General features: G+C 71.5%; 50 protein-coding genes and 3 pseudogenes (1 of these 53 running past the window's edge). 23 read left to right on the top strand and 30 right to left on the bottom strand.

The annotated features are described in order from the left end of the window. From ACFZBU_RS35255 to ACFZBU_RS35270, 4 genes are all read right to left on the bottom strand, one after another. Positions 1–582, bottom strand: the 5' portion of a protein-coding gene (locus ACFZBU_RS35255; protein ID WP_391587802.1) for an APC family permease. The gene continues 1,059 nt to the left of window position 1, outside the view; only the first 582 of its 1,641 coding nucleotides appear in the window; its start codon is at positions 580–582; its stop codon lies off the left edge, out of view. A 317-nt stretch (positions 583–899) separates the two neighbouring features. Then, positions 900–2,123 carry a Cmx/CmrA family chloramphenicol efflux MFS transporter gene (locus ACFZBU_RS35260; protein ID WP_391587803.1) on the bottom strand — a complete coding sequence of 408 codons (1,224 nt, stop codon included), beginning with the start codon at positions 2,121–2,123 and terminating at the stop codon, positions 900–902. 140 nt (positions 2,124–2,263) lie between these two features. Beyond that, complete coding sequence (locus ACFZBU_RS35265; RefSeq protein ID WP_391587804.1) at positions 2,264–2,845, bottom strand: TetR/AcrR family transcriptional regulator; 582 nt, start codon at positions 2,843–2,845, stop codon at positions 2,264–2,266. 71 nt (positions 2,846–2,916) lie between these two features. Further along, positions 2,917–3,570: a TetR/AcrR family transcriptional regulator gene (locus ACFZBU_RS35270; RefSeq protein WP_391587805.1), complete on the bottom strand. Its 654-nt coding sequence runs from the start codon at positions 3,568–3,570 to the stop codon at positions 2,917–2,919. Between the two features lie 330 nt (positions 3,571–3,900). Between ACFZBU_RS35270 and ACFZBU_RS35275 the strand changes: the two genes are divergently transcribed. Then, positions 3,901–4,524, top strand: a complete 624-nt coding sequence (locus ACFZBU_RS35275; protein ID WP_391587806.1) for a TIGR03086 family metal-binding protein — start codon at positions 3,901–3,903, stop codon at positions 4,522–4,524. Then, entirely contained in the window at positions 4,521–5,396 is an 876-nt protein-coding gene (locus ACFZBU_RS35280) for an alpha/beta hydrolase (RefSeq protein ID WP_391587807.1), read from the top strand. Before ACFZBU_RS35275 ends, ACFZBU_RS35280 begins: the two co-directional genes overlap by 4 nt. Positions 5,397–5,460: 64 nt before the next feature. On the opposite strand, the gene ACFZBU_RS35285 is transcribed toward ACFZBU_RS35280, so the two are convergent. From ACFZBU_RS35285 to ACFZBU_RS35305, 5 genes are all read right to left on the bottom strand, one after another. Beyond that, positions 5,461–6,165: a hypothetical protein gene (locus ACFZBU_RS35285; RefSeq protein WP_391587808.1), complete on the bottom strand. Its 705-nt coding sequence runs from the start codon at positions 6,163–6,165 to the stop codon at positions 5,461–5,463. Positions 6,166–6,450: 285 nt separating this feature from the next. Beyond that, a complete protein-coding gene (locus ACFZBU_RS35290; RefSeq protein WP_391587809.1) occupies positions 6,451–7,257 on the bottom strand; it encodes a hypothetical protein in 807 nt (268 codons plus the stop codon). Further along, positions 7,244–7,774, bottom strand: a complete 531-nt coding sequence (locus ACFZBU_RS35295; protein ID WP_391587810.1) for a SigE family RNA polymerase sigma factor — start codon at positions 7,772–7,774, stop codon at positions 7,244–7,246. The genes ACFZBU_RS35290 and ACFZBU_RS35295 overlap by 14 nt, the downstream gene beginning before the upstream one ends. 229 nt (positions 7,775–8,003) lie before the next feature. Continuing rightward, positions 8,004–8,588: a TetR/AcrR family transcriptional regulator gene (locus ACFZBU_RS35300; protein WP_391587811.1), complete on the bottom strand. Its 585-nt coding sequence runs from the start codon at positions 8,586–8,588 to the stop codon at positions 8,004–8,006. Between the two features lie 53 nt (positions 8,589–8,641). After that, positions 8,642–8,872, bottom strand: coding sequence for a hypothetical protein (locus tag ACFZBU_RS35305; protein WP_391587867.1), 231 nt, complete (start codon positions 8,870–8,872; stop codon positions 8,642–8,644). On the opposite strand from ACFZBU_RS35305, the gene ACFZBU_RS35310 reads away from it, so the two are divergent. Then, positions 8,871–9,251: a pyridoxamine 5'-phosphate oxidase family protein gene (locus ACFZBU_RS35310; protein WP_391587864.1), complete on the top strand. Its 381-nt coding sequence runs from the start codon at positions 8,871–8,873 to the stop codon at positions 9,249–9,251. The genes ACFZBU_RS35305 and ACFZBU_RS35310 overlap by 2 nt on opposite strands. Positions 9,252–9,269: 18 nt before the next feature. Here ACFZBU_RS35310 and ACFZBU_RS35315 read toward each other — a convergent pair whose 3' ends face one another. The 5 genes and pseudogenes from ACFZBU_RS35315 to ACFZBU_RS35335 form a co-directional block, all read right to left on the bottom strand. After that, positions 9,270–10,082, bottom strand: a complete 813-nt coding sequence (locus tag ACFZBU_RS35315; protein WP_391587812.1) for a polysaccharide deacetylase family protein — start codon at positions 10,080–10,082, stop codon at positions 9,270–9,272. A 289-nt stretch (positions 10,083–10,371) separates the two neighbouring features. Continuing rightward, positions 10,372–10,935: a rhodanese-like domain-containing protein gene (locus tag ACFZBU_RS35320; RefSeq protein ID WP_391587813.1), complete on the bottom strand. Its 564-nt coding sequence runs from the start codon at positions 10,933–10,935 to the stop codon at positions 10,372–10,374. 410 nt (positions 10,936–11,345) lie between these two features. Continuing rightward, positions 11,346–12,449: pseudogene (locus tag ACFZBU_RS35325) on the bottom strand (homoserine O-acetyltransferase); the annotation flags it as partial. A gap of 27 nt (positions 12,450–12,476) precedes the next feature. Beyond that, positions 12,477–13,826, bottom strand: a complete 1,350-nt coding sequence (locus ACFZBU_RS35330; RefSeq protein WP_391587814.1) for a bifunctional o-acetylhomoserine/o-acetylserine sulfhydrylase — start codon at positions 13,824–13,826, stop codon at positions 12,477–12,479. A gap of 384 nt (positions 13,827–14,210) precedes the next feature. Then, entirely contained in the window at positions 14,211–14,321 is a 111-nt protein-coding gene (locus ACFZBU_RS35335; protein WP_391587815.1) for a putative leader peptide, read from the bottom strand. A 457-nt stretch (positions 14,322–14,778) separates the two neighbouring features. Here ACFZBU_RS35335 and ACFZBU_RS35340 point away from each other — a divergent pair. The 10 genes and pseudogenes from ACFZBU_RS35340 to ACFZBU_RS35385 all read left to right on the top strand — a co-directional run. Beyond that, positions 14,779–15,603, top strand: a pseudogene (locus tag ACFZBU_RS35340) (isopenicillin N synthase family dioxygenase); the annotation flags it as partial. A 336-nt stretch (positions 15,604–15,939) separates the two neighbouring features. Continuing rightward, a pseudogene (locus tag ACFZBU_RS35345) lies at positions 15,940–17,265 on the top strand (O-acetylhomoserine aminocarboxypropyltransferase/cysteine synthase family protein); the annotation flags it as partial. 194 nt (positions 17,266–17,459) lie between these two features. Next, positions 17,460–18,302, top strand: coding sequence for an alpha/beta fold hydrolase (locus ACFZBU_RS35350; RefSeq protein ID WP_391587816.1), 843 nt, complete (start codon positions 17,460–17,462; stop codon positions 18,300–18,302). A gap of 133 nt (positions 18,303–18,435) precedes the next feature. After that, positions 18,436–19,989 carry an ABC transporter substrate-binding protein gene (locus ACFZBU_RS35355; RefSeq protein ID WP_391587817.1) on the top strand — a complete coding sequence of 518 codons (1,554 nt, stop codon included), beginning with the start codon at positions 18,436–18,438 and terminating at the stop codon, positions 19,987–19,989. Positions 19,990–20,065: 76 nt separating this feature from the next. Further along, entirely contained in the window at positions 20,066–21,034 is a 969-nt protein-coding gene (locus ACFZBU_RS35360) for an ABC transporter permease (RefSeq protein ID WP_391587818.1), read from the top strand. Continuing rightward, a complete protein-coding gene (locus ACFZBU_RS35365; RefSeq protein WP_391587819.1) occupies positions 21,031–22,869 on the top strand; it encodes an ATP-binding cassette domain-containing protein in 1,839 nt (612 codons plus the stop codon). The genes ACFZBU_RS35360 and ACFZBU_RS35365 overlap by 4 nt, the downstream gene beginning before the upstream one ends. Continuing rightward, on the top strand, positions 22,866–23,750 hold the full coding sequence (locus ACFZBU_RS35370) for an ABC transporter ATP-binding protein (protein WP_391587820.1): 885 nt from the start codon (positions 22,866–22,868) through the stop codon (positions 23,748–23,750). Before ACFZBU_RS35365 ends, ACFZBU_RS35370 begins: the two co-directional genes overlap by 4 nt. A gap of 151 nt (positions 23,751–23,901) precedes the next feature. Then, complete coding sequence (locus ACFZBU_RS35375) at positions 23,902–24,405, top strand: (2Fe-2S)-binding protein (protein ID WP_391587821.1); 504 nt, start codon at positions 23,902–23,904, stop codon at positions 24,403–24,405. Between the two features lie 6 nt (positions 24,406–24,411). Further along, positions 24,412–25,443: an FAD binding domain-containing protein gene (locus ACFZBU_RS35380; protein ID WP_391587822.1), complete on the top strand. Its 1,032-nt coding sequence runs from the start codon at positions 24,412–24,414 to the stop codon at positions 25,441–25,443. Continuing rightward, complete coding sequence (locus ACFZBU_RS35385; protein ID WP_391587823.1) at positions 25,440–27,632, top strand: xanthine dehydrogenase family protein molybdopterin-binding subunit; 2,193 nt, start codon at positions 25,440–25,442, stop codon at positions 27,630–27,632. Before ACFZBU_RS35380 ends, ACFZBU_RS35385 begins: the two co-directional genes overlap by 4 nt. A gap of 72 nt (positions 27,633–27,704) precedes the next feature. Here ACFZBU_RS35385 and ACFZBU_RS35390 read toward each other — a convergent pair whose 3' ends face one another. Both ACFZBU_RS35390 and ACFZBU_RS35395 read right to left on the bottom strand, forming a co-directional pair. Beyond that, positions 27,705–29,507, bottom strand: coding sequence for an ATP-binding protein (locus ACFZBU_RS35390; protein WP_391587824.1), 1,803 nt, complete (start codon positions 29,505–29,507; stop codon positions 27,705–27,707). Between the two features lie 169 nt (positions 29,508–29,676). Then, positions 29,677–30,222 carry a protease gene (locus ACFZBU_RS35395; protein ID WP_391587825.1) on the bottom strand — a complete coding sequence of 182 codons (546 nt, stop codon included), beginning with the start codon at positions 30,220–30,222 and terminating at the stop codon, positions 29,677–29,679. A 150-nt stretch (positions 30,223–30,372) separates the two neighbouring features. On the opposite strand from ACFZBU_RS35395, the gene ACFZBU_RS35400 reads away from it, so the two are divergent. The 3 genes from ACFZBU_RS35400 to ACFZBU_RS35410 all read left to right on the top strand — a co-directional run bounded on the left by ACFZBU_RS35400 (position 30,373) and on the right by ACFZBU_RS35410 (position 34,772). Beyond that, a complete protein-coding gene (locus ACFZBU_RS35400; protein ID WP_391587826.1) occupies positions 30,373–31,326 on the top strand; it encodes a GlxA family transcriptional regulator in 954 nt (317 codons plus the stop codon). A gap of 275 nt (positions 31,327–31,601) precedes the next feature. Further along, positions 31,602–33,368 (top strand): alpha-glucosidase, encoded by a 1,767-nt coding sequence (locus ACFZBU_RS35405; RefSeq protein WP_391587827.1) that lies wholly within the window; start codon positions 31,602–31,604, stop codon positions 33,366–33,368. A 231-nt stretch (positions 33,369–33,599) separates the two neighbouring features. Further along, the gene (locus ACFZBU_RS35410; RefSeq protein WP_391587828.1) at positions 33,600–34,772 is read left to right on the top strand and encodes a N(5)-(carboxyethyl)ornithine synthase; all 1,173 of its coding nucleotides are present in this window, start codon (positions 33,600–33,602) and stop codon (positions 34,770–34,772) included. 181 nt (positions 34,773–34,953) lie between these two features. On the opposite strand, the gene ACFZBU_RS35415 is transcribed toward ACFZBU_RS35410, so the two are convergent. Further along, positions 34,954–35,421 (bottom strand): hypothetical protein, encoded by a 468-nt coding sequence (locus ACFZBU_RS35415; protein WP_391587829.1) that lies wholly within the window; start codon positions 35,419–35,421, stop codon positions 34,954–34,956. Between the two features lie 328 nt (positions 35,422–35,749). Between ACFZBU_RS35415 and ACFZBU_RS35420 the strand changes: the two genes are divergently transcribed. Beyond that, complete coding sequence (locus tag ACFZBU_RS35420) at positions 35,750–36,601, top strand: Gfo/Idh/MocA family protein (protein WP_391587830.1); 852 nt, start codon at positions 35,750–35,752, stop codon at positions 36,599–36,601. Between the two features lie 62 nt (positions 36,602–36,663). Here ACFZBU_RS35420 and ACFZBU_RS35425 read toward each other — a convergent pair whose 3' ends face one another. The 8 genes from ACFZBU_RS35425 to ACFZBU_RS35460 all read right to left on the bottom strand — a co-directional run bounded on the left by ACFZBU_RS35425 (position 36,664) and on the right by ACFZBU_RS35460 (position 46,259). Further along, positions 36,664–38,109: an MFS transporter gene (locus tag ACFZBU_RS35425; protein WP_391587831.1), complete on the bottom strand. Its 1,446-nt coding sequence runs from the start codon at positions 38,107–38,109 to the stop codon at positions 36,664–36,666. A 485-nt stretch (positions 38,110–38,594) separates the two neighbouring features. Then, positions 38,595–39,632 carry an N-acetylglucosamine kinase gene (locus ACFZBU_RS35430; RefSeq protein WP_391587832.1) on the bottom strand — a complete coding sequence of 346 codons (1,038 nt, stop codon included), beginning with the start codon at positions 39,630–39,632 and terminating at the stop codon, positions 38,595–38,597. Continuing rightward, on the bottom strand, positions 39,620–40,918 hold the full coding sequence (locus ACFZBU_RS35435) for a 6-phospho-beta-glucosidase (RefSeq protein ID WP_391587833.1): 1,299 nt from the start codon (positions 40,916–40,918) through the stop codon (positions 39,620–39,622). The genes ACFZBU_RS35430 and ACFZBU_RS35435 overlap by 13 nt, the downstream gene beginning before the upstream one ends. Continuing rightward, positions 40,915–41,820 carry a carbohydrate ABC transporter permease gene (locus tag ACFZBU_RS35440; protein WP_391587834.1) on the bottom strand — a complete coding sequence of 302 codons (906 nt, stop codon included), beginning with the start codon at positions 41,818–41,820 and terminating at the stop codon, positions 40,915–40,917. Before ACFZBU_RS35440 ends, ACFZBU_RS35435 begins: the two co-directional genes overlap by 4 nt. Before the next feature lie 88 nt (positions 41,821–41,908). Next, positions 41,909–42,874, bottom strand: coding sequence for a carbohydrate ABC transporter permease (locus ACFZBU_RS35445; protein ID WP_391587835.1), 966 nt, complete (start codon positions 42,872–42,874; stop codon positions 41,909–41,911). Positions 42,875–42,878: 4 nt separating this feature from the next. Then, complete coding sequence (locus ACFZBU_RS35450; protein WP_391587865.1) at positions 42,879–44,165, bottom strand: ABC transporter substrate-binding protein; 1,287 nt, start codon at positions 44,163–44,165, stop codon at positions 42,879–42,881. Between the two features lie 235 nt (positions 44,166–44,400). Further along, positions 44,401–45,612: an ROK family protein gene (locus ACFZBU_RS35455; protein WP_391587836.1), complete on the bottom strand. Its 1,212-nt coding sequence runs from the start codon at positions 45,610–45,612 to the stop codon at positions 44,401–44,403. Positions 45,613–45,746: 134 nt separating this feature from the next. Next, entirely contained in the window at positions 45,747–46,259 is a 513-nt protein-coding gene (locus tag ACFZBU_RS35460; RefSeq protein ID WP_391587837.1) for a VanZ family protein, read from the bottom strand. Between the two features lie 191 nt (positions 46,260–46,450). Here ACFZBU_RS35460 and ACFZBU_RS35465 point away from each other — a divergent pair, with 191 nt between their 5' ends. Beyond that, positions 46,451–47,884: a sugar porter family MFS transporter gene (locus ACFZBU_RS35465; RefSeq protein ID WP_391587838.1), complete on the top strand. Its 1,434-nt coding sequence runs from the start codon at positions 46,451–46,453 to the stop codon at positions 47,882–47,884. Positions 47,885–48,097: 213 nt separating this feature from the next. Here the strand turns inward: ACFZBU_RS35465 and ACFZBU_RS35470 are convergent, their stop codons facing one another. Next, positions 48,098–49,744 carry an ABC transporter permease gene (locus ACFZBU_RS35470; protein WP_391587839.1) on the bottom strand — a complete coding sequence of 549 codons (1,647 nt, stop codon included), beginning with the start codon at positions 49,742–49,744 and terminating at the stop codon, positions 48,098–48,100. Beyond that, complete coding sequence (locus ACFZBU_RS35475) at positions 49,741–50,655, bottom strand: ATP-binding cassette domain-containing protein (RefSeq protein WP_391587840.1); 915 nt, start codon at positions 50,653–50,655, stop codon at positions 49,741–49,743. The genes ACFZBU_RS35470 and ACFZBU_RS35475 overlap by 4 nt, the downstream gene beginning before the upstream one ends. A gap of 197 nt (positions 50,656–50,852) precedes the next feature. Between ACFZBU_RS35475 and ACFZBU_RS35480 the strand changes: the two genes are divergently transcribed. Beyond that, positions 50,853–51,311 carry a GbsR/MarR family transcriptional regulator gene (locus tag ACFZBU_RS35480; RefSeq protein WP_391587841.1) on the top strand — a complete coding sequence of 153 codons (459 nt, stop codon included), beginning with the start codon at positions 50,853–50,855 and terminating at the stop codon, positions 51,309–51,311. A gap of 97 nt (positions 51,312–51,408) precedes the next feature. Here the strand turns inward: ACFZBU_RS35480 and ACFZBU_RS35485 are convergent, their stop codons facing one another. After that, positions 51,409–52,062: an HNH endonuclease family protein gene (locus ACFZBU_RS35485; RefSeq protein ID WP_391587866.1), complete on the bottom strand. Its 654-nt coding sequence runs from the start codon at positions 52,060–52,062 to the stop codon at positions 51,409–51,411. A gap of 470 nt (positions 52,063–52,532) precedes the next feature. On the opposite strand from ACFZBU_RS35485, the gene ACFZBU_RS35490 reads away from it, so the two are divergent. Continuing rightward, on the top strand, positions 52,533–52,730 hold the full coding sequence (locus ACFZBU_RS35490) for a DUF397 domain-containing protein (protein ID WP_391587842.1): 198 nt from the start codon (positions 52,533–52,535) through the stop codon (positions 52,728–52,730). Positions 52,731–52,794: 64 nt separating this feature from the next. On the opposite strand, the gene ACFZBU_RS35495 is transcribed toward ACFZBU_RS35490, so the two are convergent. After that, positions 52,795–53,481, bottom strand: coding sequence for an SDR family NAD(P)-dependent oxidoreductase (locus ACFZBU_RS35495; RefSeq protein ID WP_391587843.1), 687 nt, complete (start codon positions 53,479–53,481; stop codon positions 52,795–52,797). Between the two features lie 252 nt (positions 53,482–53,733). Between ACFZBU_RS35495 and ACFZBU_RS35500 the strand changes: the two genes are divergently transcribed. Next, complete coding sequence (locus ACFZBU_RS35500) at positions 53,734–54,342, top strand: TetR/AcrR family transcriptional regulator (protein ID WP_391587844.1); 609 nt, start codon at positions 53,734–53,736, stop codon at positions 54,340–54,342. A 46-nt stretch (positions 54,343–54,388) separates the two neighbouring features. On the opposite strand, the gene ACFZBU_RS35505 is transcribed toward ACFZBU_RS35500, so the two are convergent. After that, positions 54,389–54,592, bottom strand: a complete 204-nt coding sequence (locus ACFZBU_RS35505) for a hypothetical protein (protein ID WP_391587845.1) — start codon at positions 54,590–54,592, stop codon at positions 54,389–54,391. 155 nt (positions 54,593–54,747) lie between these two features. On the opposite strand from ACFZBU_RS35505, the gene ACFZBU_RS35510 reads away from it, so the two are divergent. Next, the gene (locus ACFZBU_RS35510) at positions 54,748–55,365 is read left to right on the top strand and encodes a dihydrofolate reductase family protein (RefSeq protein WP_391587846.1); all 618 of its coding nucleotides are present in this window, start codon (positions 54,748–54,750) and stop codon (positions 55,363–55,365) included. A gap of 4 nt (positions 55,366–55,369) precedes the next feature. Then, positions 55,370–56,212, top strand: coding sequence for an alpha/beta fold hydrolase (locus ACFZBU_RS35515; RefSeq protein WP_391587847.1), 843 nt, complete (start codon positions 55,370–55,372; stop codon positions 56,210–56,212). Positions 56,213–56,295: the final 83 nt, after the last annotated feature.

The following is a 56,295-nucleotide window of genomic DNA, read 5'->3' on the forward strand; positions in this document are numbered from 1 at the left end:
CGCGGTCAGGCCGAGGGCGATCAGCACCACGACCTCGATGGTCAGCAGTACCTTCTGGAGATTGGCCGACAGTTCGATGCCGACGTAGCAGATCCAGGTCATCAGGACGATCCACACGACGCCGGCGAACGTCGTCCAGAACGTGTCCTCGGCGAGGCCGTGGGCGCCGATCAGCTGGAAGCCGTACTGCCCGGCGATCTGCGCGAGGTTGGCCATCACGATGACGTCCGCGACGATGATGGCCCAGCCGCCCATCCAGCCGGTCATCGGGCCGAAGGTGCGCGATCCCCAGGTGAAGGTGGTGCCGCAGTCCGGGGTGTCCTCGTTGAGTTCCTTGTAGCCGTAGGCGATCAGGAACATCGGGATGAAGGCCAGGACCATCACGATCGGCGATTGCAGGCCGACGCCCGCGACGATGATGCCGAGCGTCGCGGCGATGCTGTAGGCCGGTGCGGTGGAGGCGAGTCCGATCACGACGCTGGAGGCGAGACCCAGCGCGCCGGTCTTGAGGCCCTTCTCGCCGGCCGCGCGACGCAGCGGCGGTTCGGACGCGGGCGGTCTCGAGGGGTCGATGGTGGCCATGGCGAACCGTCCTGTCCTAGACGGGCACTTTGTACCCGTTCGACCGAAAACGGACCATCGGAAGCAGGCCATCAGATTAGACCCGCCGGTAACCCGACCGGCAGCCCCGGAGCCCGGGAAAATCAACGGAACTGATGCCACGTCAGACGCTCCGGTCGGTGCGTCGACCGTCCCGTCGCAGGATGCGACGGGACGGTCACGTCGTGGCGCGACGGTGACTCGGCGGACTCCTCTCACCGCGCCCGGTCGCCGGTGCGGTGCGGCGAGGGCGCGGGTGCGGTGCGGCCCGGACGAACAGGACGGCTATCGGATACGGCCTAGCGGGAGAGCCCGGCCGCTTCCCGAACCGGGACGGTCGGCGACGCGGTCTCGCCGCCGTGGTCATGGGCGTGGGCGCGGGTACGCAGGCGCGAGTCGAGTCGGGCGGCGGCCAGCGCGGCCAGGCCCAGGCCCGCGCCGACCCAGGCGACGGCCGCGTAGTCGAAGCCGGCCGCGATCACCCGGCCGCCGAGGAGCGGGCCGATGGTGATGCCGACGTTGAACGCCGCGGTGTTGGTTGCCCCGGCCAGGGTGGGTGCGTCGGCCGCGATGGCGAACACCCGGGCGTTCACGGCCGGGTTGGCCGCGAATCCGGCCAGTCCGAGCAGGAACACCAGGACGAGTGTGGCCGGAACGTTCCGGGCGGTGAGGGCGAGCAGGACGCACACGGCCACGATGGCGCCGATGCTCGCGTACAGGGTGCCGAACGGGTGTTCGTCGGCCAGTCGTCCGCCCACGGTGATCCCGACCACCGCGCCCACGCCGTACCAGGACAACACGAGGGGCACCCATGCCTCGCCGATGCCCGTGGTGTTGGTCAACATCGTGCCCAGGTAGCTGAAGACGGCGACCACGGCACCGAAGCCGGCCGCGGTGGTCGTGTAGGCCACCCACAGTTGTGGCCGCCGCATCGCGCGCAGTTCGCCGCGCACCGAGCGCGGCGCCTCGTGGGCGGGACGCCCCGCCGGCAGGACCACGTACACGGCCACGGTGCTGAGTGCGGTGAGCACCACGACGGCCCAGAAGGCCGCACGCCAGCCCGCCCAGTTGCCGATCATCGTGCCGAGCGGAAGGCCGACGACGGTGGCCAACGACAGACCGCCCGCCACCACGGCCATCGCCTTGGCCTTCGCGTTCGCGGCGACCAGGCCGAGCGCGGTGACGGCGGCGACCGCCCAGAACCCGGCATACGCGACGGCGCTCACGAAGCGGGTGGCCAGCACGAGCCAATAGCCGGGCGCGAGCGCGCCGACCACGTGGCCGAGGATGAAGATGACCTGGAACGCGACCAGTGCGGTACGGCGCGGCCATTGCAACGTGGCGACCGCCAGCAGCGGCGCGCCGACGACCATGCCGACGGCGAAGGCCGAGATCAGCAGTCCGGCGTCGGGGATGGACACGCCGAGGTCGGCGGCCATCGTCTCCAGCAGCCCGGAGAGCATGAACTCCGAGGTGCCTTGGGCGAATATGCCCAGCCCGAGGATGTAGACGGCAAGGGGCATGGGGGACTCCCGGGTGGTTCGTGTTTTGTAATGAGCAGTTCAAAACGAAGGCGTGCGTGATGTGTGATCGCCGGGATGACGGCCGGTGTCGCCGCCGCCCGCTGTCGCCGCCGGTGGGCGGGGTGGATTCTCCGGTCGCCCTACAGGGCGCCCAGGGTCGTGTTCACGATCGCTTCCAGGCCGGCGCGGTCCACGCCACTGCGCGCGGCCAGGCGGAGGGCCGACACCGTGCCGATGACGGCGTGTGCGAGCGCGCCGGCGTCCTTGTCCCGGTCCACGTCGCCGTCGAGTCGGCCGGTGTCGATGGCGGCCTTGATCGCGGCGTGGCGGCGTTCGTAGTCGCGCTTGAGCACCTGTGCCACCTCGGGGTCGCGCCCGGCCAACTCGATCGCGGTGTTCACGACCAGGCACCCGCGCCGGTCGCCGCTCGCATCGGTTTCCTCGGCCACCACCACGGCCAACAGGTCGCGGATCTTGTCGTGCACGGGCCGATCGCTCTCCAGGTTCGCCACCTGGAGGGATGTCATGTGCTCGATGTAGCGACGCAGCGCCCGCAGGAACAGGTCGCGCTTGCTGGTGAACGTGTTGTAGATGCTGCTGCGGCCGAGCCCGGTCGCGTCGCACAGGTCCTGTGTCGAGGTGGCTTCGTAGCCGGCGACCCAGAAGGCTTCGAGCGCCGCCTGGACCGCTTCCTCTTCGTCGAACTTCCGAGGTCGGGCCATGCGGGAAACGCTAGCAGGTTTTGTAATGAGCAGTCCAATATGGTCGGGCGATTTCCCGGGGGGCAGGCGCCCTATGCGCCCGTGAGGCTCGGTGCCAGGGTGGTCGGATCGGTGGCCGCGCCGAGGAGGCGGGTGCGGATCGCGGTGCCGGCTCGGGAGTAGGCGCTCTCGTCGTCGTGCAGCATGCTGATGCCGTTGGCGGTCTCCAGGAACGCGATCAGCTCGAAGACGAGTTGGGCCGTGTCGAGGTCGGCCGGCGCGTCGCCGATCGTCTTCGCGGTCTCGACCTCGGCGAGCAACATTTCGCGCCAACCCCGCCAGGCGCCCGCGAGGGTGTCCCGGACTCGACCCGGCCGTGCGTCGAACTCGGCCGAGGCGTTGAAGAAGAAGCAACCACCGGGGAACACCCGATCGCGGGAGTAGGCGATCCAGCGCTCGGTCAGGCGCCAGAGCCGGATCAGACCGGCGGGCTCGGCGAGTGCGGGCGTGACCACGTGCTCGACGTAGACGTCGACGGCCGCGCCGATCGCGGCGAGTTGCAGCTCCTCCTTCGACCCGAAGTGCGCGAACACCCCGCTCTTGCTGATGTCCAGGTCGCCCGCGAGGCGACCGATGGAGAGCCCTTCGAGGCCCTCGACGGACGCGATGTCCGCTGCGCGGCGGACGATCGCCTGTCGGGTGCGATCGCCCTTGCGGACCCGCCCGTCCGTCGGGGACGCACTCACGGCCACTCCTACCCTCGGCGGTTCGACTGATCGGCTGATCGGCCGGACGGTCGTTCGACCGATCGCCGTCGATTATCTCCCGGCGCTACCCGTCTGCCCCATCTCCGGGCATCTCCCGGCTCCACCTCTCGATTCCCGCCTCCCGACTCCATTGCCCGGTCTGCCTTGACAGGATCTCCATGCCCAGTAAATAGTACGACCGGTCGTGCAGTTTTCAAAAGGCACGCTTCCCGTGGCCGGCCGCCCGCTCGCCTGCCTGCCCGCTCGTTCGCCCGGCTCCGGCGCTCACCGGCCACGCGTCCACCCGCCCTCGTCCATGGAGGTCGCCTCATGACCGACACCGAAGCACCCGCCACCACCGGCCCTGCCGCCGATATAGCCGACCTCGACGTGCAGGCGTCGGACCGCCGGGCGACCGTGATCGCGCTGGATACCCTGCGGCTCGCCCGGCGTGATCAGTGGGACCTGCCCACCCCGTGCACCGGGTGGAACCTGCGTGATCTGCTCGGCCACATGGTCGCGGAGAACCGAGGCTTCATCGCCGCGGCCGCCGGCGCCACGGACCCGGACGTCTGGCGGGACGACGCGCTCGGCGAGGATCCGTGGGTCGACTTCGCCGGCTCGGCGGTGGGCGTCACGGCGGCGCTGTCCGGCCCCGACGTATGCGAACGGCAACTTCTCATCCGCGAGTTCGGTACGTTCCCCGGATCGGTCGCGATCGCGATGCACTTCGTGGACAACCTCGTGCACGCCTGGGACGTCGCCCGCACGATCGGCCTTCCCGGCCACATCGAACCCGAACTCGCGCTGACCGCATTGGCGTTCGCCGAGCGTTGGGAACTGGGCAGGCCCGGAATCGCATTCGGCGGCGCGGTCGAGCCGCCCGTGGACGCGACACCGGGGGAGCGTCTCGTCGCGCTGCTCGGCCGCACGCCGCACCGGCGGTCGGCATGAGTGCCGTCGAGGCGTCCGCGCGGATCACCCTGCGTGCCACCGGCACGTTGTCCCCGCGGGCGGCCGGCGCGCTGGCGTACCTGCTGTTCCGGCGTCCGTTCGTGCGAGGTCGGGTGCGGCCCGCCGAGCGTTCGGCACACATGTTCGCCACCACCGACACGATGTACGTCGGCGGCAAGCGGGTGGTCACCTATCGGTGGGGCAACGGCGCGGAGCCGGTGCTCCTCCTGCACGGCTGGCAGTCGCGCGCCTCGCGATTCGCGCCGTTCGTCGAGGAGTTGCGGGCTCGCGGGCTGACCCCGATCGGGTTCGACGCGCCGGGACACGGGGATTCCGGCGGGACGAGCACGACCGTCCTCGAATATGCCGAGATCGCTCGCCGACTCCAGGACGAATACGGCGCCTTCCGGGCCGTGCTCGCGCATTCCTTCGGCGTGCTCGGCGCGTTCCAGGCGCTGCGCTCGGGTGTACGGGCCGATCGGGTCGTGGCGGTGGCCGGGGTCTGCGACATGGAGTACCTGTTGGACCGGTTCAGCGTCGAACTCGACCTCGACCCGAGGGTCAAGGCCATGGTGCGGGAGCGGGCGGACGCTCGCCTCCTGGCGCCGGAGTCGGCCATCTGGCAGCGGTTCTCCGCTTCCTCCGGAGCCGGTCCGGAGCGGGTGCCGATCCTGGTCGTGCACGACGAGGACGACGCGATGGCGGTGGCCGACCAGGGATATCGACTGGCGGCGGCCTACCCCGACCAGGCCCGACTGTTCGTGACCCGAGGACTGGGCCACAGCCGGGTACTGGGCGACGCCGCGGTACTCGCCGAGGTGCTCCGCTTCCTCGACGCACCTCGACGGGAGCCCATGATGGAGTGCGTCTAGTGCCGCACCCGGCACTAGGCCGTGTCCGGTGCGGCGAGGCATGGTGGCAGGCTTCGTCAAGTGTTCACCGAGGCCATTCGCCGACCCGCCGGTTCGTGGGCCAGGGCACCGGCCACGGGTAACGATCCAGGTTTCGCGCGGGCGGCACCACGGCGGATGTCCCGTCGTCGAGGATCCGGTTGTACCGCAGCGCGAAGTAGTTCGCGGTCGGGTGGCCCGCGAGCAGTGGATCGGCGAAGCTGCCGGTGTCCTTGGCCATGTCGGAGTGCGAGTTGGCCATTTGGATGTAGGTGAACGTGCCCGCGCCGCGGCTCACCCAGCCGGTGAAGAGCACCACGTGGCCGTCGTCGGTGTCGTCGAGCGCGTCGCCCGGGAGCAGGTCGTCCCGCTCGATCCGGCCGGTGACCGAACGCCGATCGAGAGTGTCGGTGTCGAAGTCCGTGTTCGGGAGATGCCAGGCCATGGCGACCATGCCCGAACAGTCCGTGCGGTAGTCGTGCGTACCTTCCCGGTCCGGGGCTTCGGCCCCCTGGTCGTAGGGGACGCCGCGGTCGTACCAGTCCTCGGCGCGCTCCAGGACCTCGGAACGGGTGATGTTCCCGCCTGCTTCGGAGACGGGCGGTGCGACGGCTCCGGAAGGGGCGGCGGCGGGAACCGCGGCTTCCGCCGGCGGTGCGGCGGGCCCGCCGAGCACGGCGGCGACGAGGAGCGGGAGAGCGACCAGGGCACGCGTGCGGCAAGGTGCGCCGAACATGATGATGTGGTGCATTCGTCCAGAGTTGGACATATCGGCGCGCTCGTGGTGTACCGCAACGCGGGTCCGCCCGGGAAATCACGACGCGGGCGGCCCGAACCGGGACCGGCCGCATCGTGATCGCGATCGCTGCGCCCGGGCCCGGGCCCTCGGCCGGGGGCGGACGATGCCCGGCGGGACGGACGGTGGCGCGCGTCGGGGCGTCGGCAGGCGGTCGTTGCCGGATCGGCGGGTGGGGGTGCCGGGGACGCAGGGCGCGAGCGGGGAGCGGGCGCGATCGGGGTGAACCGACGGGAGAGGCTACTTGGCGGCACTGAGGGCGATGTCCGTGACGGCCTCGACCTCGCGGCCCCGTGCGTCGAGAAAGTGCAGCGAGCCGCCCCTGCTGTAACCGGCACCACTGGGGACCTGGATCGTGAAGACCCTCGTCCCGTCCGCCGCGCCGCCGTAGGCGACCGTTTGCACGGTGATCGCAGGTTTGTCGTCCTCGAACCTCGCGGTCACCGCGGCGACGTCGCGGGACACGCGGCCGACGGTGATCGTCCCCAGTGGACCGACGCCCGGCCGGTACAGCGAGGTGTCGCCGACGGCGATCGAGGCGACGCTCAGGAGGTGATGATCCGACTCCGCGGAACCTCCCCGACTCGGCTCGCACCACTCGCCACCCCGGTTGTCGAGGTGCCCGTCGAGGAACAACTCGCCCACGTCGCACCGCGGCCCGGCGCTCCACGCTCGCGGCTCGGCCTCCGGCGAATGCACCAGTTCCCAGCGGTGTCCGGCGAACTCGCCCGAGGCGATCAGGTTCCGCCGGGGCACCTCGGCCACGGTCGCGGGCCGTTCGGGCTGCGCGGGAACGGTGGCCGACGCCGGCGGAGCGTCGCGCGCCGGCCCCCTCGCCCGGGTGCTCGATCCGGACAGGGACGCGACGGTCATCGCCGAGACCGCGACCACCGCGGCGACCGAGGCACCGATCAGCGCGGTACGCCGGTGCCGGGCACGTCGGCCGCCCTGCTCGATCCGGTCGATCGGTGCGACGCTCGGTGGCAGGTCCGCGACCCCGGCAGCCAGTTCGGCCCGTAGCCATCGTGCCTGGTCAGGCCCGGTCATCTGCGTACTCCTCGTCTCGCATGCGGATCCCGGCAAGCCCCGGGTGGGCGCGCAGCCTGGCCAGTCCCTTGGCGGCCTGACTCTTGACGGTGCCGAGTGAACAGCCGAGGATCCGGGACACCTCCGCCTCGGGCAGATCGTCCCAGTAGCGCAGGACGACGACGGCGCGCTGACGGCCCGGCAGATCGGCGAGCGCGGTGCGCAACATCTGCCGTTGATCGGCCCGAACGTACGGGTCTTCACCGACTCGCTGCGGCAATTCGGCCCGCAACTGCTCGGCCACCCGCCGTTTGCGAAAGCGGCGGATGTTGGCGTTCACCAGGATGCGCCGCACATAGGCGTCCGGATTGTCCGCCCCTCGGACTCGACGCCAATTCACATATGTCTTGGTCAAGGCGCTTTGAGCGACATCCTCCGCGATGGCGTGATCGCCGGTCAGCAGGTAGGCGGTTCGCACCAGTCCGCTCCAGCGGGACTCGACGAACGCCCGGAATTCCGCGACTTCTTCGGCTTTCACTCGGCCACCTCCGAACGCACAGAGCACCGAGTGGTCGCGGAAGGTTGCCTGCTTCCCGGGTGTTTCTGCTGCGGATTCCCGGGCGGGTCCCGCGCGGCAGGCGGACGGGGGCACGGCAGGACGACGGCCCGTAGGCGTCGTTTCGGCCGGTTTCGACGGCGATCGGGGCACCGGACGCGGCGTGGTGCGGGCGACGCTGCCGGCAGGTGCCGGTTCTCCCGCCCGGGGATCAAGTGTCGAGCGCCGCTCGGGAAGCGGCCAGGGCGGTGCCTTCGATCGACGCGGGCGGCGTGCGGCCGGCCGCCAGGTGACGACGGACCGCCGCGTACGGGATGTCCACCAGCGCGAAGGTGACCCGCTCCAGCGCGACCGAGGTGACCCGGCCGAAGCGCGCGCGCGTGTGCGTCCGCAGCGCGTCGGCCAAGGCATCGTTGAGCGTGGTCGACTCCGAGCCCGGTTCGTCGGGCCAACGCGCGATCAGGTCCTCGCGTCGGTGCAGGAGCAACACGGCTGCCTCGTCCGGGTGTTCGCGCACCCAGGCGAACACGGCCCGGACCGCGCGGGTGGCCCCCCGGTCCGGGTCGGGGTCGGCGAGTGCGGTCAGGAACGGCTGTTGGAAGCGCCGTACCGTGCGCACCCACAGGCGGGCCAGCAGCAGGTCACGCGACGCGAAGCGGTGATACACCGACCCGACCGGGGCACCCGCCTCGGCGGCCACCGCCGCGACGGTCACTGCGCCGGCGCCGGTGCGGGCGATGACCCGGAGCGCGGCGTCGAGGAAGTCGTCATCGGTGAATCTCGGTTTGCGGCCCATGCGCATCCGTCCTTGACACTGTCCGCCGCTTGGCGTTTTCTGGAATCACGATTCTAGTATGGATCGACCAATACGGCGAATGATTGATGGTGCAGCATGCCGACTTCACCGACTTCACCGACTTCACCGACTTCACGGGCCGCACGGGCTTCGTCGACCGCAGCAACGGCGTCGACACCCTCGGGGCACCCGATATCCCCCACCTCACCGCCCGGCGTCCCGAACCCGGTCGATGCGGCGCTGCGCATCCTGCGCTCGTATTCGCTCGGCTTTCTGGCCACCATCGGCGCAGCCGGCGCGCCGAACGTGCGCCTGGTGCAACATCTCGCGGTCGACGACGACGCGACGATCCGGATCGGCACGAGTCCGCGTTCACGCAAGGCAATCGACCTGGTCGCCCGGCCGGAGGTGTCCTACTCGGTCGAGGATCGCGCGGCGGTGGCCTACGCGACGTTCTACGGGCGTGCCGAACTCATCTGTACAGGACCGGAGTTGATGGACCACTGGGACGAGACGCTGCGGCCGTTCTTCCCGGCCGGGCCCACCGGCGGCGACTTCGCGCTCATACGCCTGGTGCCGCACCGAGTGGAACTGATCGACTTCACCGCCGGAATCCACCCGGACCCGTATGGGCTGGTCTCGGCGGTGTCGCAGCTGCCGTAGCGATGTGCACGACCGCGGTCAGGCCGGGAAGTCGAAGGTGTACCCCTGCTGAACCAGCCAGGGCAACAGCTGCTTGAGCGCCGCCAGGGTCTGCGCGCGGTCGCCGCCCGCGTCGTGCATCAGGATTATCCCGCCGGGCTTGAGCTCCTTTTCGGCCGTGGCCAGGATCTTGTCCGCGCCGGGACGCTGCCAGTCGCGCGTGTCGTCGGACCAGTCCAGCGAGCGCATGCCGTATCCGGCCGCCATCGCACGCACCTGCGGGGACCAGTCGCCGCCGGGTGCGCGGAACCAGTCCACCCTGGCCCCGGGACCGGCCGCCGCGACGATCTGGTCGTGCGCGGTGGTGATCTCGTACTTGATCCGGGACAGCGGGCGCTTGGCGATGCCCTCGTCGTGGGTGACCGAGTGGTCGCACAGCCGGTTGCCGTTCGCGACGACCTCCTCGACCAGCTTCGGATTGGCCTTCGCGTTCGGGCCCAACATGCAGAAGGTGGCCTTGGCCCGGTACTCCTTCAGTAGCGCGAGCACCTGCGGCGTCCACTGTGGACTCGGCCCGTCGTCGAAGGTCAACGCGACGGTACGGCCGCCGGCCGCGGTCCTGCGCACCAGCGCGTCCGGCACCAGCGGCGGCGGTACCGACGCGTTCGGATCGGCCGCCGTCGGTGCGTCGGAGGGGGTCGGCCCGGTCTCGGCCGCCCCCTCCCGCCCACCGGGCTCGGCCGCTTTGTCGTCGGAGTCCGAGGAGCACGCTGCGGTGCCCACCGCGAGCACGCCGGCAACGGCGAGAACGGTGAGATTACGCAGGCCACGACGGGTGTTGAGGCTTGTCACCGGTTTGACTCCCAGCACTGTTCGAAAGCGAGGACACGCTTGCGAACACGACCGGATCCAACGAAGGGTTCCGTACCGGCGACCCATTTTGCGGCGACTTTGTGCGTTGTCGACCAGCCGCAGACGTGCGGCGCGCGGGGCGCGGGACACGGCGCGATCCGACCCGACCCGACCTGCCGCAACGCAACGCGGCGTGCTCCGAGGAGGCGCGGGCCCGGGCGGCTTCCGGTCGGTCGGGTGGGCGCCGCCCCGGCCCGCGCCTCCTCGGGCCACGCCGGATCGGGTGCGATCAGGTCCGGTCGAGGGCGGTGAGCGTGCCGGCCAGGTCGGGGGCTTCCGCGGCGGGGCGGTTGTACGGGAGCCTGCCGAGCACCGACGCCATGCCGCACGTGTTGGTGACGGCGGAGAGGATCAGACCGGAGCCGATGGCGCCGGCCAGCAGGCGGGCCTTGGGCGAGCGGCGGCCGGCGGCCAGGCCGAGGACGACCAGGGTCCCCGCGGCCAGCCGGACCTGACGTTCCATCGGCCACACGTTGCGGGCGCCGATCGGGCCGTCCAGGGCGTGACCGTCGGCGACCCAGGCCGAGGTGCCGCCGGTCAGGTGCGCGGCCTCGATGCCGGCGGCGGTCAGCTCGGCGCGGGCGCGCTCCGAGCGGGCTCCGGATGCGCAGACGATCAGCAGGTCGGCGTGTTCGGCCCGCTTGAGCACCGGTACCGCCTCGCGCAGCCGGTCCAGCGGGACGTTGTGCGCGCCGGGGATGTGCCCGGTCGCGTACTCGCCGGGGGTGCGCACGTCGAGCACGGTGAACTCGGTCAGCCGGGCGCGGACCTGCGCGGGGGCCAGGGCGGTCATGGTGATCGGGCCTTTCGACGGAGCCCGGCGCCGGACCGGGAGGGGTGCACCGGTTCGCGGTGGATCCTTCGGTCGGACACCGGGCGGCAATGTGGAACGCTACCTGCCGGTTGTGACTACCTTCGGGTAACGGTGGGGTCGAGCTCGGTGTTCCGGGTCCGGCTCAGGATTCCGGTCCGCCCTTGATCTCGGTCCCTGTCGTGATCCCTGCCTCCGTTTCCGTCCCGGTCCCTGTTGCGGTCCCGGGAATGGTGCGACGCCGGGTCGGGGGCCGGAGCGGACGGCGGAGCCGGAGGCGAGGCCGGGACCCGGGCCGGACCCGGACCACCCGGACCCGGTCCCGGGTCCGGGGCAGTGGTCGGCTCCGAGGTTCCCTCCGGAGCCTCGCTCCGGCCCGTGTCGGCCGTCCGTTCCAGCAACTCCGCGATCAGTGGCGCCACTTGATCCAGTTCGATCAGGAAGCCGTCGTGGCCGTACGGCGACTCGACCACCCGTAGCGGACCCGCTCCCGGGATGCCGTCGGCGAGGGTCTGCTGTTGGCTCGGCGGGTACAGCCGGTCGCTGTCCACGGCCGCGACCACGGTCGGTGCGGTGACCCGGGCCAGGGCCGCGGCCACGCCGCCGCGATCCCGGCCCACGTCGTGGCTGTTCATCGCCTCGGTGAGGCTGACGTAGCTGCCCGCGTCGAAGCGTGCGGCCAGCTTGGCGGCATGGTGGTCGAGGTAGGACTCCACGGCGTACCGCCCGGGCGGGGCGTCGCCGGGTTGCCGGTCCCGGCCGAACCGGGTGGCCAACTCGGTTTCGCTGCGGTACGTGACGTGCGCGATCCGCCGGGCCAGGCCGAGCCCGCGCCAGGGCCCGGACTCGGCCGGCCGGTCGTGGTAGTCGCCGCCGGCCCAGCCCGGATCGGCCCGGATGGCGTGCACCTGGGTCGAGCACCACGCGATCTGCTCCGCACTCGCCGCCGCGGTGGTGGCGATCAGGAACAGCGCGCCGACCCGGTCCGGGTGCGTCACCGCCCACTCCACCGCACGCATGCCGCCCATCGACCCGCCCACCACCGCCGCCCAGCGCTCGATGCCGAGCAGGTCGGCGGTGGCCGCCTCCGCCGCGACCTGATCGCGAACGGTCAACCGGGGAAAGCGACTTCCCCAGGCCCGGCCGCCCGGCCCGGGCGACGCGGGTCCGGTGGTGCCGCGGCAGCCGCCGAGCGCGTTCGGGGCGACCACGAAGTACCGATCGGTGTCCAGCACGCGGCCCGGCCCGATCAGGCCGTCCCACCACCCCGGGGTGGGGAACCCCGGCCCGGCGGGCCCGGCGACGTGGCTGTCCCCGGTCAGCGCGTGCAGGACCAGAACCGCGTTGGAGCGGTCCGGGGCGAGCCGGCCCCACGTCTCGTAGCCGACATGGACCTCGGGCAGCACCTGCCCGGATTCGGTCCACAACGGCTGCGGCAGGGTCAGGGAGCGCGGCCCCGCCGGGGTGGCGGGAGTGGTGGGCGTGGCATGCGACATGGTGAGCCGTTCCGTCCGGATTCGCGGCTAGTGCGCCTGTGCGGCGCGGAGGCCGGCCACCAGGTCGGCGCGCAGATCGGCCAGGCCCTCGATGCCGACGGAGAGCCGGACCAGGCCCGGGGTGACCCCGGTGGCCAGCCGCTCCGCGTCGGTGAGCTGCGCATGCGTGGTGCCGGCCGGATGGATCACCAGACTGCGCACGTCACCGATGTTGGCCAGGTGGCTGAACAGGGACAGGCCCTCCACGAATCGGCGGCCCGCCTCGATCCCGCCCTTGAGCTCGAACGCGACGATCGCACCGGCACCGCGCGGCAGATAGCGCTTGCCCGCGTCGTACCACCGGCTGCTCGGGAGACCTGCGTAGTGCACGGTCTCCACCTCGTCCCGGGCCTGCAACCACTCGGCCAACGCGCTCGCGTTCGCCACGTGCCGCTCGATCCGCAGCGACAACGTCTCCAGGCCCTGGAGCAGCAGGAAGCTGGTCAGCGGCGCGATCGAGGCGCCCACGTCGCGCAACAACTGCACCCGCAACTTGGCCGCGTACGCCCCCGGGCCCAGGTCCGGCCAGTAGCGCAGCCCGTTGTAGCTCGGGTCCGGCTCGGAGAAGCCGGGGAAGCGGTCCGGGTGGGCACCGAAGTCGAACGTGCCGCCGTCCACCACGATCCCGCCGATCGCGGTGCCGTGGCCGCCGAGGAACTTGGTCGCCGAGTGCACCACGACGTCCGCGCCGTATTCGAGCGGCCGGAGCAGATACGGCGTCGGCACCGTGTTGTCCACCACGAGCGGCAGGCCCGCGGCGTGCGCCAAATCGGCCACCGCCGACACGTCGAGCACGTTGCCGCGCGGGTTGCCCAGCGTCTCGGCGAACAGCAGCTTGGTCTCCGGTCGGATCGCCGCGCGCCACGCGTCCGGGTCGTCCGGGTCGTCGACGAAGGTGACCTCGATGCCGAGCTTGGGCAGCGTCCAGTGGAACAGGTTGTACGTGCCGCCGTACAGCGACGAACTGGACACGATGTGGTCGCCGGCGCCCGCGAGGTTGAGCACCGCCAACGTGGTCGCGGCCTGCCCGGACGCGGTCGCCACCGCCGCAACGCCGCCTTCCAGGGCGGCCACGCGCTGCTCCAGCGCGTCGGTCGTCGGGTTGTGGATCCGGGTGTAGATGTGTCCTTCCTCGGACAGGTCGAACAGCCCGGCGGCGTGCGCGGTGTCCCGGAAGACGAACGACGTGGTCTGGTAGATCGGCACCGCACGGGCCCCGGTGGTCGGGTCGGGCGAGGCGCCGGCATGCACCTGGCGGGTCTCGAAGGACCACGCCGCCGGGTCGTCGGCGGGCACGGTTTCGATGCTGGGCGGCGCGTCGGTTGCTTCGAGGGTCATCGGGAAACTCCTTGCGGGGTAAGGGAGTCGACGGCGTTGTCGGGTGCGCCTGTGCTCGGCGCTCGGTGATTTCGGGTGCACGGCAGTCGGGCACTCGACGGACGGGCGCTCTGTCCGAGCAGGACGGAGCAGGACGAAGCAGGACGGAACGGCGCGCGGCAGGCCGGGGCAGCCCGGCGGAAGCACGCCGCGGGTAGTGGCGATCGGGTACGCGCGATCGACCGCGGGCGCGCCGAACCGGCTCGCCACACGGTGATCCGCGAACGAGGACCGGACGCAGCGGGCCCGGGTGGAAAGAGCGGGAGCGGGACGCGGGGAGTCGGCGGGTCAGCGCCCGGACTCACACACCGCGCGAACCATCGGGACCGAAACGGTCACCGAGGTTCAGTGGGACATTCGACACGCCATGCTGGTCACGCGCACGAGATCCACGTGGCGGCGACTGACGAGCATGGGACTGGACATGGCCGCGAGTCTAGGCGGCCCGACCGGCATTGCGCCACGGGGTTGCCCACAGGACCCGGGAAAGAGCCGCCACGCGACCCGGCGGGCAGTCCCACGGGCGGTTCGGGTGCGGGCGCGAGTGGTTTCGGCTGGACCGATGCGCCTTCCTCGTGCTTACATCACCGCCATGACTCCGCGTCAGGTCGCTTCCGCGCTGCTCGACCCCTTCTGGGTGGGTCGACGAGCCGACCACTTCGACCAGATCTGTCGCTGAACCCTGCGTTCGTGCGGCTTGCCGCCGCCGAATGAGCAGAGCGTGCCCCCGCCCCGCGTGACCTTCGTCGGTCCGCCGCGCCCGGGCCCGGCCCTGCCGCGTCGCCGCCTTCCGTGCCGCGCCGCCTTCGCACCCGATCCTGCCCCACCCGCCGCAGGTTCGTCCCGCCGTGTTCGGCCCGTCCCGGGCCGCCGCCCGGCGTGCTCGGACCGAGGCTGTACCGAGGACCCAGTCATGGCAACCACCGCACCGCCCACCCTCCCCGTGATCGATATCTCCCGATTCCGCGACCCTGCCGCGGACTCGGCCGCCTTCCTGGCCGAACTGCGCTACGCCGCACGTGAGATCGGCTTCTTCTATGTGGTCGGCCACGGCGTCGACCCGGAGCTGCGCGCCCGTGCCCTGGAGGTCTCCAAGCGCTTCTTCGCGCTGCCCGAGGCGGACCGGCTCGCGGTCGAGAACGTCAACTCGCCGCAGTTCCGCGGCTACACCCGCACCGGCACCGAGTACACCCGGGGCGGCCCCGACTGGCGCGAGCAACTCGACATCGGCCCGGAGCGCGCCGCGCTCACGCTCGGCCCGGACGACCCGGCCTATCTGCGTCTGATCGGGCCCAACCAGTGGCCGGCCGCGCTGCCGGAGCTGCGCGAGACGGTGCTCGCTTGGCAGGACGAGGCACTGCGGGTCAGCCGTGAGGTGCTGCGCGCGCTGGCCGCGGCGCTGGGTCAGGACAGCGGCTACTTCGACGAGTGGTTCGACGAGGAGGCCGCGGTACACGTCAAGGTCGTGCACTATCCCGGTCGACCGAGTGCCGACGTGGACCAGGGGGTGGGTGCGCACAAGGACTACGGGTACCTGGCGCTGCTGCAACAGGACGACGTCGGCGGCCTTCAGGTGCAGGCCCGGGACGGATCGTGGATCGATGCCACGCCGCTGCCGGACGCGTTCGTGTTCAACATCGGCGAGATGCTGGAGATCGCCACGCGGGGCTATCTGCGCGCCACGCAGCACCGGGTGATCGCACCGCAGCCCGGCGTGGACCGCTATTCGCTGCCGTTCTTCCTCGGCCCGCGCTTGGACGCGGTGGTCGAACCACTCACCCTGCCCGCCGAGTTGGCCGCGGTGGCGGACGGTGTCACCGAGGACCCGAACAATCCGCTCAAGCCCGCGTACGGCGAGAACGCGCTGATCGGCTGGCTGCGTTCGCATCCGCGCGTGGTCGAGCGCTGGTGGGCGGACCGACTCCCGGCGCAGCCGGCCGGGGGCACGACCGATGCCGCGGCGTCGGGCGCGACTCCGGGCGCCGACTCGGCGGGCGCGGAATCCCTCGCCGCGTCGCCGCGCGCGGGATCCGTGGGGTCGGTGGGGGCGGCCTCCCACTCCGGGTCGCCGAGCGTGATACCCGATGTCGCCCCGGTGGGCGGAACTCCCGCCGCCGGGCCGGCTTTCGAGACCCTTCAGGTGCACGCGGGCGCCCGACCCGATCCGGGCACCGGCGCCCGCGCCGTGCCGATCTACCAGACCAGCAGCTACGTCTTCCGGGACGCGGCGCACGCGGCCGACACGTTCGCGCTCACCGACCTGGAGACGCACGCCTACACCCGGCTGTCCAACCCCACTACCGCCGTGGTGGAGGAGCGGATCGCCGCCCTCGAAGGTGGCACCGCGGCGGTGGCCGTGGGCAGCGGCCAGGCCGCCACCACCCTCGCGCTGCTCAACCTGGCCCGGGCCGGCGACCACCTGGTCGCGGCGGCCTCGTTGTACGGCGGCACCCGCACCCTGCTCGAACACACCTTTGCCGACCTGGGTATCGAGGTCACCTTCGTCGACGACCCGGACGACCCGGACGCGTGGCGCGCGGCGATCCGGCCGCGGACCAGGGCACTGTTCGGCGAGAGCGTCGGCAACCCGCGCGGCAACGTGCTGGACCTGGCCACGGTGGCCGGCATCGCGCACGAGGCCGGCGTGCCGTTCGTGGTGGACAACACCGTGCCGACGCCGTACCTGCTGCGCCCGTTCGAGCACGGCGCGGACATCGTGGTGCACTCGACCACCAAGTTCCTCGGTGGCCACGGCACCGCGATCGGCGGAATCGTGGTGGACGGCGGCACGTTCGACTTCGGCGCCCACCCGGATCGTTATCCCGGCCTGGTCGCGCCCGATCCGACCTACCACGGACTGTCCTTCTGGGAGCGGTTCGGCGCCGACCGGATCGCCTACGCGCTGCGCTTGCGGGTGCGGCTGCTGCGCGACCTGGGCCCGGCGGTGTCCCCGCTGAACAGCTTCCTGCTGCTCCAGGGCATCGAGACGTTGTCGTTGCGGATCGAGCGGCACACCGCCAACGCCGAACGGGTCGCGGCCTGGCTCGACGCGCGACCCGAGGTGTTGCGGGTGGACCACCCCAGCGTGCCCACCAGCCCGTGGCACGGTGCGGCGAAGCGCTACCTGCCGCGCGGCGCGGGCGCCGTGCTCTCGCTGGACCTGGCCGGCGGCCTGGCCGCGGGTCGGCGATTCGTCGAGGGACTGCGGCTGTTCAGCCACCTCGCCAACATCGGCGACGCACGCAGCCTGGCCATCCATCCCGCGTCCACCACGCACGCGCAACTGGATCCGGAGCAGCAGGCACACGCCGGCGTGACCCCGGGACTGGTCCGGCTGTCCATCGGCCTCGAAGGCATCGACGACCTGCTCGCCGACCTGGACCGCGGCCTGGCCGCAGCGACCGAGCGCGGCGCCCGTGCCGGAAGCGGCGTCGGTATCGAGACCGGCACCGGCACCGGCCCCGGCCCCGGTGCCGAGGTCGAGGCCGGTGCCGGTGCCGACGCGGCCGTCCACGCCGACGCCGACAACCCCGCCGCCACCGGCGCCCGTTCCGCCGCCCCTGTTCGCGCCGAGAGCGCGACGGAGGGCGTGCGATGACGACGCGTCAGGCCGTACACGAAAGCCGGATCCGCGGTGCGCGCGGCGAGTTCCACCTGCGGGTGTGGCCGGCAGACGACGAGCCCGTCGCGGTCGTGCTGTTCCTGCACGGTCTGGGCGAACACGCCGGTCTGCACGAGCCGTTGGCGCACCGTCTGAACGCCGACGGGATCGAGGTGTGGGCCCCGGACCAGATCGGCCATGGCCTCAGTGCCGGCACCCGCGTCCTGGTGGAAAGCCTGGACGCGCTCGCCGACGACGCCGAGCTGATCCTCGAACGCATCGCAACCGGCCGCCCCGGCGTACCGCTGATCCTGGCCGGCCACTCGCTCGGCTCGGCGGTCACGCTGCTCCTCGCGGGCACCCGCGCCGCCGCCGCACCCGCCCGCGCGCTCGTCCTGGCCGGCGCCGGAACCGGCCTGTCGGCGGGGGAGAGCGGCCTGCGCAGGCTGTTGGCGGAGCACGGCATCGACCCGATGTCGTTGCGCAAGGACCCGAGCGAGCTGTGCGGGAACACCGAGTACGCCGAACGGCTGCGCAACGACCCGCTGGTGTGGTCCGGCGGCCTGCGCCCGGAGACCCTGGACGCGCTGGAGGCGGGCGGCGAGCGAATCGCCGCACTGATCGCCGCCGGCACGATCACCCGGCCGGTGCTCTTCGTCCACGGCGAGGCGGACGATCTCGCCCCCGCGAGCGCCGTACTGGCCGCCGCGAAGACGCTGCCGAACGCCCGGGCCCGGATCTTCCCGGGGGACCTGCACAACGTGCTCGCCGAAAACGACCGGGCCCGAGTGCACGACGAGGTCGCCGAGTTCGTCCTGGCCGCCGCGCGCGACTGAACACCCGCCCGCCCGGCGAGCACCGGGCGAGGCACACCCCGAAACACCTTCCGGCACCGAACACCCGCCCGCCCGGCGAGCACCGGGCGAGGCACACCCCGAACGCCCTTTCCAGCAAGGAGATCGATCCACCATGCGCCGCTCCGCGCTCCGCATAGCCGCCGTCCTCGCCCTGGCCGGACCGGTCCTCGCCGCATGCGGCTCCGGCGGCACGCCCACCCCCGGCGCCACCGGTGCCGACTCCCAGGCCCCGGCACCCGCCGACGGCGCGCTCGACCCGAACGCGACGGCCAGGGTGCGCCTGGTGCTGGAGCCGACCAGCCTCAACCTGACCAGCACGGCCGGTGTCGCGGTCGAGCAGGTCCTGCTCGACAACGTCTACCAGGGCCTGCTCAGCGTCGACACCAACGCGGACAACAAGATCGTGCCCGCGCTCGCGACCGGCTTCGAGACCTCCGCCGACGGCCTCACCTACACCTTCCACCTCACCCCCGGCGCCACCTTCCACGACGGCTCGCCCGTCACCGCCGAGGACGCCGTCTGGTCGCTGCAACAGGTGCTCGCGCCGGGCTCCAAGCAGCCGAACGCAAAAACCCTGGCCACCATCGCGAACGTCGCGGCGCCCGACCCGGCCACCGTGGTGATCACGCTCAAGCAGCGCGACACCAACCTGACCTGGGCGCTCACCCAACGGGTCGGCGTCGTCTACCGCAAGGGCACCGACTTCACCAAGCTGGACGCCGCGGAGAACGGCACCGGCCCGTTCAAGCTGGACGGCTGGCAGCGCGGTTCGGCGATCACCCTGGTGCGCAACGACGCGTACAAGGGCCCCAAGGCCAAGGTGGCCAAGGTCGTGCTCGGCTACATCCCGGACCGCAACGCCGCGAACAACGCCCAGGCCACCGGGCAGACCGACATCGAGACGGCGGCCGAGGCCACCCTGCTCCAGCCGTTCACCGGCAACGACAGGTTCACCGTGCTGCGCGGCACCACCACGGACAAGTACACGTTGGCGATCAACAACGCCAAGCCGCCGCTGAACAACCCGGCCGTGCGGCACGCGATCCGGCGCGCGATCGACAAGGACGCGCTGATCAAGACGCTCGGCGGGGCCGGCGTCCGACTCGGCGGCCCGATCCCCACCTCCGACCCGGGCTTCCAGGACCTGAGCACGATCGACCCGCACGACGCCGCCGCGGCGAGGAAGGCGCTGGCCGACGCGGGCGTGTCCAATCTCAAATTGACCCTGAAGATCCCCAACATCTACCCCGCGGCGATCGGCGACGTGCTGGTCGCCAACCTCAAGGAAGCGGGTATCGAACTCACGGTCAAGCAACAGGAGTTCACCGCCTGGCTGAGCGAGGTCTACACGGCGCGGGACTACGACCTGAGCCTGGTCAACCATGCCGAGCCGCACGACATCGCCAACTTCGCCACCCCCGGCTACTACTTCGGCTACGACAACACGCAGGTGCGCGAATGGTACGCCCAGGCCGTCGCCGCACCCGACGAGCGCACCCGTACCGAGCTGCTCACCAGGATCGGCCGCCAGGTCACCGAGGACGCCGCCGCCGACTGGCTGTTCCAGGCGCAGACGTTGACCGTCGTGCGCAAGGGCGTCAGCGGCGCACCACAGCACCACACCAGCAGCCGGCTCAACCTCGCCGGCATCGGGATCACCAAGTGACCGCCCGCAGCCGCCCGTTCCGACCGGTACCGGTACAACGCCCCGTCCCGCGTCGACCGGCAGAGCGGCGCCCGACATGACGGTGTTCGTCGCACGCCGACTGGGACTGCTCGCGCTGTCCCTGCTCGGCGCGAGCGTACTGACCTTCACGCTGCTTCGGCTGCTGCCCGGTGATGCCGCCACCTCGGTCGGCGGCATCACCGCGGACACCGCGCAACTGCGGGCGATCCGGCACGACCTGGGCCTGGACCGGCCGTTGCTCGTGCAGTACTGGACCTGGCTGACCGACGTCCGCACCGGCGACCTGGGCCACTCGCAGCTCAACGGCTCCTCGGTGACCGGCGAACTGGCCGAGAAGTTGCGGGTGACCGGCCCGCTGGTGGTCGGCGCGCTGCTGCTCGCGCTGACCTTCGCGGTACCGCTGGGAATGCTCGCGGCGGTGCGCCGCGAGCGTCGCGACGGCACCGTGATCAGCGTCGCGAGCCAACTCGGCATCGCCCTGCCCACGTTGTGGGTGGGCCTGTTGCTGATCCTGCTGTTCGCCGTGCAGACGCCGCTGCTGCCCGCACAGGGCTTCCCGGTCGACGGCTGGGCGGACCCGGGCGAGGCGGCCCGCAGCCTGGTGCTGCCGACGCTGACCCTGGCCCTGTCCGAGGGCGCGGTCCTGCTGCGGTTCGTGCGCTCGGCCACCCTCGACGTGCTGCACCGGGACTACCTGCGCACCGCCCGGGCCGCCGGGCGGACCCGCACCGGCGCGCTGCTGCGGCACGGCGTGCGCAACGCGGCCGGCCCGGTGTTGTCCATGCTCGGCGTGCAGGTCGCCGCCCTCCTGGTCGGCGCGATCGTGGTGGAGAAGGTCTTCACCCTGCCCGGCGTCGGCTCGATGCTGGTGGCCGACGTGGGCAACCGCGATCTGGTCAAGGTGCAGGGCGAGGTGATGCTCCTGGTGGCGATCGTGCTGTTCGTCGGCTTCCTGGTGGACGTCGCACAACGGCTGATCGACCCGCGCCTGGCGGACGTTCGCCCCCGGGAGGTGTCCGGATGAAGGCCCCGCGGGCGCCCGGTTCGCCCACCCGTACCGTCCTGCGCGCGCTGGTCCGCGACCGCAACGGCCTGATCGGCGGCACACTGGTCGCGATCCTGGTCGGCGCGGTGCTGCTGTCGCTGGTGTGGACCCCGTACGACCCCACCGCCGTCGACCCGAACGCGCCCTGGCTGCTCCCGTTCCGGGACGGACACGTGCTCGGCACCGACATGCTCGGGCGCGACCAGTTCAGCCTGATCCTGGTCGGCTCCCGGGAAACCCTGCTGATCGCGCTCGCCTCGGCCGGCATCGCCGCCGTGCTCGGTCTGCCGCTCGCGCTGGCCGCGGCGCTGGGACCGCGGCGGTTCGCGGCCGGCGTGGTCCAGCTGATCGACGTCGCGATCGCCTTTCCGGCGCTGCTCACCGCGATGATCCTGGCCGCCGTGTTCGGCGGATCGGTGTGGACCGCGGCCGGCGCGATCGGCGTCGCGTTCGGGGTGCACCTGGCCCGGATCGCGCGCGCCGAGATCGAGCGGGTGCACGGCACCGACTACGTGCTCGCCGCGACCGCGAGCGGATCGAGCACGTGGCGCACGGTACGCCGGCACATCCTGCCGAACATCGCGCCCACCCTGCTGGTGCAGCTTTCCCTGGTGATGGCCGTCGCCTCGCTGACCGAGGCGGCGCTGTCCTATCTCGGCTACGGCAGCCCCGCGCCCGCCGTGTCGTGGGGCCGGATCCTGCACGACCAGCAGCCGTACATCTCGGCCCGGCCGCTGCTGGTGGTCTGGCCGGGACTGGCAGTCGCGCTGTCCGTCCTGGGCTTCAACCTGCTCGGCGACGCCTTGCGCGACGCGACCGATCCGCGACTGCGCCGGCACGCGGGCGAACCCCGGACCGACGACGTCGGCAAGTCCGAGGAAGTGGACGCGCCCCGTGCGCCGTTGCCGGCGGACGGCGCGCTGCTCCAGGTCACCGACCTCACCATCCGGATCGCCGGACGGACCGTGGTCGACGGCATCGACCTGACCCTGGCCCCCGGCGAACGGCTGGGCCTGATCGGCGAATCCGGGTCCGGCAAGTCGCTCACCGCGCTTGCCGTGCTCGGCCTGCTGCCGGAGGGCGCCGAAGTCACCGGCAGTATCCGCCTGGACGGAGTGGAACTGCTCGGCAAGCGCGAACGTGAACTCGCCCGAATCCGCGGGAACCGGGTCGCGATGGTCTTCCAGGAGCCGCTCACCGCACTCGACCCGACCATGCGGATCGGCCGCCAGATCGCCGAACCGCTGCGCCTGCACCGGGGGATGACCCGCCGTCGGGCCGACCTCGCGGCGATCGAATTGGCCGAGCAGGTGGGCCTGCCGGACCCGGCCGAGTTGGTCCGGGCCCGGCCGCATCAACTCTCCGGCGGCCAGCGCCAGCGTGTGGGCATCGCGATCGCGCTCGCCTGCCGACCCGCGCTGCTGATCGCGGACGAGCCGACCACGGCGCTGGACGTCACCGTGCAGCGGGACATCCTGGCGCTGCTCGACGAATCGACCCGCCGGCAGGGCACCGCGCTGCTGTTCATCACGCACGACCTCGCGGTGGTGTCCCGGGTGAGCGATCGGATCGCGGTGCTGCGGATCGGTCGAGTGCTCGAACAGGGGCCGCTGGATCGCATCCTGCACGACGCCGACGCGGACTACACGCGTGCGCTGCTGGCGGCGGCGCGGGCCACGGCGTTCGACGCAACCGCCTTCGGCGCAGCCACTGTCGGTGCCGACTCCGATGCCGCCCGCCACGCCGACTTCGATGCGGTCGAGCCGACGCCGGGCGTCCGTACCTCGACCGAGTCCGTGGAGGCACCACTGTGACCGCGCCCGCCGTACTGCTGCGCGCCGAGGGGCTGACCCGGACGTATCGTCTGCCGCGCCGGTCGTTGTGGCGCCCGGCCGGGCAGCGATACGCGTTGCGCGGGGTGGACCTGGAACTGGTCGAGGGTGGTGCGCTCGGCGTGGTCGGCGAATCCGGCGCGGGCAAGTCCACCCTGATCCGGCTGCTGCTCGGGCTCGACCGGGCCGACGCGGGAACGGTGCGCTACCGCGACCGCGAGGTCCGGCCCGGGCCGGCGCGCTCGCTGACCTGGTTCCGGCGCGAGGTGCAGATCGTCCTCCAGGACCCGATGAGCTCGCTCGACCCGCGCCTGCGCGTACGCGACATCGTGGCCGAGCCGCTCGAATGCCTCGGCGTCGGGGGCGACCACGACGCGCGCGTGGACGAGGTGCTGGCGGCCGTCGGATTGGATCCGCAGGCCCGCACCCGCCACCCGCACGAGTTCTCCGGCGGCCAACGACAACGCATCGCGATCGCCCGGGCACTGGCACCCGACCCGCGCGTCCTGGTCGCGGACGAGCCGGTCAGCGCCCTCGACGTCTCCGTCCGAGCACAGGTCCTCGACCTCCTCCGCGACCTCACCGCCCGCCTCGGCCTCTCCCTGATCCTGGTCTCCCACGACCTCGGCGTCGTGCAACACCTGTGCGACCACGTCCTGGTCCTGAAGTCCGGCGAAGCCCTCGAATCCGGTCCGTCCCGCCAAGTCCTCGGCAACCCCCGACACCCCTACACCCGCACCCTCCTCAACGCCATCCCCACCCTCCCGACCCCGAAGGCGCCGACCCCCACGGACGCGCCGGCACCCCCGGACGTCGCGGCGCCCCGGAACACGCCGGCCGCCAAGGGCTCGGGCGCCTGCTGAGGCCACTCCGGGCCCGGTCCGGGCACCTTCAGCCCGGCCGGCGTTCGCGGTCACCCGGCTTCCGAACCCCGAGTGTGAGGCCACCGGCTTCGGGTACCAGCGAAGATCCCGGGCCGGGCCCACGGCCCCGAGCGTGCCCTCGGGAGGGAGCATGGCCGCCGACGAAGTCGCAGCCGAAGTCGAAGCCGAAGCCGAAGTCGTCGAACTCCGCGTCAACGGCGTAGTCCGAGCGCTTCGCATCGACCCCCGCGTCACCCTGCTGGACGCCTTGCGCGAAGACCTCGGCCTGACCGGCCCCAAGAAGGGCTGCGACCTCGGCCAATGCGGCGCCTGCACGGTACTGGTCGACGGCCGCCGAATCACCTCGTGCCTGACCTTCGCGCTCATGCACGAGGGCCGCGACGTGACCACGATCGAGGGCCTCGGCGGCGACCCCGAAGGGGACTTGCACCCGGTCCAACAGGCATTCGTCGACCACGACGCGTTCCAGTGCGGGTTCTGCACGCCGGGCCAGATCATGTCCGCCGTCGCGCTCCTGGCCGAGGGCCACACCGGTGACGACGACGAGATCCGCGAGTGGATGAGCGGCAACCTGTGCCGGTGCGCCGCATATCCCAATATCGTCGCGGCGATCGCCGCCGCGGCCGGACGGTAGGCCCCGATGCGTTCCTTCACCTACACCCGTCCGGCCGAACCCGCCCGGGCCTGGGCCGACCTCGGCCCGGACGCGATGTACATCGCCGGCGGCACCAACCTCGTCGACCTGATGAAGTGCGGCGTGGCCGCCCCGGCCCGACTCGTCGACATCGGCCGACTCCCGCTCGCGGACATCACGGTGGACGCGGCCACGGACACGCTCCGGATCGGCGCCCTCGTGCCCAACAGCGACCTCGCCGCGCATCCGGTGGTGCGCGAGCGCCTGCCGGTACTCTCCCGCGCGCTGCTGGCCGGCGCGTCCCCGCAGTTGCGCAACCTGGCCACGCTCGGCGGGAACCTGTTGCAGCGCACCCGATGCGGATACTTCCGCGACCTCGCGATGCCGTGCAACAAGCGCACGCCCGGCAGCGGATGTGCCGCGCTGGACGGCGAGCACCGCGGCCACGCGGTGCTCGGCACGAGCAGCCGGTGCATCGCCACCCACCCCTCCGACCTCGCCGTCGCGCTGCTGGCGCTGGAGGCGCGGGTGTCGATCGACGGCCCGAACGGCCCGCGCGTCGAGCCGATCGAGGCGTTCCACCTGCCGCCGGGGGACACCCCCGAGCGGGAGACCACGCTGACCCACGGCGAACTGATCACCGCGGTGGAGGTGCCGATGACCGTGCTCGGCGCCCACTCGCACTACCTCAAGGTGCGTGAGCGGGCCTCGTTCGCGTTCGCGATGTGCTCGGCGGCGGTTGCCCTGGAGGTGCGCGAGGGCACGGTACGCGCCGCGCGGATCGCACTCGGCGGCGTGGCGACGACGCCGTGGCGGGCGTACGCGGCCGAGGCGGCGCTGATCGGCGGCCCACCGAGCACCGGTGCGTTCGCCCGGGCGGGCGACGCCGCCACGGAGGGCGCCGTGCCGGGCCGGGACAACGGCCACAAGGTCGAACTGATCCGCCGCGTCGTCGCCCGCGCCCTGAGCACCCTGACGGCCGGCGACCCCCCGGCCGCCGGCGAAGCCCCCGGCCCTGCGGAAGGGGATCACCGATGAGCCCGCACCCCACCCCGTGGATCGGCGCCGACGAACCCCGCGCGGACGGCCCGGCCAAGGTCACCGGTACCGCGACCTACACCGGCGACGTGGAGTTGCCGGATCTTGCGCACGCGGTGCTGGTGCAGAGCACGATCGCCAAGGGCCGGATCACCGGGATGGACATCGCCGCCGCCGAGACCGCACCCGGCGTGCTCGCGGTCTGCACCCCCGACGGGTCGTTGGGCATCGGCCGGGTCGCCTCGTTCTACTCGGCCGACGGCGGCCCGATGGGCGACGGCCGCGTTCCGCTGTCCGACCCGGTGATCCACCATCACGGGCAGCACATCGCGATGGTGGTGGCGGAGACGCTCGAACAGGCGGTGGCCGGCGCCGAGCGCATCCGCATCCGCTACCGCCACGAATCGCCGCTGGTCCGGATCGAGGACGCCATTCCGCAGACCCCGCCGGGTCGGGAGGACATCGTCCGCGGCGACCTGGCGACCGGCCTCGCGGTGGCCGACGTGACGGTGGAGGCGTACTACGAGACGCCGCCGCAACACATGAACCCGATGGAGCCGTGCACGACCACCGCGCGCTGGTTGGGCGACCGGCTCACGGTGTACGACTCGACGCAGTACGTGTACGGCGTGCGGGACGCGCTGGCGACCGCGTTCGGGGTGCCGGCGGCGAACGTGCGGGTGTTGTCCGACTTCGTCGGCGGCGGCTTCGGCAGCAAGGGCACGGTGTGGCCGCACGTACTGCTGGCCGCGGCGGCGGCGCGACTGGTGGGCCGATCGGTCCGGCTCGCGCTGACCCGGCCGCAGATGTTCACCTCGTGCGGCTCCCGACCGGCGACCCGCCAACGGATCGTGCTCGGCGCGCATCGGGACGGCCGGCTGACCGCGATCGGGCACGACGGCACGTCGGCCACCTCGCCCGGCGAGAACGTGGTCGAGTCGACCGGTGGGCCCACCTCGATCCTGTACGCCTGCCCGAACGTGACGATCCGTCAGCGCATCGTCCGGCTGGACATGCAGGCGCCGACCTTCCAACGGGCCCCGGGGCGGGCTCCGGGATCCTTCGCACTGGAATCCGCGCTGGACGAGTTGGCCCACGAACTCGCCCTGGATCCGGTCGAGTTGCGGATGCGCAACCACGCCGAGGCGGACCCGTCCTCGGGCCGGCCGTGGTCGGGCAAGCACCTTCGGGAGTGCTACCGGATGGGCGCCGAACGCTTCGGCTGGGACCCGGCCAACCGCACCCCCGGCACCCGCCGCGAGGGCGACGTGCTGATCGGCACCGGAATGGCGTCGGCGACCCACGAGATGGACCCCGGCGCCGCCTCGGCCTACGCCGAACTACGCGTCGACGGCACGGCGGTGGTCGGCGTCGCGTCGCACGACATCGGCACCGGGACGTACACCGTGTTCGGCCGGATCGCCGCGGACGTGCTGGGCCTGCCGGCGGAGCGGATCATCGTCCGACTCGGCGACACCGATCTGCCCGAGGCGCCGCCGTCGATCGGCTCGCAGACCGTCGCCTACGTGGGCCCGGCGATCCGGCGCGCCTGCGAGGCGGTGCGCGACAACCTGCTCGCGGCGGCCGTCGCCGACCCCGAATCGCCGCTGTACCAACGGGAGATCGACGCGATCGAGTTCGGCCCGGAGACGTTCGTCGCCGAACTGGCCCGGATGGGGGAGCCGTCCGTGTCGGCGGTCGGCCACCACCACCCGGACGCCAACTCGCGCTATGCGGTGCACTCCTTCGGCGCGCAGTTCGCCGAGGTGGCGGTGGACGCGCTCACCGGTACGGTCCGGGTGCGTCGCATGGTCGGCGCGTTCGACATCGGCCGGGTGATCAACCCGCGTACCGCGCGCAGTCAACTGCTCGGCGGGATGACCTTCGGCCTGGCCCAGGCGCTGATGGAGGCGACCTTGATCGACCCGCGCCGCGGACATGTGGTCGAGCCGCATCTGGCGGGCTATCACCTGCCGGTCAACGCCGACATCGGCACGATGGACGTGCTCTTCGTCGGCGAACCGGACCCGCACATCAGCGATCTCGGCGCACGGGGCGCGGGCGAGATCGGCGTGGTCGGCGCGGCGGCGGCGATCGCCAACGCGGTGTTCCACGCGACCGGAGTTCGGGTGCGTACGCTGCCGATCACGCCGGACCGGGTGGTGACCGGCTCGGCCGTCGGCAGGTGACTCGCGACCGGCCGGCGTCGGCTCGTCCGGTGGAGTCCGCCCCGCGGCGGGAGCTTTCCTGCCGGTCGGCGTTCAGCTCGTGGTGGGTGCCTGCTTCTCGGTCGGAGTCTGCTCCTCGGCGGGCGCCTGCTGATCGGTCGGCGTCTGCCTCCGGGGCGGAGTCTGCTCCTCGACGGGCGCCTTCTTCTTGGTAGGCGCCTGCTTCTTGGTGACCGACTTCTTCTTGGTGAGCGACTGCTTCTTGGGGGGCGTCGTGACGGTCGGTGTTGTGCCGGCGGGGGTCGTGACGGTCGGTGCAGCGTCGGCCGGTGTCGCGATGGGCAGGGTGAAGGTGATCCGGGTGCCGGTGGTGTGTTCGGGGTCCAGTGCGATCGTGCCGCCGTGGAATTCGACGATCTTCTTGCACATGGCCAGGCCCATGCCGTTGCCCGGATACGCGTCGCGGGTGTGCAGCCTCTGGAAGATCACGAAGATGCGGTCCGCCTGCGCCGGATCGATGCCGATGCCGTCGTCGGTCACCGAGATCCGCCACATCCCGTCCACCTGCTCCGCGCCCACCACGATGTGCACCGGCCGGTCCGGCCGGCGGAACTTCACCGCATTGGCGATCAGGTTCTGCAACACCACGGACAACTGGATGCGGTCGCCGCGCACGGTGGGCAGCGGATCGTGCGTGATCTCGGCATCCGCCTCGCGGATCGCGATGTCGAGATCGCCGACGACCGTCTCGTACACGGCGTTCAGGTCCACCGAGGTCTCGTTCACCGGTCCGCGGCCGACCCGGGAGAACGCGAGCAGGTCGTTGATCAGGGCCTGCATCCGGACCGCGCCGTCCACCGCGAAGGCGATGTAGCGGTCGGCACGCTCGTCCAACTGCCCCTGATAGCGCTTCTCCAGGAGGCCACAGAAGCTGGCCACCTTGCGCAGCGGCTCCTGGAGGTCGTGCGAGGCGACGTAGGCGAACTGTTCCAGATCGGCGTTGGAGCGGCGCAGCTCGGTGGCCTGTGCGTCCAGGCGGCGCCGGGCGTCGTCGGAGAAGGCCAACTCGTCGGCGAGCCGGCGGCGCATCGCCTCCATCGCCTCGGCCAGGGCGCGCAGATCGGCAGGTCCGGTGGGGGTGATCGCGTGCCCGAAATCGCCCCGGCTCACCGCGTCAGCGTCGGCCACCAGTCGGCCCACCGGCAGCGTGACGCCGCGGCGCAGGCCCGCGAACACCATGATCGCACCCGCCGCTATCACCAGCGCGATCGCGCTGAACACCCAGGTGCGCAGATCGCGGACGTCCTGGAGGTCGGCCCGGGCGGCGTCGCGTTGACGCTGGAGGCGGTCCACCTGGTCGCGGGTCGCCGTGCGCAGCGCCGCATAGGGCGACGGGTCGGCGACGGCCGCGCGTACCTCCGCCGGCGGCGTCGTCCCGGGCGGGACGGTCAGGGCCGGGCGGACCACCCGGTCCTCCCACGTGCGGGCGTGCTCGAGCACCACCCGCAGGCGGGCGATCGAGCGGGCGTCGTCGCGCAACAGCTCGTGCAGCACGGCGACCTGCTCGCGCTCGGTCTCGAGGCCGACCGAATAGGCGTTCGGGAGGGGTGCGTTGCCGGTCAGGATGTGCTCCCGGATCGCGGCGTCCTGGTCGGCGTACGCGGTCTCCAGGCGCACCGCGGCGATCAGCGCCGGCGAACTGTGGTCGACCAGGTGCCCGTTGACCGAGGTCGACCGCGCGAACACCCAGATGCCCGACAGCGCGAGCACGGCCAGTACGACCAGCGTCGCGGACACGCCCACGAGCAACCAGCGTCGGGTGTCCCACGTCCGCCGGCGCGGGGCGTGCGTCGGCGACCCCGATCGCGGGTCGGCTTCGTCCGGTTGCTCCACCACATCGTCCCCATCGTCGCGAACCCGCTGCCGTGCCGGCCGTGAGCCCGGACATCGTACGAGGACCGATACCTGCCCGGATCGCGGATTCTTGCACCTGGTGGCGACGTGTGATCGGGTACCGCGTGGAGTGGGGTCGGGGACGGGTCGGGTGTGGGGCCGGGGCGGGGGGTCAGGCGCCGGTGGTCGAGCCCGGGCGCACGATCATCAGGACCGTCACGGTCGCCCAGAGCAGGTTGAAGATGCCGGTGAACATGGCCAGCCGCACGGTGGCGCGGTGCGCGGCCGACGGTTGCGCGGGTGATGCGGGTTCGGTTGCGGCTGCGAGCGCGGGTTCGGCCGTGCGTCCGAGGGCGGTCGTCGGCGCGGGCTCGGTGGTGGTGATGGTGGCCAGGAGGGCGTCCTGCCGGGGCAGTACGAGCAGCGCCAGGACCGCCGCGGCGAGCGCGGTCAGCACGATCGAGACGATCAACCAGGTGTCGCCGAGCACGTCCATGTTCAGCGCGACGCCCAGGCCGAAGACCGGTACCACGACGCCGACGACGGCGTAGATGCGGCAGATCCGGGACAGGTTGCGGACGATCGCGAGGGCATGTTCGTCGTGCGGGTCGACGAGGGCGTGCCGGGCAGCGGGCGGGAACATGCTCGCGGCGACCGTCACGGGTCCGATCGCGACGATCGCGGCGAGGACGTGGATGGCGAGGAGGAACTTGGTCACGGACCGAGGCTAGAAGCGGCAACGGGGCGCGACGAGTGGCAATAATGACACTGTTCCACGGATTCTCGCCACGGCGATTCCGGGCCCGGCGGGTGTGTTTGGCGAGGCGGCGGCTTTGGCGGGAATCGGGTGGACGCATAGATTATTGCCATGCATACCGTCGCCATTCTGGCCCTCGACGGCGTCATCGGGTTCGATCTGACCACGCCGATCCAGGCCTTCGGACGCACCCGGTTGCCGGATGGGCGGCCCGCCTATCGGGTCCGCGTGTGTGCGCTCGAGGCGGGGGCCGACGTGGACGCCGGGGACTTCACGCTGCGTGCGCCGTGGGGGCTGGAGGCGCTGGCCGAGGCGGACACGATCGTCTGTCCCGGCAGGGCCGACCCGACCGAGCCCACGCCCGCGGCTGCGGTCGCTGCGCTGCGGCAGGCCGCGGCGCGCGGGGCCCGGATCGCGTCGATCTGCGTGGGCGCGTTCGTACTCGCCGAGGCGGGCCTCCTGGACGGTCTGCGGGCCACCACGCACTGGCTCGGTACCGCCAAGTTGGCCGAGTGTTATCCCAAGATCGCGGTGGACCCGGACGTGCTCTACATCGACAACGGCTCGATCCTCACCTCGGCCGGTGCCGCCGCCGGTCTGGACCTGTGCCTGTACATGATCCGCCTCGACCACGGCTCGGCGGTGGCCGCGGACAGTGCCCGGGACGCCGTGATGCCCCTCGAACGTGCGGGCGGCCAGGCCCAGTTCATCGTGCACGAGCCACCCGCCCCGGACGGCGCGAGCCTGGAACCGCTGCTCCGCTGGCTGCGCGAGCACAGCGACCGCGAACTGCTCCTGGACGACATCGCCGCGCAGGCCGGAATGAGCGCGCGGAGCCTGAACCGGCACTTCCGGGAACAGACCGGCACCACCCCGCTGCAATGGTTGCACCGGGTCCGGATCAGCCGAGCCCAGCACCTCCTGGAAACCACCGCCCACCCGGTGGACCGGATCGCCACCGAGACCGGCTTCGGCTCGCCCACCGCCTTCCGCGACCGCTTCAAACGCATCATCGGCACCACCCCCCAGTCCTACCGCCGCGCCTTCCGTACCCGTAACACCTGACCCGCGCCCCGCGGACCGCTCCCCGACCACGCCCGACCACGCCCGGCCGCTGCCCGACCGACGCGCCCGCGCCGGCCACCGTCCGCCCCCGTTCGCTCGCCGTACGGGCGTTCGCGCTCAGCCACCGCTCGTCCGCCCGATCCGCCGTCCGCCGGACGCGTGTTCGTGGGGCTTGTCGGTCGGTGGGTCGATGAAGTGGGGCCGGGTGGGGCAGGACTGACGGTGGGCTCGGACGGATTGTCGGGGCGGGATGTAGAGGGGACGGGGATCGAGGGATGACGCTCGACGGTGTGGGGGCTGCGGACGACGTGTGGTGGAAGTCCGCCGTGGTGTATCAGATCTATCCGCGCAGTTTCGCCGACTCCGACGGCGACGGGATCGGCGACCTGGCCGGGATCACCGCGCGGCTCGACTACCTGGCCGACCTCGGGGTGGACGTGTTGTGGTTGTCGCCGGTGTACCCGTCGCCGCAGGACGACAACGGCTACGACATCAGCAACTACCGGGACATCGACCCGATGTTCGGCAACCTGGCCGACTTCGACCGGCTGCTCGCCTCCGTACACGAGCGCGGGATGCGGCTGGTGATGGACCTGGTGGTCAACCACACCTCCGACGAGCACCCGTGGTTCCGCGAGTCGCGCGAGGGGCCGAACAGCGCCAAGCGGGACTGGTATTGGTGGCGGCCGGCACGCAAGGACGTCGGTACCGCGGCGGATCGCACGGGGGAGGAGCCGCCGAGCGCGGGGGCGCCGGGTGCCGGGGCGCCCGGTGCGGAGCCGAACAACTGGGGGTCGTTCTTCTCCGGGTCGGCGTGGCAGCTCGATGCCGCGAGCGGGGAGTACTACCTGCACCTGTTCTCGCCCAAGCAACCCGACCTCAACTGGGAGAACCCCGAGGTCCGGCAGGCCGTGTACGCGCTGATGCGATGGTGGCTGGATCGCGGGGTCGACGGCTTCCGGATGGACGTGATCAACCTGATCTCGAAGGACCCCGACCTCCCGGACGGCCGGCTGCACGGGGACGGCCTGTACGGCGACGGCTCGCCTTACTACGTCTGCGGCCCTCGGGTGCACGAATACCTTCAGGAGATGCACCGCGAGGTCTTCGCCGGTCGGCCCGAACGCCTGCTCACCGTGGGCGAGATGCCCGGGGTGACCCTGGAACACGCCCGGCTGTTCACCGATCCGTCCCGCGGGGAGGTGGACATGGTCTTCCAATTCGAGCACGTGGGACTGGACTTCGACCGGAACAAGTTCGACGTGCGGTCACTGCGGCTCACCGACCTCAAGGCCTCGCTCGGCCGCTGGCAGACCGGCCTCGCCGAGTCGGGCTGGAACAGCCTGTACTGGAACAACCACGACCAGCCCCGGATCGTCTCCCGGTTCGGCGACGACGGCCCGGAACACCGCGTGCGCTCGGCGACCATGCTGGCCACGGTGCTGCACCTGCACCGCGGCACGCCCTACATCTACCAGGGCGAGGAACTGGGCATGACGAACGCGCCGTTCGCCACCATCGAGGACGTGCACGACATCGAGGCGCTGGGCCACTACGCACAGGCGGTGCGGGCCGGCGAGGACCCGGACCGGGTATTGGACGGTCTGCGCGCACGGGGTCGGGACAACGCCCGTACACCGATGCAGTGGGACGCGTCCGAGCACGCCGGCTTCACCACCGGCACGCCCTGGTTGCCGGTCAACCCCAACCACACCACGATCAACGCCGTTGCGGCGGTGGCCGATCCGGACTCGGTGTATCACCACTACCGCCGGCTGATCGCCCTCCGGCACACCGAACCAGCGGTCGTACACGGCGACTTCGCCATGCTGCTCGCGGACGACGAACGCGTGTACGCATTCACCCGCCGGTACCACGACACCACGCTGCTCGTGCTCGCCAACTTCACCGGCGAGGCGGTGGCGATACCGGCCGAGTTGGCGGCGGAGTGGGCGCAGGCGCCGCTCGTACTGGGCAACGCGGGGCCGATCGACGAGACGGTGCTGCGCCCGTGGGAGGCCCGCGTACATCGGCACGGGTAGCCGACCGAGAGGCCGGATGCGGACGGTGTACGCGTTCTGACGTTTCCGTCACCATCCTTGCCGTCGTGCGTCGCCGGTCGCGGTGACGGGGTGGGACGGGCACGGCCTCGACGACCGGCGCTCAAGAGGGGAGCGGGCCGCCGTCGAGGTCGTCGTTTCGGGCGAATCGGGCGCGGTGCGGTGGGTGTGCGGATTTCAGGGCGGATACTTGAGGTCTACCTAAGGAATCTCATGATTCGCAGGACTCGCATGACCCTCGGCATTCTCGGTACCTCCTTGAAGGAGAACGAGCACCGGTTGCCGGTCCACCCGCTGCACATCGAGCGGATCGCCCCGGACGTGCGCGAACACCTGTTCCTGGAGGAGGGGTACGGCGAGCGCTTCGGCGTCGCCGACGCGGAACTCGTCCGGCACGTGGCCGGCCTGCTGCCGCGTAAACGGTTGCTTGCGGAGAGCGACGTGGTGCTGCTGCCGAAACCCACCCACGAGGACGTGGCCGCGTTGCGCGACGGCCAGGTGCTGTGGGGCTGGCCGCACTGCGTGCAGGATCCGACGATGACCCAGCTGGGCATCGATCGCAAGCTGACGATGATCGCGTGGGAGGAGATGAATCACTGGACCGCGGCGGGCGCGTTCAGCGTTCACGTCTTCCACAAGAACAACGAACTGGCCGGCTACTGCTCGGTGTTGCACGCACTGGCACTCGGCGGCGCGACCGGCAGCTACGGTCGTCGGATGCGGGCGGCGGTGCTCAGCTTCGGAGCCACGGCGCGCGGCGCGGTGATAGCACTGGAGGCGATGGGCGTTTCGGACGTGACCGTACTCACCGCGCGGGACGCGGTGGCGGTCGCCTCGCCGATGCCCTCGGTCGTGATGGGCCACTTCCAGTTCGGCGAGGACGATCCGACGCGGTTGGACGCGCTCACCGAGACCGGGCCGGTGCCGCTGGGCACCCACCTCGCCGGCTACGACATCGTGGTGAACTGCATCCGGCAGGACACCGACGCGCCCTTGACATTCGTGCTGAACCGGGACCTTCCGGAGTATCGGCCGGGGTCGTTCTTCATCGACGTCTCGTGCGACGACGGCATGGGCTTCGAATGGGCCCGCCCGACCACGTTCGAGGAGCCGACCTTCACGGTCGGCGACAACTGCCACTACTACGCGGTCGACCACAGCCCGTCCTACCTGTGGGACTCCGCGACGTGGGAGATCAGCGAGGCGCTGATCCCCTATCTCGGCACGGTCATGGACGGCCCGGAGGCCTGGGACGCGGACCCGACCATCGCCAAGGCGATCGAGATCCGCGACGGCGTCGTGCGGAACCCGAAGATCCTCAGCTTCCAGCACCGTTCCGCGGACTACCCGCACCCGACGACCGCCGCGGTCCACGCGGGAGGATGACGCGGACGGTCGCAGCTTCGAGGCCCCATGGCTCGAACTCCTGCCGTACGTGGTGTGAACACACGCGCCGAAGGCCCCCGTGGATCTTCCGGGGGGCCTTCGGCGTCGGTTTCCTTGCGTTCCCTACGTCGCTTCGTACGTACCGTGTGTTGCTTCGTGCGTCGTTTGCGTGGCTATCCGGTCACTTCTTGTGCCAGGGGCGGCGGTGGGCGCCGCCGGATTCGGTGTGCGTCTCGGGCTGAGCGGCGGTGTCGGCGGACCAGGTGGTGTCTGCTTCGTCGGCGCCCACGGGCTCCTGCCCGGCACGCCCGGCGCGAGCCTCGGCCTCTGCGGCCCGCTCGTGGGCCTTGGCCGCGTCCTCGCGGGCGGCTGCGGAGTCACGTTCGAGGGCGGCCCGGTCGCGGGCGCGCCGCTCGCGGTTGCGCCGGGCCCGGCTCAGCCGTGCCTTCCCGCCCATCAGGAGCAGGCCGAGGCTGAAGATCAGGCCCAGAGCCAGACCCGAACAGAAGATCGCCAGCGAGTTGAGCGTGACCATGTCGGTGCCGAAGATGGTCACCGTGTACTCGGGTCCACCCGAGGTGTTGTAGGCGATCAGCAGGGCCGCGAACGCTCCGGCGCACGCGGCGAGCAACAGTCCCAGAAGGAACATGGCTTCACCTTTTCCAGAGGGCGATGACCCCCCGCAGTCAGCGCATACCCGCTCACCCATCCCCCACACGGCCGACCGTGTCCGCCGATCCCGACGCGCGAGACAACCGGTGGCCGGGACGGTACGCGGGTGGTGCGGGCGGTGCGATGCACGGATTGGGTGGCGTGGTGCCTGGTGGCGTGGCGGCGCGAGCGGGTGGCGGCGGCGGGGCGCCTCGTGTGCGGGGCTAGGGTCAAGGCGGACTTGGTTGTTGTGCGGAGGGGACGTCCGGAGCATGCGTCTTGGGTTTGCCGGGTTTGCGCACAGTCACCCGTTCACGGATGCGGGTGTGGCCCGTGACCTGGGGGTGCGGCGGATCGACGGCTGGGATGCCGGTGAGCCGGAGCGGTTCGCGGCCTTTCGGGAGCGGCACGAGTGCGAGCCGGCCGGGTCGCTCGCGGAGTTGCTCGACCGCCGGCCGGACGCCGTGGTGGTCACGGTGCGCCCGGCGCTGATCGCGGACACCGTGGGCCGGATCCTGCGGGCGGGCCTGCCGTGTTTCGTGAACAAGCCGGCCGCGTCCTCGGCCGCCGCGCTTGCCGAGTTGGATCGGGCCGTGGCCGGGTACGAGGAGCGTTTCCTGACCACGTCCGTGTTGCGCTTCGCGCCTGCCGTAACCGAGTTGGCCGAGCGGGTCGCGGGCCGCCGGGTGCTGAGCGCCCGGGCACTGGTCCGGCACGACATCGCCGGTTTCCTGACGCCCGAGCGCGCCTGGCAGGACGACCCGGCCGAAGGCGGCGGCACCCTGGTCTCGCTCGGCCTGCACGGCGCCGAACTCCTGGACGCGGCGGCCGGCCCCGGGGCGCGTGTACTGGCCGCGACCGGCTCGGTGCTGGTCCACCCGACGACCCGCTCGGAGGACGTCGGCGCGATCCTGCTCGGCTGGCCCGACGGGCGTGTGGGCACGATCGAGGTCGCCGGCGTGGGCGGCGACGAGGTGTACGAGGTGGCCGTACAGACCGAGGACGGCGTCGAGACCGCCCGCCTCGGCGGCGCCGACTGGCAGGAGGCCCTCGGCTACCGCGCGACCATGCGCGCCGTACTCGCCATGGCCTCCGGCGCCCCGTCCCCCATGCCGTGGCCTCGCACCCGAGCGGTCCTCACCTGCGCCACGACCGCCGCCGGCCTCGCCCGTCCCTGAGTCCACCCCCGCGCCGCGCTCGCCTTCCCGCGTGCGGTGTGGTGCGCCGTCCTGTACCCGGTTCAGCGCCGGGACGGGGGCTTGGGGTGGGTGCTTTTGTGGAGGATCGGGAGGGAGGCCAGGAGGAGGATGGGCAGGAGGAGGAACGCGGTGCGGACCGGCATCAGGTCGGTGGCCAGGCCGAGGAGGAAGGGGGCGCCTCCGGCGGCCAGCGTCGTGGCCACGGCCAACCGGGAGACGGCAAGGTCGGCTCGGCCGTCGGCGGCGCGGATGGCGGCTGCGGTGGCGAGTGGGAACTGTACGGACATGCCCAGGCCGGAGACGAACAGGCCGAGGTAGGCGAGCCAGGGGACCGTGGCCGACCAGAACAGGGCGAAGCCGACCAGGTTCACCGCGACGGCGCTGCCGTACAGCCGGTCCAGCGGAACGCGCAGGGCGAGCCGACCGCCGGCCAGGCGACCCAGGCAGAGGCCGGCCACGACGGCGGTCATCGCGGTGGCCGCGGCGCCCTCGGACATGCCGGTGCGGTCGCGCAGCAGTGTGGAGGCCCACAACGACAGGGAGAACTCGACCCCCACCGAGCACACGGTCAACAGCCAGGCCCACCAGTACGCGGCGGGCAGCGACCCACTCGACCGCGAGGTCGGTGATGTCGGTGCAGTCGGTGCAGTCGGTGCAGTCGGTGATGTCGGTGAGGTTGGTGAGGTTGGTGAGACGGGCGAGGCGTGCGCAGACGGCGGGGCCGATGTCGGCGACGGAAGCGTCGGCGCCGAGAAAGGGGCCGGGCTGGTCGACGAGTCCGAAGAGCCCGGTACGGATGCGGGCGTCTCGGTCGAAGCCGCCTCCGGCGGCATGGGCGGGCCCGACGAACCCGACGCACCCGATGAACCGGACGAGATCGACGGGCCCGGTGCGGTCACCGGCGCGCCCGCCGAGGATGCCCCCGACGTCACCACATCCGGTATCCGCGTTCGGCCGAGGCTCACCGCCAGCGTGCCGAAGAGCAGCGGGACCACCACCATTGCCCAGCGCCAGCCCGGTCCGGAGGAGTCCATCACGCCGATCAGCAGGGGAGCGGCCATGCCGACCCCGGCCGCCAGGCCGTTGGCCTCGTTCAGGGCGCTCGGGCCGGCGATCGGGCCGTGGTGGTCCGCGAGTGCCGTGCCGGCCACGTTGACCACCAGGAACGCGCCGAAGCCGCACAGCAGCGCCGCGCTCAGCGACACCGCCGGCGTGCCGGCCGCGCAGTACGCCAACACGCCCGCACTCAACAGTGCGCAGCCCGCCCACAACGTGCGTCCGCGCCCGAAGCGGCGCATCGGCCGGTCGCCGAGCAGCGCGATCAGCACGCCGGCCGCCGCGTACGCCGTACTGTGCAGCGCCGCCACCGCGTTGCTCACGCCCAGGTCGTCGCCGAGCAGCGTGACGGACGGGCCGAAGCAGTACAGGAAATAGCCGAACGCGGCCATGTGCAGATACAGCAGCCAGGTCGCGCGGTCACGGGTCAAGCCCGATACCGAACCGTCGGTCACGCGAAATCGCCCACTGTCGTCCTCGTCCGCATCATGTGGGTCCCGTCGCGGATGATCCCGCCCCGCCGGGATCGTATGCGACCGACGTGAACACCCGGGACGCCGCCCGGGCCGGGTCGTACGTGGTGGTGCGGCAGGTCGCACGTCCGCTTCGCGGCCGGGGTCGGGTCCGGTGCTCCGCATCCGTGCTGCTCGTCCGCTACGCGTCCGGTGCTGCGTGGGTCGGCCGCACCGCGTCGGGAGCGGAGCCGCGTTGCTGCGGCCGACGTGAACCTGGGGTGGCGGCCCGTGGGCGGGGAGGTTGCGATCACCGCAACCTCCCCGCCCACGCGGCGCCGCCGGGGGTCGGCCGTGCGCCCCCGCCGGGCGCGCGGCCGACGCTCCGCCGCGCCCGTCGGATCCCCGCGCCGCGCCGGCCGTCCCCCGTCGACACGCAGCCGGCCCCCGTGCCCGGCGCCGGGTCAGCCCGTACGCCCCCAGCCGGTTCGCAGCAGGTGCTCCGCCTTGCCCGTCGGGTCCTCCGGTGCTCGGCCGTCGGCGCGGAGGCGGTCCAGGCCCAGCAGGGCCGCGCCCACCACCGGTGGATCGACCGCCACCCGCAACACCGCCCGGGGCGCGGAGTGCAGGATCAGGCGGGAGACCGCCGCCATCAGCATCGGGGGCTGGGCCGCCAGGACCCCGCCGCCCAGCACGACGTCGGCCTCCTCCGCCAGCAGATCGAGTCGGCCCAGCGCGGTCACCGCCATCACCGCGATCTCCTTGGCCTGCCGCTCGACCACCTCGGCCGCCACCGGATCCCCGGCGTCGGCGATCCGGAACAGCAGCGGCACCAACTCGTGCAGCCGCTCGGACGGCAACTCGCCCAGATGCACCGCCTCGGCCACGGCGGTCGCCGAATCCAGGCCGAAGTGCCCGGCCGTCGCGTCGGCCAACGCGGTCGCCGGACCACGACCGTCCTCGGCTCGGACCGACGACCACATCACCTCCTCCATCAGGCCGAGCCCGCCGCCCCAGTCGCCGGTCATCCGCCCCAGCGCCGGGAAGCGCGCGGTCCGGCCGTCCGGCAGCAGGCCCACGCAGTTGATCCCGGCCCCGCACACCACCGCGACCCCGCGCGGCGCGCCCGTGCCCGAACGCAGCACCGCGAAGGTGTCGTTGCCGACGGTGACCGTGCGGGCCCAGCCGCGATCCTCGAACTCCTTGCGCAGGTGCAACTCCTCGACCGGCAGGTCGATGTTGGCCAGGTACGCCGCCACGTGCTCCACCGGTCCGGCCCCCGCGGCCGACCGCAGCACCTCCTCGACCAGCGAGGCGATCCGCTCGACCGCCGCGTCCTGGCCGAGTTGGTACGGCGCATAGCCCGCGCCCCGGCCGCGCCCCCAGACCCGACCGTCCGCGTCGACCACCGCGACGTCGGTCTTGGAGTTGCCCGCGTCGATCGCGAGCACGGCCGGGGCCGCACCGGAGGAATCGGCCCCGCCCTCCGTCACCGGGCCCACGGCAGGTGCTCCTTGCCCGCCGCGAGCAGCCGATCGGCGAGGGCCTCGGCGATGTCGTACTGCCCGACCAGCGGATGCGCGAGCAGCGCGGTGACCACCCGATCGCGCCCTCCGCGCAGCGCGGCGTCCAACGCGAGTTCCTCGTACGCCGCGACATGCGCGATCAACCCGGAGTGCAGCGGCCCCAGCGGCGCCACCGGCAGCGGCGTCGCGCCGTTCGCGTCGATCCGCGACGGCACCTCGATCACCGCGTCGTCCGGCAGGAACGGCAGCGTGCCGTTGTTGCGCACGTCCGCGACCTGGACGCGATCGACGTCGCCGGAACCGGACCCGGAACCCGTGCCCAGCAGCGCGGCCACCAGGGCCACCGCCGCCTCCGAGTAGTAGGCCCCGCCCCGGCGTTCCAGCAGCTCCGGCTTGGTGTCCAGGGTCGGATCCGCGTACAGCTCCAGCAGTTCGCGCTCGATCGCGGCCACCTGTTGGGCCCGGGACTCGGTGTGTCGCTGTGCGGAGACCACCGCGTCGTGCGCGTAGAAGTAGCGCAGGTAGTAGGACGGCACGGTGCTTTGCGCGCGCAGCAGTTCCACCGGCAGCTCGATGTCCGCGGCGATCGCCGGACCGTGCTCGGCCAGCAGCGTCGGCAGCAGGTCCGGACCGGGCTCGCCGTGCTCGTCCAGGACGTGCACCCCGCGTTCCCAGGTCAGGTGGTTGAGTCCGACATGGTCGAGCCGCACCCGGTTCGGCGCAACGTCCAGCATCGCGGCGAAGCGACGCTGGAAGCCGATCGCGACGTTGCACAGCCCCACCGCGCGGTGACCGGCGTCCAGCAGCGCGCGGGTGACGATGCCGACCGGGTTGGTGAAGTCCACGATCCACGCGTTCGGCGCGGCCCGGCGCACCCGTTCGGCCGCGTCCAGCACCACCGGCACGGTACGCAGCGCCTTGGCCAGGCCGCCCGCGCCGGTGGTCTCCTGGCCCACGCAGCCGCAGTCCAACGGCCATTCCTCGTCCTGCGCGCGGGCCTCCTGACCGCCCACCCGGAGCTGGAAGAGCACCGCGTCGGAGTCCTCGACCCCCGCGTCCAGGTCGTCGGTCAGCACCACCCGGGCCGGGTGGCCGTACCGGGCCAGGATGCGACGCACCACCGCGCCGACCGGTTCGAGTCGTTCGATCACCGGGTCGACGAGCACGAGCTCGTCGACCGGCAAGGTTTTGTGCAACCGGCCCAGGCCGTCCGCCAGTTCGGGCGTGTAAGTGGACCCACCGCCCACCACCGCGAGCTTCAACCCTTTACTCCCGTCAACGTCACGCCCTCGATGAACGCCTTCTGGGCGAAGAAGAACACGAGGATCACCGGCGCCATCACAAGAAGCGTGGCGGCCATCATGAGATTCCAATTGACCTGGTGTGCGCCCTTGAACGATTCCAGGCCGTAGGACAGGGTCCACGCGCCCGGATTCTCGGACGCATACACCTGTGGTCCGAAGTAGTCGTTCCAGCAGTAGAAGAACTGGAACAGCACCACCGCCGCGATCGCCGGCCGGATCATCGGCACCACGATCGAGATCAGGATGCGCAACTCGCCGCACCCGTCCACCCGGGCCGCGTCCAGGTATTCGGACGGGATGGTGAGCAGGAACTGGCGGAGCAGGAAGATGGTGAACGCGTCGCCGAAGGCCATCGGGATGATCAGCGGCCACAACGTCCCGCTCAGGTGCATCTGCTTGGCCCAGAAGATGTACATCGGGATGACGATCACCTGCGGCGGCAACATCATCGAGGAGATCACCAGCATCAGCGCCACGCCCCGGAAGCGGAACCGGAACTTGGCCAGCGCGTAGGCCACCGGCAGGCTGGAGACGACGGTGAACAGGGTGCCGAGCCCGGCGTACATCAGCGTGTTGCGCCACCAGGTGCCGAAGCCCGGTGTCTCCATCACCTTGGTGTAGTTGCCCCACTCCCACGAGGTGGGCCACAGGTCGCTGGTCAGCGCCTGCTTGTTGCTCATCACCGAGGTCAGGAACAGGAACACGAACGGCAGGATGAAGAACAGTACGGCGGTGACGGCGAGCGTGTGCACGCCGATCCAGGTCAGTACGCGCTTGCGCCGTTGTGGGCGCGGCGGCGTCCGGGCGGGCGCGAGCGGCGGCGCGATGCCGGCGGCCTCGGCCGTGACGGTCTGGGCCATGGATCCGATCCCTTCTGGGCACGGTGGATCGTCGAACTCGGGTTGCCGGACCGGGAGTTCCGGTTCCGGCGTGATGGCGTGCGGTGCCTCAGTCGTCGTCGAGCAGGCCCGAGCGGCGACGCAGCAGCAGGAAGGTGAACGCCATCGCGATCACGAACAGGAGCAGCGAGATCACGCACGCCGCGCCCGTGTTGAAGGTGGAGAACCCTTCCTCGTACACCAGTTGCGGCAGCGTCAGCGTGGTGCCCTGCGGGTAGCCCGGTTCGAACGACTGGCCGGAGTTGCCGATGATGCCGCTCGCGACCTTTCCGGCCACCATCGCCTGCGTGTAGTACTGCATGGTCTGGATCACGCCGGTGACCACCGCGAACAGCACCACCGGGGTGATCGCCGGCCAGGTCACGTAGCGAAAGCGTTGCCACGGCCCGACGCCGTCCAACTCGGCCGCCTCGTACTGCTCGCGTGGCACGTCGAGCAGCGACGCGGTGAAGATCACCAGCAGGTCGCCGATGCCCCACAGGGCGAGCAGGGTCAGGGCGGGCTTGGACCAGTCCGGGTCGTTGAACCACCCGGGCTGTGGCATACCGACGTTGCCGAGCAGGTGGTTGACCGGTCCGGTGCCCGGGTTGAGCAGGAACGCGAAGCCGATCGTGGCGGCCACCGGCGGGGCCAGGTAGGGCAGGTAGGACAGCGTGCGGAAGAGCCCGCCGCCGCGCTTGAGCCGGATCGCCAACATGCCCAGGCCCAGGCCGAAGATCACCCGCAAGGTGACCATCACCACGACCAGCCACAGCGTGTTGCGCAACGCCTGCCACAGCGGCGGGTAGTCGTTGAGCACGTAGTTCCAGTTGCGCATACCCACCCAGACGGGTGGGTTGATCAGGTCGTAGCGGGTGAACGAGTAGTACACGGTCGCGCCGAGCGGATACGCGAAGAAGACCGAGAAGCCGATCAGCCACGGGGACAGGAACGCGAGCGTGCGCAGGTTCCGCCGGCGGCGCTGCCTGCGCAGCGCCGCCGGGACCTCCGCCGCCGCGGGGGCGGTCGTGGTCATCGGATCACTTGACCTGGGCCACGTCGGTGTCGATCTGCTTGTCCAGATCGGCCAGACTCTTGGTCAGGTCGCCGCCTTGACCGGCCTCCCACTTGTAGGCGTACTCGGAGAGGGTGACCTGGTACTTGCCGCCGTTGGGGCTGGCGGGCGTGGTGTTGCTGGCGGGGTGCTTGAAGGCGTCGATGAACGGCTTGAAGTGCTCGTCGTTCGCCAGCGGCGACGCGGCCAGCGCGGCGTTGGTGCTGGGCACGTTGTGGATCGCCTGCGAGAAGGCGACCAGCGCCTCGGTGTCGGTGGTGACGAACTTGACGAACTCCCAAGCCGCGGCCTGGTGGTGGCTGGACTTGGCGATGCCGACGGTGGTGCCGGTGAGGTAGCTGCGGCCGTACTTGTCGAGCTGGTCGTCCGGGACCGGGAACGGCGCGGTGCCGTAGTTCAGGTTCGGCGCGTCCTGGGCGATCATCGCCGTGCGCCACTCGCCGTCCATGGTCATCGCGAGCTTGCCGCTCATGAACGGGTTCTCTGCGGAGAACTCCTCACCGAAGGTGGTGCGGAACTTCTCCAGCTTGTCGAACCCGCCCTGGCTCTCCACGAATTGCTTCTGCCAGTTGAAGAACTGGGGAACGACAGGGTCCTTGGACAGGTTCGACTTGCCGTCGGGCGTCTGGTAGGTCGGTCCGAACTGAGCCAGCGTGTGCGCGGCGGAGAACTCGTAGGCGTGGAAGGTCGGCAGGAAGCCGGCGACCTTGAACGTGCCGTCGCCGTTGAGCTGGTTGAGCTTCTTGGCGGTCTCGGTCAGCTCGGTGAACGTCTTCGGCGGCGCGGTGATGCCCGCGGCGGCGAACATGTCCTTGTTGTAGTACAGCCCGTAGGAGTCGGCGAGCAGCGGCAGCGCGCACCGCTTGCCCTGGAACTGGGTGTAGTCCAGCACCGGCTTGGGGAAGGTCGCGGCCGGGTCGATGTTGGACTTGGCCAGCCACGGAGCCAGATCGGTCCACGAACCCGACGTACAGAACTGGCCGACGTTGTCGGTGGTGAACGAGGAGACCACGTCCGGGCCCTTGCCGGAGCGGATGCCCTGGGTGATCTTGTCGTCGGTGACGTTGGAGACGACCTTGACCTTGATGTTGGGGTGCTTGGCGTTGAACTTGGCGACCAGGTCGTCGACCGCCTTAACCTCGCTCTCGGCGCTCCACCCGTGCCAGAAGGTGATGGTGACCTTCTTGTCGGGCGCCTCGTCGGCACCGGTCCCCGAGCCGCCGTCGTCGCCGGCGCACGCGGAGGCCAGCATGGCGAGCGTGGCGGCGCACGCGAGGGTCGTGATGGAACGACGGAGCCGTGGGAGTCTGTGCACTGGGTCCTCCTCCGGAGATGGCGACGGCGCGGCCGGGACGAGCGGCGCCGGGGGCCTTACGGTGGTGCGGGTCGGGCGACAGAGCGCGCGACCGGGCAAACGGGCACGCCGCAGCGGGAGTGCGGTGCCGAGTCGCGAACGAGGGTGCGGTGCCGGGTCGGACGCGGATGCGTCAGGTCGTGGTGAAGACGACGTCGCGGGCGACGTCGAGCGCCGCGTGGACGGCGCCGGTGAGAACGGGATTGGCCGGTACGTCGCCGAGTACGACGCGCGGACGCGGGATCGCGAGGCGTTGCAACTCGTCGACCACGCGCGAGCGCAGCGCCTCGCCGCCGGCCATCGGGATGGCCCCCGACAACACGACGAGTCCCGGATCGAGCACCGAGACGATCACCGCGAGGCCCACCGCCAGCCGGTTGGCCAGCTCGTCGAGGAAGGCTCCGCCGCGCGATTCGGTCGCGCGCACCGCTCGGGCGACCGCCTGCGGCGCGGTACGACTGCCCACCCCGTAGGCGCGGGCCAGGGACAACACGGCGGGCGCGCCCGCGAGTTGCTGGAAGCCACCGGTGTTGCGGCGGCTGACGTCGTGCGGCAGCGGGGCGCCGGGCATCGGCATGTAGCCGACCTCGCCCGCGCCACCGGTGGAACCTCGGTGCAGTCGGCCGCCGAGTACGATCGCGCAGCCGATGCCCTCGTCGACCCACAACAGGACGAAGTCGCCGCCGTCGCGGGCGGATCCGTCCCGCTGCTCGGCGAGTGCGGCCAGGTTGACGTCGTTCTCCACGTCCACGGTCAGGCCGAGTTCCTCGCGGACGAGGTCCAGCACGCCGGGGGAGTGCCAGCCCGCGAGGTGGCGGCCGTAGCGGAACTGTTCGGTGGTCGGGTCGAACGCGCCCGGAATGCCGATCACCACGTGCGCGAGGTCGGCGAGATCGAGCCCGGCGGGCTTGGCCGCGGCGCGCACCGCGTCCCGGATCCGGCCCGGCGTATCGGCCGCTTCCCGGCGTGGGGTGGGCAGTTCGTGTTCGCCCACCACCCGTCCGGTCAGATCGGCGATGGCCACCCGGATCCGGGCGGGCGTGACGTCCAGGCCCGCGACGTGTCCGGCCGCCGGGTTGATCTCGTACAACTGGGCGCCGGGTCCGCGGCCACCCTCGGTGGTCCCGACCCCGACGACCAGGCCGGCCGCCTCCAGGCGGGAGAGCAGCTGCGAGGCGGTCGGCTTCGACAAACCCGTCATCGAACCGATCTGGCCCCGGGACAGCCGCCCGTGCCGCAAGAGGAGTTCGAGCGCGGCCCGGTCGTTGATGGCCCGCAAAAGGCTCGGCCGCCCGGCCTGCTCCCGCCCGGACGCTCCCGCGCCGCGCTCGGTGCTTCCGGCCATGAGCGGTTCTCCTCTTCGCCACTGTTAGGAAACCTTCCTAAGAGTTGTAAGGAAATTAGGCCCGCCCTCTCGGCACTGTCAAGGGTGTCCGCCAAGGTCGTTTGCCGTGCGGGGCAGGGGAATCGGCGCCGAGGTCAGCCGGCGCGCGGATGTGCGGCACGCGCGGCGGCTCGGCACCCGGCACGGAGCCCGGCCGCGATGACCGCGCCGGAGGCGTTCAGGAGCACGTCGTCCACCGAGGACACCCGCCCGATCGCAAGCAACCACTGGGCGATTTCGATCGCCACCGACCCCGCCGCGGCCAGGCCCGCGATCCGCCACGCGCCGGACCGACCGGCGAAGCGCGGTGCGTGGAACGGCAGCAGGAAACCGAGCGCCGCGAACACCGCGAGATTGCCGCCCACCTGGATCGCCGCGGTCACCGGATCGCCGCCGAGGACGGTCGCGAGGTCGTGCAGCGGCACCAGGCTGAGCGCGCGGCCGGAGCCGACCGGGGTCAGCACCATCCACACCCACGGGAGGGTGCCGAGCACCATCCCCGCGACGACCGCGACGCGCGGCCGGCGCAGGGCGAGCAGCACTACGAACGGCGCGACGACGGCGCATGCGATCAGCACCGCTCCCCACCGGGACCACACCCCACCCATTCGGCGGACTGTACCGGCGAACGGCGGGGCGCGCGGGTGTCCGGAGGGGCGTGATCCGGCGCCATCCGGGCGCACGGGCATGGTTAGGGCCGTCATCTCGGGCAACTCTCAGAGTCCGGCGAGTTCCTTGGACACGGCATCGCACGCACCGCGCCGGATCGGGACGAGTGCACGGATCGCAGGAGGCGGCGTTGGCCGGCAGTACATCGACGACCGGACAGGCGAGTGGCGACACCTACACGGAGCACCTCGGCCACGTCATCTTCATCACCGCCGCCGCCGCGATGGGCGGATTCCTCTTCGGCTACGACAGCTCGGTGATCAACGGCGCGGTCGAGGGCATCCGGGGCAGGTTCGAGCCCGGATCCAGCCTGCTCGCCCAGGTCGTGGCCGCAGCGTTGATCGGCTGCGCGATCGGCGCGGCGATCGCCGGGCGGATCGCCGACCGGATCGGCCGGATCCGGGTGATGCAGATCGCCGCCGTGTTGTTCGCGGTCAGCGCGGTCGGCTCGGCGCTGCCGTTCGCGCTGTGGGATCTGGCCATGTGGCGGGTGCTCGGCGGGACGGCGATCGGGATGGCCTCGGTGATCGGCCCGGCCTATATCGCCGAGGTCGCCCCGCCCGCCTACCGAGGTCGGCTGGGCTCGTTCCAGCAGGCCGCGATCGTCACCGGCATCGCGGTCTCGCAGCTGGTCAACTGGGGCATCCTCAACCTCGCCGACGACGACCAGCGCGGCAAGCTGCTCTTCGGCCTGGAGGCGTGGCAGGTGATGCTGGGCGTGATGGTGATCCCGGCCGTGCTGTACGGCCTGTTCACCTTCACCATTCCCGAGTCGCCGCGCTATCTGATCTCGATCGGCCGGGTGGATCAGGCCAAGAAGGTGCTCGCCGAGGTGGAGAGCGACCAGGTCGACCTGGACGCGCGCGTCGCCGAGATCAAGGAGGCGATGCGCCGCGAGCACAAGTCCACGTTCCGGGACCTGCTGGGCGGCGGCGGGTTCCTGTTCCTGCCGATCGTGTGGATCGGCATCGGGCTCTCGGTCTTCCAGCAGCTCGTCGGCATCAACGTGATCTTCTACTACTCGGCGTCGTTGTGGCAGTCGGTGGGCATCGATCCCAACAGCTCGTTCCTGTACTCGTTCACCACGTCGATCATCAACATCATCGGCACGATCATCGCGATGTCGCTGGTCGACCGGGTGGGCCGCAGGCCGCTCGCGCTGGTCGGCTCCACCGGCATGGCGATCTCGCTCGGCCTGGTCGCGTGGGCCTTTTCCGCCCGGACCGGCAAGGGCAAGAACATCAAGCTCCCGGACACCGAGGGCACCGTGGCGCTGATCGCGGCCCACTCGTTCGTGTTGTTCTTCGCGCTGTCGTGGGGCGTGGTGGTGTGGGTCTTCCTCGGTGAGATGTTCCCGAACAGGATTCGTGCCGCGGCCCTGGGCGTGGCCGCGTCCGCACAGTGGATCGCCAACTGGGTGATCACCGTGACGTTCCCGACGCTGTCGGACTGGAACCTGTCGGCGACGTACGTGATGTACGCGTGCTTCGCGGTGTTGTCCATCCCGTTCGTGCTCAAGTTCGTCAAGGAGACGAAGGGCAAGACACTGGAGGAGATGGGCTGAGACCCGGCGGCCCCGGCGGCCGAGCCCGGATGGGGATCGGCCGCCGGGGTGTGATGCCGGTTCGGGCGGTGGCCTCCAGGAGCGAGCGGCGCGCGTCGCGCACCGCGCCCACCGAGGAGCCGACCGCCGGTTGCCGGTCCGGGTTCAGCGTCCGCCCAGGCGTGCCGGCGGCCGGGGCCGGGGCCGGGGCCGGTGTGCCGCCCGGAGTCGGGGTCAGTCCAGGTCGCGCCCGCGGAGCGTGCTCAGGCCCGCCACCGGCAGCGCGAGTGCCAGGGCGAGCAGCCACACGTACGGCGTGGCCGTGACGTCGGCGCCGGGCAGTTTCGGCAGGTGGCCGAACGGCGACACGTCCAGCACCGCCTGCGGCAGTTCGAGCACCGGCCCCAGCCAACCGAGCGCGATCACCGACCCGACCAGCCCCCACACCGCCGCGCTCAGCCGCGGCAACGCACCGACGACCAGTACGGCGAGCCCGGTCAGTACCCACACGGCCGGGAGTTGGGCGAGCGCGGCGAGCAGGATGCGCGGCAGTTCGCCGGATACGTCGCCGACGGTGATCCCGTACGACAGGCCCATCGCGAGACCGCCCGCGGCCAGGATCAACACCGGGCCGGCGTACGCGATCACCAGGTGCCCGCCCGCCCAGCACAACCGGCCGACGGTGTTCGCCAGCAGCGGTTCGGCCCGGCCGTTCGTCTCCTCGTCGCGCAGCCGCAGTACGGAACCGGCGGTGAACACCACGCAGATCAGGCCCAGCATGCCCACCAGCGTGGACAGGAACGCGTCGGTCAGCGCCACATGGCCGCCCATGCGGCGGATCAGGTCGCGGGTCCCGGTGTTGTCGCCGACGATGTCCTGCGCGCCGTCCGCAATGCCGCCGAACACCGCGCCGGCGAACGCGAAGCCGACCGCCCAGGCGAGCAGCGTGCCGCGCTGCAGTCGCCAGGCCAGGCCGTACGCGCCGGCCAGCGACGCGGGCGCGTGCGCCGGTCCCGGGCGTGGTCGCACGAAGCCGGCGCCCAGGTCGCGCCGACCCGCGAGGGTGTACGCGAGCGCGACGCACCCGGCGATCAGGCCGACCGGCAGGAGCAGCACCCACCAGCGGTCGCCGGCGAACGGCCGCACGTTCTCGGCCCAGCCCAGCGGCGACACCCAGACCATCGGGTGGCTGCCGGCCGAGGCCGCCTCCCGGGCCGCGTCGCCGGAGGCACGCAGCACGAAGGCGGCGCCCAGGACGGCGCCGGCGATGCCCTTGGCGAGCCGGGCGTTCTCGGTGAGCTGCGCGGCGACCGCGGCGACGGCGCCGAACATCAGCCCGGACAGCGCGACGGCGAGGCCGAACGCGAGCGAGCCGGCCGCCGGTTGGCCCGCGCCGAGCAGGATCGCCGTGCACGACACCAGGAGCAGCGCATCGGCCAGCGCGGCGGTGGCCAGGGCCGAGGTGAGCGGCGCCCGGCGGCCCACCATCGCCGCGGACAGCGCCTCCTGACGGCCCGTCTCCTCCTCCTCGCGGGAGTGCCGGATCACGATGAGCAGGCTCATCAGACCGGCCAGCAGGGCGGCGTAGCCGCCGATCCGCCATGTGGTGAGGGCTCCGTACGAGTCGCCGAAGACCGCGCCGTACAGGGCCCGGAGCGAACCGTTGGCGTTCATGTCGGCGGCGAGCTTCGCCCGTTCGGCGCCGGTGCCGTAGAGGTTCTCCAGGGAACGTTCGACGCCGGAGACGGCGGCGGCCACGACCAGCACCCAGACCGGGATCAGCACCCGGTCGCGGCGCAGGGCGAGGCGGATCAGGGCGCCGGTGCCGGTCAGGTGGTGCGCGGAGCCGCCGCGCGGCAGGGGGAGGGCGGCGGCGGTCATCGCGAGGCCACCAGCGCGGCGTCGCCGGCCTGGTCGCGGTAGTGGCGCAGGAACAGCTCCTCCAGGGTGGGCGGGCTGCTGGTCAGGCCGCGTACGCCGATCTCGGCGAGCCGGCTCAGCACCGGGTTCAGATGTTCGTTGTCCACTTGGAGCACGACGTGGTCCTCGCTCGCCGCCACGTCGTGCACGCCCGGGAGCTCGGCCAGGCCATCGCCCGGGCCGCGCAGTTCGGCGCGCACCGTGGTCCGGCTCAGGTGCCGCAGGTCGGCCAGCGAACCCGACTCGACGGTGCGGCCGTTGCGGATGATGCTGACCCGATCGCACAGCGCCTCGACCTCGGCCAGGATGTGGCTGGACAGCAGCACGGTCCGGCCGCGCTCGCGCTCCTCGCGCACACAGTCCCGGAACACGTCCTCCATCAGCGGGTCCAGGCCGGACGTGGGCTCGTCCAGGATCAGCAGGTCGACGTCGGAGGCGAATGCGGCGACCAGGGCCACCTTCTGCCGGTTGCCCTTGGAGTAGGCGCGGCCCTTCTTGGTCGGGTCGAGCTCGAACCGGTCCAGCAGGTCGGCGCGCCGGGCCGGGTCCAGGCCGCCGCGCAGCCGGCCGTACAGGTCGATCACCTCGCCGCCGCTGAGGTTGCGCCACAGCGTGACGTCGCCGGGCACGTAGGCGACCCGGCGATGCAGGGCGACGGCGTCGCGCCACGGGTCGCCGCCGAGGAGGGCGACGTCGCCGCAGTCGGCGCGGATCAGGCCGAGCAGGACGCGGATGGTGGTGGACTTCCCGGCGCCGTTGGGGCCGAGGAAGCCGTGTACCTCGCCGGCCGTGACGTGCAGGTCGAGGCCGTCGAGGGCGTGGGTGCGCCCGAAGGACTTGTGCAGACCGGAGACACTGATCGCCGTGTTCATGTTTCAGAACATACGCTTCGTTCAGGAAGTTGTGAAGTTTGGAAAGATCCAGAATCATGGATCGAAGGTGCCGGTAGAGGGCTGAACGGAAGGTGACGACCCGAATGCGGGACGACGACGGGCGGGCGCGAGAGGACGAGCCGGTGGGGGGCGGGGGGTCCGTGCGGGGCGAGGGGTCGGCGCGGGGCGAGGGGGCGGTGCGCGACGAGGCCGAGGTCGCGCGGTACATCGAGCGCTTCGCGGGCGAGTTGGCCGACGCCGGCATGCAACGGATGGCCGCACGGGTGTTCGTCGCGCTGCTCGCGGCCGACTCGGCGAGTATGACCTCCGCCGAACTCGCCGAGTCGTTGCAGATCAGTCCGGCCGCGGTGTCGTCGGCGATCGCCTACCTGTCGCAGATCAGGATGGTCCACCGCGAACGCGAACCCGGCTCGCGCCGGGACCGCTACCGGTTGCACAACGAGCTCTGGTACGAGACCTACAGCGAACGCGACAAACTCCTGGCCCGCTTCGAGATCGTCCTGCGCGAGGGCGCACAGGCCCTCGGGCCGAACACCCCGGCAGGCATCCGGGCCCAGGAATCAGCCGAGTTCTTCGCCTTCCTCCAGGCGGAGTTCGTCGGAATCATGGAACGCTGGCGCAACCGGGAACGCTGACCGACCGACTCGGCCCGGCCGGCGTTCGAGGCCGCCGGAGCGGCAGGCCGGACCGCTTCGGGCCGGCCCGCGTTCGAGGCCGAACTGGCCGAAGCCCCTATCGCGTGCCGGGCGCGATCGGCACGTTGGGACACTGCGCGCCCAGCCGCTGGAGCGTGCCGAGTTCGGTGGTGTCCACCGTCAGGTCGTACTTCGTCTTCACCGTCACCCAGTCCGTCAGGTACGCACAGCGGGCCCCCTCGTACGGCGGCAGCCAAGTCCCCGGATCCTGATCGGCCTTCGAGCGGTTGTACTTGGCGGTCACCGCGACCAGCGCCCGAGGCTGGTCGAGATCGTTCGCGTACTGCTCACGCTCCTTGGACGTCCATCCGGACGCGCCCGAGTCCCACGCCTCGGCCAACGGCACCATGTGGTCGATGTCCAGGCCGGACGCGCCCTCGACGTAGGCGTCCTCGTAGTACGAGTACCAACGACCGCCGGTGAGTGCGCACTTGGCGCCGATCTCCGGTGGGGTGACGGCCTCCTCGATGAGAACCTCGGCGCGCGTCGAACACCCGTCCCGATCCGCGTCGACCCAGTGCCGGAACGCGTCCCGGTCGTAGCCGGAGCGATCCTCGTCGGCCACCCGCAGACCCGCAATCGCGTCCCGGAGCGGAATCCGCACGCCGGTTTCGGTCGTACCCGTCGTCTGCGCCGGTCGGACCGGTGCCCCCGCCGCGTTCGTCGCCGGCGCGAACAGCAGCGCGCCCATGCTCGTTGCCGCCACCAGCAGCGAGGCGGTCCGACGTCCCACCGTGATTCCCGTGTGCATCATTGCGTTTGCCCCAGAGTCGCCGTGACAGGTCCGCTCCTGTTGTAGCGATGTGCCCGAGCGAGATCGACAACGGCGCAGTTGTGCCACTCGAAAGAGTGGTCCTGCGTGGGCATTTGCCGGGCAGCCCGCCGCGGGGCCGCTCTGCGTGGCGCTTCGCGAAGGTGGACGCCGGCGACATCGTGGGGGTCGACGAGAAGGGTGTTGGTTGGAACGGCAGCGTCGAGTGTTCGAGGCGGACCCGCGGCCCCCCTTCGGTGTGACGAGGGGCGGCCTTACCTGCGTCGAAGTGCGCGCGGCCTCTTCGAGACTCACCGGGGGCGACCCGGTTGCTCAAGTGCCCGGCGCTGCCCTGAGCCCGGAGGATAGTCGTGTACTCAGCGCCAACATCGAGCGAGGACTGGACTGAGATGGACAACGTGAACACGGCCGGCCCGGAAGTTCTCGAGTGGCGCAGGAGCACCTACTCGAACAACGCGGGTGACTGCGTCGAGACCGCCCCGACCGCCACGGCTGTCGCCGTGCGGGACAGCAAGGACCTCACCGTCGGCAACTTCGCTGTCCCCAACCACTCCTGGACCCGGCTGACGGAAGCGTTCAAGCGCTGATTCGGTCGACACGACGAGTCGGGGGGAAGCACAGGCGGGCTTCCCCCCGACGCTTCCCGCAGGGTTACCAGGGCACTTCCCCGTTTTCGTCCTGGAAGGTTCCCGTCGGGCCGTCCGCGTCGAGAGTTGCGAGCCGTACGACAATCCTGGCGCTCTCCTCCGGCGCCCTTCCGATTCCGAATGCCGCGGTCAGGTCGGTTGCGGTGGTGCCGGGCTCGACCGCGTTGAACTTGATGCCCGGCTGGGACTTGGCGTACTGGACCGTGAGCATGGTGGCCGCGGCCTTGGACGCGGAGTAGAGAGCCAACGGCAAGTGGAACTCGGGCCGGTCCGGGTTGGTCACTGCCCAGAAGGACCCGGCACTGCTCGAAACGGTGACCACGGTCGGGTTCGGGGATTTGCGCAGCAGGGGAAGTGCCGCCTCCGTGACGCGCACGATTCCCACCGCGTTGGTGTCGAAGGCCCGGAGAGCCGTGGGACCGTCGGTTGCTCCGTGCCCGAGGATGCCCGCGTTGTTCACCAGGACGTCGAGTCGGCCCTCGGCCGAGTCGATCGTCGCCATCGCGCCGCGCACCGATGCGTCGTCGGTCACGTCGAGTTGCACGAATCGTGCGCCGAGTGCCGCCGCGGCCTTCTCGCCTCGCTCGACGTCACGGGCGCCTATGTAGACAACGTGGCCCAACGCCAGAAGCTGCCTGGCTGTCTCGAAGCCGATGCCCTTATTGGCCCCGGTGATCAAGGTGGTGGTCATACATATCCTCACGAGTTTGTGGCCCGGCCATGAGTGGCGTTCGGACTGTTCTTCGAGTCGCAGGTGCTGATCCCGGAGGTCAGCCGGTCGGCTGCCGGAGAGGTTCGCCGGCGTCGTGCAGGGCGGTCATGCGCACGAACCGTCCGTTGCGGATGCGGAGATGAGTCGCGCCCTCGACTTCCGCATCGATCGATGCGGAAGTCGAACGTAGCACTTCTGTAGCGATCGATGCGGAAGGGGTAGGCTGTCGAGGTGGAGACGAAACAGAACGGCCCGATCGGCCGACCGCGAGGGTTCGACGTCGACGAAGCACTCGAGCGCGCCATGCTGGTCTTCTGGGAGCACGGCTACGAGGGGGCCAGCCTGGCCACCCTGACCGACGCGATGGGTATCTCCACCACCAGCATGTACGCGGCCTTCGGCAACAAGGAGAAGCTGTTCCGCAAGGCTCTGGAGCGCTACACCGAGGGCCCGAGCGCCTACCTGGCCCGGGCCCTGGAGGAGCCGACCGCCCTCGACGTCGCCACCGCGATCCTGGCCGGCACCGTGCGTACCACCACCCGCCCGGCTCACCCTCACGGGTGTCTGGGCGTCCAGGGCGCACTGGCCGCCGGTGAGTCGGGGCGAGAGGTCCGTGAACTACTCGTCGCGTGGCGTAACAACGGCTGCTCCTGCATCCGGGAGCGGTTTCAGCGAGCCGTCGATGACGGCGACCTGCCCCCGGGAACCGATCCGGGCCTCCTGGCCCGCTACGTCACCACCTTGGCATTCGGCATCGCCGTACAAGCCGCGAGCGGTATCGGCCGCGACGAACTCCAAGAGATGGCCGACGCCGCCCTGCGCAACTGGCCGCTCTCCTGAGCGGGCATTCGACGGCCGTTACCGCGTCACGTCCATGCCGGATGTCTCAAGTGGTCAGGCCGGCGCCGAGCAGCCAGATGTGTTCGCAAGTGGCTGATGCCTTCCGGAACTTCCCGCGGGCGGGACTCCTGCGAAGCAGGGCGCCGCGGGTGATCCCGGCGCCCTGGGCGATGTCGCCGACGGCCATGGCGTCGTCGCCCTTGCCCGAGCAGGGCCGCTCCACCGCGCTGTCCACCTTCGCTACCGACACCGCGGCCGCTATCCGCCCCCCGATGCTCGGGGCCACTGCCACCGCCACCGCCACCGCACCGGGGCCGTGCGGTGGCAGCGGACATCGAGTTCGCCTCCGTCACCCGCTTCACGCTTGAGCGATGAGTTCGGGCGGCGGATCGGGTCTGCCTTGGTATGACTCGAATCATCGCCGACATCTCGGTCTCTCTCGACGGCTTCGTCACCGGGCCCGACCCCGGCCCGGACAACGGTCTGGGGACCGGCGGCGAGGCTCTGCACACGTGGGCGTTCTCCGACGACCCCGACGACCGCCGGGTCCTGCGCGAGGGGACCGGCCGTTCGGGCGCCGTCGTCCTCGGCCGCCGGCTCTTCGACTTGGTCGACGGGCCGGACGGCTGGGACGACACGTGCGGTTACGGCGCCGGCGAGGTCGGCAGGCCCGCGTTCGTCGTGGTGACGAGCTCGCCGCCGGAGTCGGTGCGGACATCCGACCTCGACTGGACGTTCGTCACCACCGGTCTGCCCGACGCCGTCACCGCCGCGCGCAAGCGGGCCGAGGCGGCGTCGTCGGACAGTGGCAAGGACCTCGACGTCGTCCTCATGGGCGGCGGCGCCACGATCGGCTCGGCGTTCGACGCCGGGCTGGTCGACGCGCTGACGCTGCACCTGGCGCCCGTCGTGCTGGGCGCCGGGACACCACTGTTCACCGGCGGAGTGCCGCGCACGCTGGTGCAGCGGAGCGTGATCCCGACATCGACCGCGACCCACCTGACCTACGACGTCTCCGGGTGATCCGATGACCACTGTCAACGCCAATGACATCGCCTTGGGCATCGAGTCGTTCGGCGACGAAGACGCGCCACTCGTCCTGCTCGCGGGCGGGACGACGATGCTCTCCTGGCCCGACGCGCTGTGCGAGCGCCTCGCCGCCGGCGGGCGCCGTGTGGTGCGCTACGACCTGCGCGACAGCGGGGAGTCGACGACGAAGGACCCACAGGCGCCCGCCTACACCCTGCGCAGCCTCGCCGCCGACGCGGCGGCCCTTGTCGGCGCGCTCGGCGGGGGACCTGCGCACCTCGCGGGAATCGGCGTCGGCGGGATGGTCGCCCAGGTGGCCGTGCTCGACCACCCGGGCGCGTTCTCGGCGCTCACCCTGGTCGGCACCCGCGCGGTTGCCCCCGGCCCGCCCGACGACGACCTCCCCGACCACGACCAGGCGACGATGAGCCGGTTGTTCGCGCGTTCGATGCCCGATTGGAGCGACCGCGAGGCGGTAGCGGAATTCGCCGCCGCCGGCGCGGAGATCCTCGGCAACGACCCCGTCGCCGCCCGCGCAATCGCCGCGCGTATCTGGGACCGCACGCAGGGCACCGCACCACCGGTCCAGATGGCCAACCAGATGGGCATGGTGTTCGCCGGGCTCGACTGCAAACCCCGCTGGCGCGAGCGCCTGCCCGAGATCGAGGTCCCCACCCTCGTCGTCCACGGCCGCCGCGACCCGTTCTTCCCCGTCGGCAACGGCGAGGCGATCGCGCGCGAAATCCCCGGCGCACGGCTGCTCGTCCTCGACAAGGCCGCCACCGCAATCCCCGAAGCCGCGATCGACGAGGTCACCGAGGCGATGCTCGCACTCGGCTAGAGGACGGCGGACGCCGCGCGGGCGCATCCTGCACGCAGCAGCAGTTCCGGTCGGAGGCCGGATACGGCCGGGTAGGCGGCCAA

The sequence above is a fragment of the Embleya sp. NPDC008237 genome, assembly GCF_042956465.1.
Lineage (GTDB): Bacteria > Actinomycetota > Actinomycetes > Streptomycetales > Streptomycetaceae > Embleya.

Excerpts from the sequence above, each read along its gene's own strand:
- ACFZBU_RS35260 (WP_391587803.1), bottom strand. The coding sequence starts at position 2,123 with ATGCCCCTTGCCGTCTACATCCTCGGGCTGGGCATATTCGCCCAAGGC.
- ACFZBU_RS35265 (WP_391587804.1), bottom strand. The coding sequence starts at position 2,845 with ATGGCCCGACCTCGGAAGTTCGACGAAGAGGAAGCGGTCCAGGCGGCG.
- ACFZBU_RS35275 (WP_391587806.1), top strand. The coding sequence starts at position 3,901 with ATGACCGACACCGAAGCACCCGCCACCACCGGCCCTGCCGCCGATATA.
- ACFZBU_RS35280 (WP_391587807.1), top strand. The coding sequence starts at position 4,521 with ATGAGTGCCGTCGAGGCGTCCGCGCGGATCACCCTGCGTGCCACCGGC.
- ACFZBU_RS35285 (WP_391587808.1), bottom strand. The coding sequence starts at position 6,165 with ATGCACCACATCATCATGTTCGGCGCACCTTGCCGCACGCGTGCCCTG.
- ACFZBU_RS35290 (WP_391587809.1), bottom strand. The coding sequence starts at position 7,257 with ATGACCGGGCCTGACCAGGCACGATGGCTACGGGCCGAACTGGCTGCC.
- ACFZBU_RS35300 (WP_391587811.1), bottom strand. The coding sequence starts at position 8,588 with ATGGGCCGCAAACCGAGATTCACCGATGACGACTTCCTCGACGCCGCG.
- ACFZBU_RS35305 (WP_391587867.1), bottom strand. The coding sequence starts at position 8,872 with ATGGTGGCCAGAAAGCCGAGCGAATACGAGCGCAGGATGCGCAGCGCC.
- ACFZBU_RS35320 (WP_391587813.1), bottom strand. The coding sequence starts at position 10,935 with ATGACCGCCCTGGCCCCCGCGCAGGTCCGCGCCCGGCTGACCGAGTTC.
- ACFZBU_RS35330 (WP_391587814.1), bottom strand. The coding sequence starts at position 13,826 with ATGACCCTCGAAGCAACCGACGCGCCGCCCAGCATCGAAACCGTGCCC.
- ACFZBU_RS35335 (WP_391587815.1), bottom strand. The coding sequence starts at position 14,321 with ATGCCGGTCGGGCCGCCTAGACTCGCGGCCATGTCCAGTCCCATGCTC.
- ACFZBU_RS35350 (WP_391587816.1), top strand. The coding sequence starts at position 17,460 with ATGACGACGCGTCAGGCCGTACACGAAAGCCGGATCCGCGGTGCGCGC.
- ACFZBU_RS35355 (WP_391587817.1), top strand. The coding sequence starts at position 18,436 with ATGCGCCGCTCCGCGCTCCGCATAGCCGCCGTCCTCGCCCTGGCCGGA.
- ACFZBU_RS35360 (WP_391587818.1), top strand. The coding sequence starts at position 20,066 with ATGACGGTGTTCGTCGCACGCCGACTGGGACTGCTCGCGCTGTCCCTG.
- ACFZBU_RS35365 (WP_391587819.1), top strand. The coding sequence starts at position 21,031 with ATGAAGGCCCCGCGGGCGCCCGGTTCGCCCACCCGTACCGTCCTGCGC.
- ACFZBU_RS35375 (WP_391587821.1), top strand. The coding sequence starts at position 23,902 with ATGGCCGCCGACGAAGTCGCAGCCGAAGTCGAAGCCGAAGCCGAAGTC.
- ACFZBU_RS35380 (WP_391587822.1), top strand. The coding sequence starts at position 24,412 with ATGCGTTCCTTCACCTACACCCGTCCGGCCGAACCCGCCCGGGCCTGG.
- ACFZBU_RS35385 (WP_391587823.1), top strand. The coding sequence starts at position 25,440 with ATGAGCCCGCACCCCACCCCGTGGATCGGCGCCGACGAACCCCGCGCG.
- ACFZBU_RS35400 (WP_391587826.1), top strand. The coding sequence starts at position 30,373 with ATGCATACCGTCGCCATTCTGGCCCTCGACGGCGTCATCGGGTTCGAT.
- ACFZBU_RS35405 (WP_391587827.1), top strand. The coding sequence starts at position 31,602 with ATGACGCTCGACGGTGTGGGGGCTGCGGACGACGTGTGGTGGAAGTCC.
- ACFZBU_RS35410 (WP_391587828.1), top strand. The coding sequence starts at position 33,600 with ATGATTCGCAGGACTCGCATGACCCTCGGCATTCTCGGTACCTCCTTG.
- ACFZBU_RS35415 (WP_391587829.1), bottom strand. The coding sequence starts at position 35,421 with ATGTTCCTTCTGGGACTGTTGCTCGCCGCGTGCGCCGGAGCGTTCGCG.
- ACFZBU_RS35440 (WP_391587834.1), bottom strand. The coding sequence starts at position 41,820 with ATGGCCCAGACCGTCACGGCCGAGGCCGCCGGCATCGCGCCGCCGCTC.
- ACFZBU_RS35445 (WP_391587835.1), bottom strand. The coding sequence starts at position 42,874 with ATGACCACGACCGCCCCCGCGGCGGCGGAGGTCCCGGCGGCGCTGCGC.
- ACFZBU_RS35450 (WP_391587865.1), bottom strand. The coding sequence starts at position 44,165 with ATGCTGGCCTCCGCGTGCGCCGGCGACGACGGCGGCTCGGGGACCGGT.
- ACFZBU_RS35455 (WP_391587836.1), bottom strand. The coding sequence starts at position 45,612 with ATGGCCGGAAGCACCGAGCGCGGCGCGGGAGCGTCCGGGCGGGAGCAG.
- ACFZBU_RS35460 (WP_391587837.1), bottom strand. The coding sequence starts at position 46,259 with ATGGGTGGGGTGTGGTCCCGGTGGGGAGCGGTGCTGATCGCATGCGCC.
- ACFZBU_RS35470 (WP_391587839.1), bottom strand. The coding sequence starts at position 49,744 with ATGACCGCCGCCGCCCTCCCCCTGCCGCGCGGCGGCTCCGCGCACCAC.
- ACFZBU_RS35475 (WP_391587840.1), bottom strand. The coding sequence starts at position 50,655 with ATGAACACGGCGATCAGTGTCTCCGGTCTGCACAAGTCCTTCGGGCGC.
- ACFZBU_RS35485 (WP_391587866.1), bottom strand. The coding sequence starts at position 52,062 with ATGGGCGCGCTGCTGTTCGCGCCGGCGACGAACGCGGCGGGGGCACCG.
- ACFZBU_RS35490 (WP_391587842.1), top strand. The coding sequence starts at position 52,533 with ATGGACAACGTGAACACGGCCGGCCCGGAAGTTCTCGAGTGGCGCAGG.
- ACFZBU_RS35495 (WP_391587843.1), bottom strand. The coding sequence starts at position 53,481 with ATGACCACCACCTTGATCACCGGGGCCAATAAGGGCATCGGCTTCGAG.
- ACFZBU_RS35510 (WP_391587846.1), top strand. The coding sequence starts at position 54,748 with ATGACTCGAATCATCGCCGACATCTCGGTCTCTCTCGACGGCTTCGTC.
- ACFZBU_RS35515 (WP_391587847.1), top strand. The coding sequence starts at position 55,370 with ATGACCACTGTCAACGCCAATGACATCGCCTTGGGCATCGAGTCGTTC.